The organism is Lysobacter antibioticus, from assembly GCF_001442535.1.
Taxonomy (GTDB): Bacteria; Pseudomonadota; Gammaproteobacteria; order Xanthomonadales; family Xanthomonadaceae; genus Lysobacter; species Lysobacter antibioticus.
This window is the reverse complement of sequence record NZ_CP013141.1, coordinates 4,969,267-5,015,019: the sequence shown is the minus strand read 5'-3', so window position 1 is coordinate 5,015,019 and position 45,753 is coordinate 4,969,267. Positions and strand designations below refer to the sequence as shown.

The following is a 45,753-nucleotide window of genomic DNA, read 5'->3' as shown; positions in this document are numbered from 1 at the left end:
CACGGATCGCTCAGACAAAGATCAGCGGAACGCACCCACGGTGGCGGCGCGTTCGTTGAGCACGCGGGCGTTGTTGCTCTTCGCCGCGGTGCCCATCGGCACGCCGTTGTAGGTGATGTTCGGGTTCGACCAGTAGTTCAGGCGCGGACAGTTGGAGCCGCAGTTGTAGGCCATGATGGTGCGCCAGGTCTTGTTCGGCGCCCAGTAACCGTGGCCATAGGGGTAGGTGCCGTTGGTGCCGCTGTTCGGATCGTGGTGTGCGCCGAAGTTGTGGCCGATCTCGTGGGCGAAGCTGTAGTAGCCGGTCATGCAGCTGTGGCCGACCACGCTGAAGGCGCTGGCCGCGTTCGAGTTCAGATAGCCCAGGCCGCAGTACGCAGGGTCGGTGATGATCAGCACGTTGACGTCGGCGGCGATGCTGTTGCGAGTGGCGTGGTAACCGTCCAGATAGCCGTCGCTGGTGCCGCGGAAGCGGCTCAGGTCGGTGTCGAAGCCGGCGCTGACATAGCTGTTGGTGTAGTTGCCGGCCAACTCGAAGCGCACGTTGACCGCGCTGTTGGCGAAGCTCTGGTTGCTCTCGGTGATCGCCAGGTTGGACTTGGTGGTGATGTTGCCGACCGCATTGGCGGCCGCCTGGGTGTAGACCACCATCACGCGCACGGTGACCGGCGCCTTCTCGCCGGCGGCGGCCTCGTTGAACTTGGGATCGTTGAGGAAGGGCACGATCGGCTTGGCGGTGTAACCCGAGGCCGGATGGTCCGGCGGCATCAGCGCCTCGTTGATCAGGCTGATGGTGTGGCCGCCGTTCTTGAGCGGATCGATGCGGTAGAGCTTGCCGCCGCTGCGCACCGTGCCGGACATCTGATCGCCCTGGCGCACGATGGTGGCCGATTCCTCCGGATCGCCGATGAGTTCGGCACCGGTGAACTGGTTGATGCGCTTGAGCTGGGTCTTCGGATCGCCGACCAGGCCCTGCCAGATCACCACGCCGTCGGCCTTGCGTTCGGCCTGCAGCTTGTGCGCCTTGAGGCTGACGCCGGGTGCGAGGTTGAGCAGCAGTTCCTGCTGGGTTTCGGTGATTTGTGCGGTGTTGGCGCGGACCAGGTCGACCTTGACCGCGGCGCGCTCGGCCTTGACGGCCTGATAGGCGGTATCGGTGTTGGCGCTGCGCACCTGACTGACGGCAGGCGAGGAGAACAGCGGGGCCGGTTCGGCGGCCGTGGCGGCGCCGGCGAGGCCGAGCGACAGAGCGATGGCGAGGTTCAACGGCAGCAACTTGCGTGCGGACATGATGCGCTCTCTCCAGTAAGGACCGCTGCGCGTCGGGGCGGGGAGCCCCGGCGGCGGTCGCGAGGGCATCGCCCGTCGTGGCGATGCGTCCTGCTGGCAGTGAGCTACCGCGCCGTCTCGCCGCTCAAGACCGAACTTGTCGGCGGACAAGTCGGAGATGAGACCTGTCTTAGCAATTCGCCATAAGCACTCGCCGCGCAACGCCGTCTTTTGACGCCTGCACTTGCGCTTTCAGGTCTCTGAATGCCTCAGGCGATGCGCGACAGCACCGTCAAGGTCGGCTTGGCCAGGTTGAGCGTGTAGAAGTGCAGGCCCGGCGCGCCGCCTTCGATCAGGCGGCTGCACAGCTGCGCCACGACGTCGGCGCCGAACTCGCGCACGCTGTCGGCGTCGTCGCCGTAGGCCTGCATGCGCTGGCCGATCCAGCGCGGGATCTCGGCGCCGCACAGGTCGGAAAAGCGCCGCAGCTGGCTGAAGTTCGAGATCGGCATGATGCCGGGCACGATCGGGATGTCGATGCCGGCCGCGCGCACGTCGTCGACGAAGCGGAAGTAGGCGTCGGGGTTGTAGAAATACTGGGTGATCGCGCCGTCGGCGCCGGCGCGGACCTTGCGCTTGAAATTCTCCAGGTCCGACAGCGCATCGCGCGCCTGCGGATGGGTTTCCGGATAGGCGGCGACTTCGATGTGGAAATGGTCGCCGGTCTCGGCGCGGATGAACTCGACCAACTCGTTGGCGTAGCGCAGGTCGCCGGCGCTGGCCATGCCCGAGGGCAGGTCGCCGCGCAGGGTCACCAGGCGGCGGCAACCGAGTTCGCGGTAGCGCGCCAACAGTTCGCGGATTTCCGCGCGCGTGCCGCCGACGCAGGACAGATGCGGCGCGGCGTCGAGGCGATGCTTCTCGCGCAGGCGCTGGATCGTGTCGGGGGTGTAGCTCAGGGTCGAGCCGCCGGCGCCGAAGGTGCAGGACACGTAGTTCGGCGAGTAGGGTTTGAGCTTGGCCGCGGAGCGGTCCAACTGAGTGCGCTGCTCGTCGGTCTTGGGCGGGTAGAACTCGAAGCTGATCGGCAGCATGGGCGAGTCGCACGATGGTGGGTGGTTGGATAATATCTCTCTATCGCGATGAATGGAACAAGACTGCCGCCCCGGCCAGGCGCTTGCCTAAACTGGGGCTATGACCGCTACGAGCGGGTCATGCCGATGAGTGCGTGCCGATGAGCCCGATCCGATGAGCCCGACCCGATGAGCCCCAGCCAGCCCCACGTCCTCGACAACCCGATCTGGTCGTCCCTGCGCAGCCGGCATGCATCGCTGGCGCTGAGCGCCGGGCAGGTGGTGCGCTACCCGGCGCAGATCGCGCCGTTCATGGGCGTGGCCGAGGAGGGCGCCGACGCCCAGGCCGCATTGGCCGAACTGGTGCCGGCGCAGGACACCGTGCTGCTGCTCGACCGGGTGCCGGCGATCCCAGCCGGTTGGGAGCTCAAGCACCTCGCCGACCTGGCGCAGATGATCTGCGAGGCGCCGATCGCCGAAGACGCGTCGACGGACGTGACGAGCGACATCGTCGAACTCGGCGAACGCCGACGCGAGGACGTGCTGGCGCTGACCGCCCTGGTGTATCCGCATTATTTCCGCCCCCACACGATGACTTTGGGCCGCTATTTCGGCGTCTACCGCGACGGCCGCCTCGCGGCGATGATCGGCGAGCGCATGGGCATGGACGCCTACACCGAGATCAGCGCCGTCTGCACCCATCCGGACTTCAACGGCCAGGGCCATGCGCGTCGACTATTGAGATTCCTGTCCAACGACAACCACGCCCGCGGGCGGATTCCTTTTTTGCACGTCAGCCACGAAAACCCGCGCGCGATCGAATTGTACGAACGCAACGGCTATCGCCTGCGGCGGGATATTCCGTTTTGGTCGTTGTCGCGGAAAGCAAGTTAGAGACAGCTCTCGGCATTGGGGGCGGTCCTGCATTGTCAGAGCGCAATCGGCGGCGGCGCAGGATCATTTGCCTTAAGGAAGTGTGATGGCCGGCTCAGGCTGGCATCGACCCATGGCTTGATGGATTGAATCCGCCACGGTTCGTTGGGAGCATGCCGCTTCGTCACTGGGGCGGTTCATCAGAGGCGAACTAGGGACGTAATCCCGTACTAGTGAACGCCACCGTGTTGACCGTGGCCATGTCGGCTCTCGGGCGATGCCGTGGGCGGGATGGCGGTCCCCGTTTATAGAGACATCAGTAACGCAGACGTTGGGTCGTTGCGTGCCGATAGTCATTCAATGGATGTGAGACTCGCTGCGTCGATGGCTAAAGAGCCGATCGACGAACGCGAGATGGATGTGTTTACGGAGAGGCGCAATGAAGCGTTTGTCGTCGTTATTGTTCTTGTTGCTTTGCATGCTCGCCAGCGCCGTTTCGGCACAGGAACACCGCGTCCCGTCAATGACCATGTACTTGGCGGGGGTGAGCGGAAAATCAAATCTCTATTCCGATCCCGATCTGGCCTGCCGATTGGTCGGCGATTCGCTGAATGCGACACCTTATCCCTACTATTCGACTACCCATACGAACGCCAGGTATGGAACACATCCGGATTGGGGCATCGGCTGTTACTACGACGAGATCCAACGCGTCTCCGGGGCCATCATCTATAACCAGTTCCGGCAGAACTATGTAGTGCCGAAGCAGGTATGTCCGAATGGATACAACTATCTCAAGGGGGAGTTTGCGTGTGTCCGCTACTGGTCGGTCATCGCGCCGAACAAGCCGGGTCAGCAGTGCGACGTCGGCAATCCGATCACTTGCAATAACGGGGCCAAGTCCGAGGCTGTGCAAGATGATCTGACTGCTCAGCTCAGTCTGACGAGGACGTATTACTCCGCACCTGTCATCCCCGGCGCGGCGTTCGTTTTCGGAAAGGAGTGGTATTCGGATCTGACGCGGGCGCTGATCGTAAGCGAAGAGCGTCCGCCGGCGATGCAGGCGGCGTTCGCGATCCGGGAGAATGGCAAACTCCTCATATTCAGCAAGTACGCGGATGGCGAATGGCGCCCAGAGGACGATCTTCGCGAATACAGACTCAAGAGGTTGGAGGTCAATGGCCAGGTGTCATGGCGGTTGGGCAAGCCCGACAACAGCCAGGAGATCTACGATAGTCATGGTCGCATCGCGCAGGAAATGCGCGATGGCCGGGTGTATGCGACATACCTGCGCGATGAGAGCGGGCGGGTCAAAACGGTGCTCGATGCGAGCGGCCGGTCCGCCACGCTGACCTATGCCAACACCGCCGGTAACCTGACCCGGATCGATCTGCCCGACGGTCAATCGATCGTCTATGCCTACGATGAGTCCGGGCGCTTGGCGAAGGTCACGAAATCAGTGGGAGAGACCGACTACAGCTATACCACGATCCTAGGTAGTTCTTATCTGACCCAGATCGCGCACGATGGCGTGCCTTACGCAGCGTTCGCTTACGACGATCGTGGTCGTGCGATTTCCACCGAGCATGCCGGCGGAGTGGAGCGTTACGCAGTGAACTACGGCGCGGACGGATCCAACGTAAGCGTCTCTACGCCCGAAGGCGGGGCTTTGCAGCTTCAGTTCCGGACTCAGCTGGGCGTCAATATTCCCACGCAGGTCCAGAACAACGGTGCGGATAGCCAATCGTTCTCGTCGGGTTTTGTGTACGACACCAAATCCAACGTTGTGACGAAGAGAAGCGGAAATCTCCTCACCTGCAATTATTACGACGCGAACTGGCTGTACGTTACAGCGAGTTATCAGTACCCCGGCTCGGTTGCGTCTTGCCCGCCGAGTGCGGCTGCGGCTGCCGCGACGGCTTCTCTTCGCGGAACGGCCACCGTCTGGGACGAGGGGCTTGCACTGCCGCTCGAGCGTTCGATCTATAGCGGCGGCGGATCGCTTTTGAGCAAGCAGGCCATCGCTTACAACGCGAGAGGGCAGGTCCTATCCAGTACGGCGATCGACCCGGCTTCTCCGGGCTCAACCCGCGCCGCCACGACAAAGTATTGTGAGCAGGCTGACATAGCGGCTGGCAGCTGCCCTTCGCTGGGTTTGGTGACTTCGGTCGATGGGCCGCGTACCGACGTGGCCGATATTACGCAGTACAGCTATTACGCCAGCGACGATCCGAGTTGTGCGGCCGCTCCGACAACTTGCCCCCATCGCAAGGGCGACCTGTGGAAGATCACGAACGCCCTTGGACAGGTGGTCGAGATCCTGCGCTACGACGGCGCCGGGCGTGTCCTGTCGAGTAAGGACCCCAACGGCGTCATCACTGACCTCGAATACCATCCGCGCGGTTGGCTGGCTGCGAATAAGCTGCGTGGTCCAGATGAAGGTACAGAGGCCGACGACGCCATCACCCGCTTCGAGTACAAACCCTCCGGACTCATCGGCAAAGTGATGCAGGCCGATGGTTCGTACACTCAGTACGACTATGACGCGGCCCAGCGTTTGATCGATGTTCGCGATAACGCAGGTAACAGCGTGCATTACACCCTGGATCCGGCGAGCAATCGGATCAAGGAAGAGACGAAGGATTCTTTAGGCGCATTAAAGCGCACTCTATCGCGTGTGTATAACCAACTCGGACAGCTAAAAACGGCGAAGGATGCTTACGAGAACGCCACCAGTTATACATACGATGCCGCCGGCAATGCCGATACGGTTACCGATGCGCTCGGCAGCGTCACCGATAGCGATTACGATCCACTAGGCCGTCTAGTGCGCACTTTGCAGGACATGTCTGGAATCAATGCTCAGATCTTGTTCCAACACGATGCGCTCAATCGGATCACCCAAGTCACCGATCCGAAGGGGTTGAATACCGTTTATGGCTATAACGGCTTCGGCGATATCGCCTCGATCAGCAGCCAGGACACCGGGGGCGCCGTTGATACCTTCGACGGTGCCGGGAACCAAAAAACAAGAACGGATGCGCGTGGTGTCCAAAGCACCCGTAGCTATGACGCACTGAATCGTGTGACGGGTATCGGTTACCCGGATTCGAGTCTCAATATCGGTTACACCTACGATGTCAGCCAAGGGGTTTGCGCTGCAGGCGAGACCTTCTCGCAGGGGCGCTTGACCCAGGTGACCGCGCAGGCCGGCAGCACGCAGTACTGCTATGACCGCTTCGGGCAACTGGTGCGCAAGGTGCAGACCAGCAACGGGCGGGCGCTTACTTTGCGCTATGCCTATACGCTGGCCGGACGGTTGAGCAGCATTACCTATCCGGACGGGGCGGTGGTCAGCTACCAGCGCGACGCCCACGGGCGGGTAACGCGGGTCGATGCGAAGCATGCCGGCGGAGTCACCGAGACGCTGCTGTCGCAAGCGACCCACCACGCATTCGGCGCAATTGCAGGTTGGACCTACGGTAATGGCCGGGTCCTGTCGCGCGAAGTCGATTTGAACTACCAGCCGAAGGCCGTGCGTGACCCGGCTGCGGGCGGCTTGTCGGTGGCGTTCGGCTTCGACGAGGCGAGCAATCTGACCAGCTTGACCCCGTCGACCGGCCCGGCCGTAAAGCTCGACTACGACGCCCTAGGCCGCTTGACCTATTTGCGCGATAGTCCGACGGGCGCTGCGATCGATAGTTACACCTACGACGCGACCGGTAATCGCTTGAGCTTCGCCAATAGCGCGGGTTCGCAGGTCTACACCTATCCTGTGGACAACCACCGTCTCAGCCAAGCCGGTAGCGGCGGCGCGCGCGGCTACGATGCGAGCGGCAACACCACGGCTGTCGGCAGCGACGGCTTCGTCTACAACGATGCAGGTCAGTTGGGGCAGTTCAAACAGAGCGGCGTGGTGAAGGCCAGTTACCAGTACAACGGCGCCGGCGAACAAGTGCGCAAGTCGGTTGCCGGTGCCGAGCGCTACGCGATCTACGACGAAGCGGGCCATTGGCTCGGCGAGTACGACGGCAATGGCGCGACGATCCAGCAGGCGATCTGGCTCGACGATCTGCCGGCAGGCGTCTGGTCCGGTCATGGCGCGCAGCAGAAGCTGTTCTATGTCGAAGCGGACCATCTGGGCACGCCGCGTGTGGTGATCGATCCGGTACGCGATGTTGCGGTGTGGAACTGGGATTTGAAGGGCGAGGCCTTCGGCAACAGCCCGCCGAATCAGGATCCGGATCTGGATGGAACGGCTTTCGCATTCAATCTGCGGTTTCCTGGGCAGGTGTTCGATTCGATCAGTGGACTGAGCTATAACTATTTCCGGTATTACGAGGCGGCTAGCGGACGCTACACGCAAAGTGACCCTATTGGGCTTGGCGGCGGCCTCGCTACGTATTCTTACGTTGGCAATGCCCCACTCACGCGGATTGATCCATTCGGCCTGGAGGCAGTTCTGCCGGCTTCCTCGCCTGTTCCCCCAGTTAATTGGTCTTGGTTAAGGGCCGCGGGTGGACGAGCAGGTGGTGTTGGCTTGGCCGGCTGGGCTGGATGGGAGGTTGGTAGCTATATTCATAGGAACAATAGCGAGCTGATATCGGATTTGATTGCCAATGCCGCGAACGCGTGCAGGTTCGATTTTTATTGCAGAATACTAGAGGCCGAGATAGCGGCGCGGGTGGCTGAATTGCGGCAGAGGTACTTCGAGGCGCTCAATGACAGGCAAGATCTTTTTGGACGAGCTTTCCTGGATCGGAATCTGGGGCGTAGAAAAGGCACATGGGTTGGGCATCAGATACAGTTTTATGGCTTGCAGCGCGGGTTGCGAAAGCTGATCAAGGACGCTATTTCGAAGGGTTGCCGGGTTTCGTCTGAAGACATTTCGCTTGCGACCGCTGCTTATCCGAATCAACCCTTGCCGAGATGAGGTCGTGCGTTATGAATGCCAATGCTATGGCGGATGCTTGGCTACGCAGGCTCGATAAGATTGTTGAGGGGAAGCTGGTGCTGACCGAGGACGTTCCTGATGAGACTGATTGGGTTGATGATCGAATATATTCGATCATCATTCGGGACCGGTCGTTTGATTTGATCGTTGAATTCGTCAATAAGGTTCTTGAGAGGCGCTCTACTGAAGAGGTTATGGATAATCTGGCGGCCGGGCCGGTCGAAACCATGTTGTTTCATGGTAGGGAAGTAGCGCTCGACTTGATTGTTGAGGAAGCGCGGCGAAACCGGTTATTCAAGCAAATGCTTGGCGGCGTCTGGCAAAATAATCTTTCCGATGAGCTGTGGGAGAAATTCTTGCAAGCAAGGGGTGAGATGTAACTTTCCTGACAAATTGCCTCAGCAAAAGAAACGGGCGCCGTGGCGCCCGTTTCTTTTGCTGCATTGATCCGTGTCGCACCCGAGTTCGGTCAGTGGCATTAATGACTTGGTCTACGCGTATTTTCGTTCGGCACTGGCGTGTCATGATGAGCAGCTGCTCCAGTAGCTGCCTGTCAAATCCCCGGAATACCCGGCACATCGTCCGGCAAGTCGATATCGGGCAGATCGATGTCCGGCAGGCTCACGTCCGGTAACAGATCGAGATTCAGGTCGGGCACCGCTACCGGCGGCAGGTCGGTGATGTCCGGGAACCAGGATTGTTCGGTGAGGCGATCGAACAGGCGTTCGCCCTGTTTGCCGACGGCGAGCGACGGCCCCAGCGGGGTGAAGGCGAAGGGACCGGCATCGCGCAGGTATTGCACGCCGGTGTCGCCGAGGATCTCCGGCACGTCCTCGGCCTCGAGTTTGCCGATGGTGATCTTGGTCTGATCGATGCCTTCCTGGTTGAGCACGTCGCCGATGTCCGGGGTCAGCGCGATCACCGTCAGGTCCTGCACGGACAGGCCGTACAGGCCGGAATCGACATAGGCGTCGGGATGGCTGGCGAAAGCGAAGCGGCGGAACGCGGCCGAATCGCGTTCCAGGTCGGCGAAGCCTTGCGGGTCGCGGATGCGGTAATCCTCGATCGCCGTCTGCAAGGCGAGGGTGGTCTTGTCGCGCCACTCCAGCCCTTCGGGCGACAGGTCGGTGCCGTCGAGTGCGGCGAACCGTTCCATGTACTTGTCGCCGTAGCCCATGTAGTAATCCGGCGGTTCGACGCCCGGGTTGCGCGCCTGGAAGTCGGCCAGGCGCTGTTCGTAGTAATCCGGGGTGCCGACCTCGACCGGCGCCGGATCGTTGGCGGGCGGGGTGTAGCTCGGAAACGACGGGCCGTCGATGGGGCGGATCATGGCGTGCTCCTGCAGGATCTCGCTGCCAGCCTAACGGCCGCGATGGCGCCTGCCAGCCTCGGTCGGACCCTAGGTCGGGCGGCGATTTGCCGGTTCAGCCGAGATGGATTCCAGTGTGCCTTCTGGTCCATTCCATGCAGTCGTCGGGGCGATGCATCGCTCGTGCCGATGCCTGTCGCGGCTCGCGCCGCTCCTACCCCAAAGCCCCGCATCCAAAGGGTAGGAGCGGCGCGAGCCGCGACCGCGATGCTGCGGCCAGCGGCGCCACTGCGATGCCCTAGCTGGCCGCGACGCGGCGTACCCCGCTCGATCGCACGGCCCTAAAGCAGCGCCGCACAAAAAAAACGGGCGCCGAAGCGCCCGTTTTTCTTGTCGCATCGATCCGCCTCGCGGCGGGACCGATCAGTAGCGGTAGTGATCCGGCTTGTACGGGCCGTCGACCGAGACGCCCAGGTACTTGGCCTGATCGTCGGTCAAGGTGGTCAGCTTCACGCCGATCTTTTCCAGGTGCAGACGCGCGACTTCTTCGTCGAGCTTCTTCGGCAGGATGTAGACCTTGGCTTCGTAGGTTTCCTTGTTCGCCCACAGCTCGATCTGCGCCAGGGTCTGGTTGGCGAACGAGTTGGACATGACGAAGCTCGGGTGGCCGGTGGCGCAGCCGAGGTTGACCAGGCGGCCTTCGGCCAGCAGGAAGATCGAGTTGCCACCGGCGAAGGTGTACTTGTCGACCTGCGGCTTGATGTTCAGGCGCTTGGCGCCCGACGCGGCCAGCGCATCGACCTGGATCTCGTTGTCGAAGTGGCCGATGTTGCAGACGATGGCCTGGTCCTTCATCTGCTGCATGTGGGCCAGGGTCAGCACGTCCTTGTTGCCGGTGGTGGTGACGTAGATGTCGCCGCGGCCGAGGGTGCTCTCGACGGTGTTGACCTCGAAGCCTTCCATCGCCGCCTGCAGGGCGTTGATCGGGTCGATCTCGGTGACCACGACGCGGGCGCCGTAAGCGCGCAGCGAATGGGCCGAGCCCTTGCCGACGTCGCCGTAACCGCAGACCACGGCGACCTTGCCGGCCAGCATCACGTCCATCGCGCGCTTGAGGCCGTCGGCCAGCGACTCGCGGCAGCCGTAGAGGTTGTCGAACTTCGACTTGGTGACCGAGTCGTTGACGTTGATCGCCGGGACCAGCAGCGAGCCGGCTTCGGCGAGCTGGTACAGGCGGTGCACGCCGGTGGTGGTCTCTTCGGAGACGCCCTTCCAATGCTTGACGACTTCGTGCCAGAAGCCCGGACGCTCGGCATGCACGCGCTTGAGCAGGTTCTTGATGACCTGTTCTTCGTGGTTGCCCGACGGGGTGTTGACCCAGCCGTCGCCGTTTTCGAGCTCGTAGCCCTTGTGGATCAGCAGGGTGACGTCGCCGCCGTCGTCGACGACCAACTCCGGGCCGCGGAACTTGACCGCGCCGTCGCCCGGGAAGGTCAGCGCTTCGAGGGTGCAATCCCAATACTCTTCCAGCGACTCGCCCTTCCAGGCGAACACCGGGGTGCCGCTGGCGGCGATCGCGGCGGCGGCATGGTCCTGGGTCGAGAAGATGTTGCACGAAGCCCAGCGCACGTCGGCGCCGAGGTCGCGCAGGGTCTCGATCAGCACCGCGGTCTGGATGGTCATGTGCAGCGAGCCGGTCACGCGCACGCCCTTGAGCGATTGCGCGGCGGCGTACTTCTTGCGGATCGACATCAGGCCCGGCATTTCGTGCTCGGCGATGTCGATTTCCTTGCGGCCCCAATCGGCCAGGGTGATGTCGGCGACCTTGTAGTCGCCTTCGGTCGAGAAGGTCTTGGGTACTGCGTTCATGGTGTGTCGCTCCAGTTCTTTGGGGAGCCGGCGGATGCCGGGTCCGGCGAGTCATCGCTCGAAAGCGATCGCTCAAACCGGGCGCCGTTGGGACTACGCCTCGCCGAGCCTGGCCGTCATTCTGGAAGTCCGTAGCGGGTACGGGCTTTGCGGAAAGTTCCGCGGATGACGGTCGCAGCGCCCCTCGGCGGGCTGAGCGCGCAGTATATCGCGGCGCCCATGACCATCGCACGGCGCAGAGCCGGATGCGCCTGAATATGACGTTCATCGCGAAACCGGGGCGGCCGCTCTGCGGCGTCCCGCAGCAGCCCCAATGGCATAGGCCGACGATCGCGGCAGCGGGCTAAGCTCGGTCCGGGGTCTGTGGCCGCATCGTCTGTGGCCGCATCGGCCGGCACGAGCCCCGCCAGGCCGCATGGCCCCGGATTTTCTTCACTACGGATCGGATCGAGCATGAACTCAGTCGCGCGACGCACCGGCCACGACGGCCAGCCCTCCCGTAAGCCGGCCCCCAAGGCCCAGCGCTGGCCGGCTTTGTTGCTGCTCCTGCTGCCGTTGGCGGCGACGGCGCAGACCGCGCCGGGCGGCGGCTACCAGCTGCCGCCGAAGGCCTTGCAGGCCATCGTCGACGCGCCGCGGCCGCCGCAGATGTTCACCAGCCCGAAGCGCGATCTGGTCGCGCTGGTGCAGACGCCGTCGCTGCCGGGCATCGAGGTGGTCGCGCAACCCGAACTCAAGCTCGCCGGCCTGCGCATTCATCCGCGCACCCGGGCGCAGAGCCGCTTCGCGTTCGGCACCGGTCTGAGCCTGCTCGATATCGCCAGCGGCAAGGGCCTGAAGGTGGAAGGCCTGCCGGCGCCGTTGTCGCTGGCGACCTTGGAGTGGTCGCCCGACCAGCGCTGGATCGCTTTCAACCGCGTCGACAGCGCCAGCGGCGCCAACGAGCTGTGGCTGCTCGAAGTCGGCCAGCGCCGCGCGCATAAGCTGGTGTCCGGCCTCAACACCGTATCCGGCCGCGGTTACGCCTGGATGCCGGACAGCCGCCGACTGCTGGTGCAGTTGCAGCCCGAGGGGCAGGGCGAAGCGCCGCCGGCGAACGCCACCCCGACCGGGCCGGCGGTGCAGGAAACCGAAATCAGCGCGACGGTCCGGCAGATCCGCACCTATCAGGACTTGTTGCGCAACGAGAGCGACGCGCGCGTATTCGAGTACTACCTGCGCTCGCAGCTCGCCACCGTCGATTTGACCGGTGCGGTGGTGCGCGCCGGCGCGCCGCAGTTGTATCTGGCGGCGACGCCGTCGCCCGACGGCCGCCATGTCCTGGCGACAAGAGTCGAGCGGCCGTTCTCGTATCAGGTGCCGGTGTCGATGTTCGCCCACCGCATCGAAGTGCTGGCGCCGGACGGCAAGTTCGAGCACGAGATCGCGCGCCTGCCCCTGGTCGACGGCTTGCCGACCGGCAACGACGCGGTGCCCACCGGCGTGCGCGAGATCGCCTGGCGCGGCGATGCGCCGGCGACCCTGGTCTGGGCCGAGGCCCAGGACGGCGGCGACCCGGCGCGCAAGACCGAGATCCGCGATGCGGTGATGATGCAGGCCGCGCCGTTCGAGCGGCCGCCGCAGACGCTGATGCGCCTGGGGGCGCGTTACGCCGGCGCGCATTGGGGTCGCGGCGATCTCGCCCTGGTCGATGAGTTCTGGTGGAAGACGCGGCAGACCCGCCAATGGCGGATCGCGCCGGACCATGGCGATCGTGCGCCCGAGCTGGTGTTCGAAGGGCTCAGCGAAGACCGCTACAACGACCCCGGCGAACCGGTCAGCACGCGCGATGCGAACGGCCAGCGCCGGCTGCTGACCAGCGCCGACGGCGCCAGCCTGTTCTACATCGGCCAGGGCGCTTCGCCCGAAGGCGACCGGCCGTTTCTCGACCGCTACGACCTGGCCGACAAGCAGCGGACCCGGCTGTTCCATTCGCAGGCGCCGCACTACGAAGCGCCGCAGGTCGTGCTCGACGACCAGGGTAAGCGCTTGCTGACCCTGCGCGAATCGCCGACCGAGCCGGGCAATCTGTACCTGCGCGATCTGGGCGCGAGCGACGCCGCTCCGGTCGCCTTGACCCGTTTCGCGCATCCGACGCCGCAGCTCAAGGACATCAAGAAAGAACAAATCCGCTACCAGCGTGCCGACGGCGTCGAGCTGACCGCCGACCTGTACTTGCCGCCGGGTTTCGACGCCAAGCGCGACGGCCCGCTGCCGCTGTTGATGTACGCCTATCCGGCCGAGTTCAAGTCGGCCGCCGCTGCCAGCCAGGTCACCGGTTCGCCCTACCGCTTCAACGCAGTCAGCTTCTGGGGCCCGCTGCCATACCTCGCGATGGGCTATGCCGTGCTCGACAACCCGTCGATGCCGATCGTCGGCGAAGGCGAGCGCGAACCCAACGACACCTACATCGAGCAGCTTACCTCGAGTGCGCAGGCCGCGGTCGATGAAGTGGTGCGCCGCGGCGTCGCCGACCGCGAGCGCATCGCGGTCAGCGGCCATTCCTACGGTGCCTTCATGACCGCGAACCTGCTCGCCCACACGCGCTTGTTCAAGGCCGGCATCGCCCGCAGCGGTGCCTACAACCGCACCCTGACTCCGTTCGGCTTCCAGGCCGAGGAGCGCAACTACTGGCAGGCCGAATCGACGTACCAGGCCATGTCGCCGTTCAACTACGCCGACAAAATCAAGGACCCGTTGCCGTTGATCCACGGCGAGCAGGACAACAACTCCGGCACCTTCCCGATCCAGAGCGAGCGCCTGTTCGCCGCGATCAAGGGCCTCGGCGGCAAGGCGCGGTTGGTGATGCTGCCGAACGAAAGCCATGGTTACCGCGCGCGCGAATCGATCCTGCACATGCTGGCCGAGACCAACCGCTGGCTCGATCAGTACGTCAAGAACGCCAAGCCCGCAGCGGCGAGGCCCAAGGCCGCTGGCGCGAAGTCCGCGGCGGACAAGGCGGCGGTTTCGAAGTAGACCTCGCCGTATCGGCGAAGCCGCGACGGCAACGAGCGGAACGGGACGGAGCGCGCTGCGCTCCGTTTCTGTTTGCAAGGCTCGGCCGGGTTTTGCGCTGCAGGGGGCTGGTCCGCTTGGTGCGGCCGCACGCAGGCAAGAGCCAATTCCTTTTGAACGATCGAGGCCGATTACGCCGGGGAAGCGCCGAGGAACGAGCGCACTAGCCAGGAATGAACACGATGCTGTTCCGATATCGGCATCAGTGCCGATGCGTGATTGGAGGACAAGGATCGCGAACGCCGCCGTTGCACTCTGGCGCCACGCCGGAGCCGCGCATCGCGCGCTTCGCCGTTCCCCCACCCGGTTATCGAGGCGCCCATGCACCTGTCCGCATCCCAGCTCGGCTACGTCCCTTCGGTTACGCCGCAGACCGAGCCGACCACGCATCAGGTCGCGCACGGCGAGACCCTTCCTGCGATAGCGGACCAGTACGGGGTTACCCCGCAAGCGCTGCGAGCGGCCAATCCCGAGTTGTTCCAGGACAAATGGCGCCTCGATGAAGCGCAGCAGAGCGGCCGCGCCGACCCCATCTTCTACGGCGACACCTTGCGGATCCCGGCTGCGCCGATGAGCGTGACGGCCGAGCCGATGGAGAGCCCTTACGAAGCCAGCCATGGCACGAGCAACAGCGAATTCAGCGCCGGCATGGGTTCGGTGAAGATCGCTTACAACCCGGGCGACAACGCCACCAAGGTCACGGTAACGAACGAGGCCGCCGTGGAGGGCTCCAGCCGGGTCGGATTCAAGATCAGCACCGAATCGTCGCTGGAAATCGGTTGGGTCGTGAAGGAGGGCAAGACCGAGTTCACCGTGACCGGCGCCAACGTCAACAAAACCCATGCCGAGGCCCGCAGCGGGCAACTGGAAGCCGAGGTGTCGGTCGGCGCGGGATTCCGCGCGCGCTACAAGGTGATCCTGCCTGGCGGAGACCACGACCCGAAGGAAGTGGCCAAGATCAATCCCTTCGACCCGAGCACGATTCCGCTCGGGGCGACCGTGATCATGGACGGTCAGTACTACACCCAGACCGAAATCGCCGGTTCGTTTCGCCATGTCGGCGGCGAGTCGGAGATCAAGGACGCCAGCGGTGTGAGCTATTCGATCACCCGCACCGGCTCGAACCAGGTGCAGATCATGAAGGGCCCGAGCGCTTCGATCGAGGCCTACAACGGCGGCGGCGTCCGCTTCAAGGGCGCGGGAGGCGTCGAGGGTTCGCTGACCGTGGGGCAGCAGATCAACGTAGGCGACTCGATGATGCGTACCGCGACGTTCGATCTGGACAGTGCCGCAGGCCGATCCGCCTATGCGAACTTCGTCGCCACCGGCGAAGCCGAGCATGGGGCGCCCGGGGTGTCCGATGTGGCGACGGTGCATCGCCTGGACGTGTCCTCGCAGGGCCGGCTCAAGCTCAAACTGAGCGCCGGCGAAGCAGAGGTGGAGGGCGACATCGCATTGCGCGCGTCCACGACCGGTACCTACACCCAGACGACGTATCCCGACGGCTCCATCGCCCTGACCAGTGAATTCAAGTACGGCAACAACGTGCCGCTGAAGGTGACCCAACGTTTCGACGCCGAAGGCAACGAAGTGCGATCCGAGCGCACCTACGAATACACCGTCGACACCAGCGGCCTGGGCAACCATTCGGCGCAGCAGATCAATTGGGTGCTCAGCGGCGGAGCCAGCGAGAGCGGCCCGGCGATCCCGGGCGAGAAGGTCAAACTGACCTTCAGCGAGGGCGAGATGCGCGCCTTGAACGCGCAAGCCGAAAAGGCCGGCGACACCTACGCGCCGGGTAACTCGATCGCCTCCCTGACCGACGACGGCGACGGTCATTCGCGCAGCACCTTCGCTTTCGCCGTCGGCCTGTCGCGCACGTCCAACCAGGACAAGTACGGTTTCGCCAACAGTCTGCTGGAAATCTCCTATGCGGCGGACGGCCACATGTCCAGGGGCGACTTCGATCGCATCAGCATGGATGTGGAGAAGCACAACGCCAAATGATGCGAGCGGCAGGGGGCGCCAAGCTGCGTCGCGCCCGGGCGAGGGGGATACGAAAGGGCCGCTGTTGCGGCCCTTTTGCGTTCTTGGAAGCGAGACTGCGCGCATCTGGCCGTGAGCTGCCTTGCAAGGCAATGCCGTCGGCCCCGCGTGCGAGCTGCGGGACGATGGCGGCGAGCGTGATCGGCGCTCGGAATTCGGGAGCTACAGGAATCATTCGATCGGGAGAGCGACATGCGAGTCAAAGTAGGCCTGGACGAATGGCTTGCGGCCGACCCGAAGCAGACCGACTTGATCACCGACGGTTTGCTGGGCTGCGTCGCGGTGGGACTGACCCGCAAGGACCGCATCGCTTTGACGCACGTCTACGACGAGGCCAAGGACGAGGCCCTTTGGCCGAGCTACCAAGAGAAGCTCGACGAGGCCTTGCAGGCCTCTCGGTTGGGCGAGCCGAAGGATATCCGCGCGGTGCTGGTGTATTCGGACCCCACCAGCGGATTGCTTTGCGATCGCATCGAGGCTTGGCTATCGCAACGCGGGATCCAGTCGGAACGGCGCATGGACGACGGCTGCCGGGTTTGCGCGGTAAAGCAGGATGCCGTCGTGCGCGACAAGAGCGCCGATCAGCAGAGCAGCGACTACAGCTATGGCTATCGGACCACGATCGAGGATGCGCTGCCGGTGGAGCGCTTCGCCCTGTCGGCGAAGGCCGGAGCGGCGACGAAGGCGCTGCAGGACCCGGATACGCCAGTGCCCGTCGCCAAGCCGATCCTGCTGACCGATGCCTCGCATCCGGCGCACCGGCTTTTCGCTTCGGTTCTGGGCCAGATCGACGGGCTGGCGCCGAGCATGTTCACGAAGTCGCCGTACTGGAAGAACGAAGTCGCGGCGGCGCTGACGGTGAAGTGTCTGGACGCGGGCATCCGCGACGGAGTCGAGAAACTCGCCTACGGCAAGGACGACACCGATACGGTATTCGCGTTGGTGGGCGGTCAGGAGGGCGCTCGCCACGACTTGTGCGCGAATGTCTTCGAGCTCGGCGAGGACTATCTGCCGGTTGCGAGCGAGCTGGCTCGGGTGAAGTCTTCCGAGCTGGGCATGCAGCCGGGCCTGCCGGTGGAGCACGCGCAAACCCAGCAAGGCGGCCAGACCAAGGGCATGTGAGGCGGCGCTGCGGCCACGTGTCCCGGCCGTGTTTGCCGCTGTTTTTCGTTCGGTCATTCAGTTCGATGCGGCGAATCCTCGCCGTGATCGCCCGAACCCGAACCGGAGAAGGTAATGAACGATCGCGTCAAAGTCGGTTTGAACGAATGGATGGTCGCCGATGCCGGCACCACGGACTTGGTCACCGACGGCTTGTCCGGTTGCGTGGCGGTGGGCTTGGCGGGCAACGGCAAGGTCGCGCTGTCGCATGTCTACTCGGGTTGCGACAGCGAGAAGGCCTGGGGCGATTACCATCCCAAGCTTGAAGCCGCCCTGGAAAGTTCGGGTTTGGGCGACCTGACCGGGAAGAAAGCCGTGCTGGTATGCGCCCAGGGCGAGAACGCCGCAGGCCAGGACGGATGGTTGCCCGGCAAGCTCAAGACCTGGCTCGAAAGCAAGGGCGCGGTGGTCGAAACCTGCCAGGACAACGGTTGCCGGATTTCCGCCGCCGCCGATGTCGTGGCCTCGACCTTGAAGAAGCACGACACCGCCGAGAATTACAGCCACGGTTACCAGACCTCGCGGGACTACGGGCTGTCGGCCGACCCGAGTGCCGAAGCGGTCACCCTGTCGAAGCTCGGCAAGCCTTGTTATCCGGCGGCCCTGGCGCAGGCGAAGGAAACGCCAAGCGAGTCGGCGCCGGCTCTGGTTGTCGGGGCCGGCAAACCGGCAGAGGCGGTGATGGTGAACGATAAAAAGCACCCGATGCACGGCCTGTACTCGGAGATCCTGGGCAAGATGCCCGGCGACGCGTTCTATCTGAAAGAGGGCGAGAAAGTCGCCGACCTGTTCAGCGCTCAACAAGCGGCAGCGGCCTTGACCGTGGCCTGCATGAAGCGGGGCATCTACGGCGATATCGACGAGGTCAAGACCTTCGTGCCGCGGGGCAAGGAGGACACGATGTTGAGCGCGACCGAACGCGGCACGAGCGAATCGCGCACCTTCGCGGCGGTAAATCTCGAAGACGTCTGCGATATGTCGATGTCGAAGCTGAGCACCGAGGCGGCGAGCCTGCATGCCGCGCGGATGCTGTCGGCGACGCCGTCGAACAGCAACCCGTCGCAGACGGTCGGAGGCGCTTCGACTCAACACCTGTGAGCTGCGCAAGCCGCACCGACCACGAAAAAGGGCCGCTTTCGCGGCCCTTTCTCTTGATGCGATGTCGCTGCCGGCTTACTTCTTCAGCCCGGCATCCTTGCGCAGGTCGTCGGCCTTGTCGGTCTTTTCCCACGAGAACGCGGTCGCGGTCTGCTTCTTGCCGGCGCCGTCGACGTAGCTGACTTCCTTCGGCTTGCGGCCGAAGTGGCCGTAGGCGGCGGTGAGCTGGTAGACCGGGTGGATCAGGTCGAGCATCTTGACGATGCCGTACGGGCGCAGGTCGAAGTGCTTGCGGATCAGCTTCTCGATCTTGTCGTCGCTGATCTTGCCGGTGCCGAAGGTGGTGACCGAGATCGAGGTCGGCTCGGCCACGCCGATGGCGTAGGAGACCTGCACTTCGCACTTGTCGGCCAGGCCGGCGGCAACGATGTTCTTGGCCACGTAACGCGCGGCGTAGGCGGCCGAACGGTCGACCTTCGACGGGTCCTTGCCCGAGAACGCGCCGCCGCCGTGACGGGCCATGCCGCCGTAGCTGTCGACGATGATCTTGCGGCCGGTCAGGCCGCAGTCGCCGACCGGGCCGCCGATCACGAAGATGCCGGTCGGGTTGATGTGGACCTTGCTCTTGGGCAGCTTTTCGAGCCACGCCTTCGGCAGCACCGGCTTGAGGACGTGCTCATACACGCCTTCGACCAGGTCCTTCTGCTTGATGCCCGGATCGTGCTGGGTCGACAGGACCACGGCGTCGAGGCCGACCACCTTGTGCTCGGCGTCGTAGCGCAGGGTGACCTGCGACTTCGCGTCCGGGCGCAGCCAGGGCAGCTTGGAGTTCTTGGCCTTGCGGATCTTGGCCTGCTGCTCGACCAGGCGGTGCGAGTAGTAGATCGGCGCCGGCATGAATTCCGGGGCTTCGTTGCAGGCGTAGCCGAACATCAGGCCCTGGTCGCCCGCGCCCTGTTCTTCCGGCTTCTTGCGGTCGACGCCGGCGGCGATGTCGGGCGACTGCTTGCCGAGCATGTTGATGATCGCGCAGGTGTGGCCATCGAAGCCGACATTGGAATTGTCGTAGCCGATGTCGTTGATGACCTTACGCGCGATGGCTTCGATGTCGACCCACGCATTGGTGGTGACTTCGCCGGCGACGATCGCCGCGCCCGTCTTCACCATCGTCTCGCAGGCCACGCGCGCGCGCTTGTCCTGGGCCAGGATGGCGTCGAGGACGGCGTCGGAGATCTGGTCGGCGATCTTGTCCGGGTGGCCTTCGGAGACGGATTCGGAGGTGAACAGGTAGCTGGACATCGAGGCTATATCCTCGTATTCGGATAGAAAGATGGCCGCACATAATACAGGCTCGGCCGCGAGCGCGCATTGTGCCGTGTCTTGGGGTTGCCGGGGGTTAAGCGGTCTTTAACTGCGGCCTATGTCCGGAATCTTCGGGGAAAAAGCCCGTCGGGGACCGCCGCTGGCCGTGTCACCGGACTGACCCGAAACCGCCATGATCCTGTCGCCGCCCCGGCTCAGGCTGCCCGGCATACCGCCGCCGATGCGACGCCGATGCTGCAATTCGAACGCCGACTGCAAGAGCGCTTCCCGCAATGGTTCCGGGGTCGCCGGGCCGGGATCGCCCGTCCTTTGCTCCGCACCATCGGGCGTTGGTCGAAATTCGACCGGGTCGATGGCTTCCTGGCCGAGAACGGCCACCTGCGCGGCTTCGCCTTCGTCACCGCCGCGCTGGATTTCCTGCAGGCGCGCTACCTGGTCGAGGCCGCCGAGCTGCAGCGGATTCCCGCGACCGGCCGCCTGCTGATCGTCGCCAACCATCCGTCCGGGGCGGTCGACGCCCTGGCCCTGCTCGATGCGGTGGCCCGCGTGCGCCGCGACGTCCGCATCGTCGCCAACGATTTGCTGTCGGCGCTCGACGGCCTCGAAGGTCTGATCCTGCCGGTGCGCATTCTGGGCGGCCGGCCGAGTCCCGACAGCCTGCACGCGATCGAGGCCGCGCTGCAGGCGGAACAATGCGTGATCGTGTTTCCGGCCGGGGAAGTCGCCCGGCTCGGACTGCGCGGGGTCACCGACGGCCGCTGGCGGCGCGGTTTCCTGCGTTTCGCCCGCAAGACCGCCGCGCCGGTGCTGCCGGTGCGGATCGAGGCGCGCAACTCGGCGCTGTTCTACGGCGCCTCGGCTTTGTTCAAGCCGGCCGGCACCGCCCTGCTGGCGCGCGAGATGTTCGCCCGCCGCGCGCGCCGGGTCGCGCTGCGGATCGGCCGGCCCTTGCGACTGCCGGTCGACGGCGACGCCGAGCGCTTGTTGCGCGAGGTGCGGCGCGAGCTGCATGCGATCGGCACGCCGCGCGAGCGCTCGGCGCCGATCGGGCCGGAAGCGCTGATCGACGCGGTCGATCCGGCGCTGGTGCGGGCCGGGGTCGAGGCGATGGAATCGCTGGGCCAGACCATCGACGGCAAGCAGATCCGGGTCGGCGTGCTGCCGGCCGGTGCGCCCCTGCTGCGCGAAATCGGCCGCCTGCGCGAGCTGACCTTCCGCGCGGTCGGCGAGGGCACCGGCCAACGCCTGGACGTCGACGTCTTCGACAGCTGGTACGAACACATCGTGCTGTGGGATGCCGCCGAGGCCAAGATCGCCGGTGCCTACCGCATCGCGCGCGGCAGCCGCGTGTTGGCCGAGCGCGGCCTGGCCGGGCTCTACACCGCGTCCTTGTTCCGCTATGCCGACGACGCGGTGCCGCGCCTGGTCCAGGGCATGGAGCTCGGCCGCAGCTTCGTCGTGCCCGAGTACTGGGGCAGCCGCAGCATCGATTACCTGTGGCAGGGCATCGGCGCCTATCTGTGCCGGCATCCGGGCGTGCGCTATCTGTTCGGGCCGGTCTCGATCAGTGCCGCCCTGCCGGCCGACGCGCGCGAACAGATCGTCGCCTACTACGCCCGTTATTACGGCAGCGACGAGTCCGCCGCGGTGTCGAAGCAGCCGTTCGTGTACCGGGCGGCGCCGCCGCAGTTCGACGCGCTCGACGCGGCGACCGCTTTCCGCGTGCTCAAGGGCAATCTCGACGCGCTCGGCGCCAGCCTGCCGATGCTCTACAAGCAGTACACCGACCTGTGCGAACCCGGCGGTGCGCGTTTCCTGGCTTTCGGCGTCGACCCGGCCTTCAGCGACGCGGTCGACGGCCTGATCGAAGTGGACCTGCAGCGCTTGCGCCCGAAGAAGCGCGAGCGTTACCTCGGCGCCGCGCCGCGCGCGCTCGAGTCCGGCATCGAACCCGCCGCCAGCGAGGCCGTGTCATGACGCCTGCATCGATCACGCAATTGCCGATCCGCCGCAGGGCGGTGTTCGTCTCCGACGTGCATCTGGGGGCCAAACACTGCCATGCCGAGGAGTTCGCCGACTTTCTGCAGAACCTGCGTTGCGATCGTCTGTATTTGGTCGGCGACATCGTCGACCTCTGGTGGATGGCGCAACGCCGCGCCGCCTGGGGCTCGGCCCAATACCGCGTGGTCGAGGCGCTGCATGCGCTGGTGCGCGCCGGCACCGAGCTGATCTACGTGCCGGGCAATCACGACCGCTCGATCCGTCGCTTCTGCGGCCTGGTGTTGCCGCGCATGCAGGTGCGGCGACGCGCGATCCACCTGACCGCCGACGGCCGCCGCCTGCTGGTGACCCACGGCGACGATTACGACACGGTGACCCAGTTCGGCGGCATGCAGGAGAAATTCGGCGACTGGTTGTACGAGCGCATCCTCACCAGCAATCGCCTGACCAACCGCGTGCGCCGCCGCTTCGGCCTGCGCTACTGGTCGCTCGCCGATTTCCTCAAGCGCCAGAGCGGCGCGGCCGAACGCTACATCTCGCGCTTCGTCCAGGCCGGCCTGGGCGACGCCAGCCGGCGCGGTCTCGACGGCATCGTCTGCGGTCATATCCACCGCGCCGCCTTGTTCGAGCGCGACGGCTGCGTCTATGCCAACGACGGCGATTGGGTCGAAAGCCTGACCGCCTTGGCCGAAGACCCCGACGGCACCCTGCGCCTGCTGGCCCACACCGGCGAGACCCTGGCGCTGTTGCCGGCGCGCGCGCCGCGCCTGCTGCCAGGCGCGCTGCCGCACGCGGCCTGAGCTAGCCTGGAAGCTCGATCTCGCTCTGCTCCCTCTCCCACTTGCCGGGGAGGGCCGGGGTGAGGACCGTCGCGATCAATCGCCCGACACCGCCCGCTTCAACGCCGCCCGCGCCAATAAACGAGTCGAATCCAGAGTCGGCAGCGGCGAGTTCTCGTCGCTGATGATCAAGGGGATCTCGGTGCAGCCGAGCACGACCGCATCGCAGCCGGCGTGCTTGAAGCGTTCGATCACCTGTTGGAAGTACGCGACCGATTCGGGCTTGAAGCTGCCATAGACCAGCTCGTCCATGATGATGCGGCCGATCTGCGCGCGTTCTTCCGCGCTGGGGCGCACATAGTCCAGGCCCAGCGCGCCGAGTTTGTCCGGATAGACCTCGCTCTCGACCAGCCAGCGCGTGCCGGTGATGCCGATGCGGCGAAAGCCGCGTTCGGCCGCGCGCTGCGCCACGACCTGCGCGATGTGCAACCACGGCAGCGGCGAACGCGCCTCGACGTAGGCCATGGCCTGGTGAATGGTGTTGTCGGGGCAGATCAGGAACTGCGCACCGGCCGCGGCCAGCTTGCGCGCCGACGACAGCATCAGCTCGCCGACGCCGTCGAGGTCGCCGCGATCCAGGCAGCTCACGTAGTCGGCCAGGGAATGGCTGTGCAGGGAAATTTCCGGATGCGCATGCGGACCGAGCAGGCGCGCGCCCTCGGCGCAGATCGTCCGATAGCACAGCGCCGCGCCCTCGGCCGAGCAGGCGACGATACCGATGGGCTTGGGCAGGGGGCGGTTCGGCATGGCGGACGATTCCTGGCGGACGATGCTTGGGGGGAGCGGGGCGTCGATCGGATCTGTGTCGACCGATTATCGAGGAGCGCCGCGTCCGCTTCCAGGCAGGGCCGCGAGCGGCGTGAATTACGGCCCGGACGCCCTCCCAACGAAAAACAAACTCGCCGCCGCCGGGCCTGCGGTTAGCATTCGCGCATGGATTCCTTGACTCAAATCGTGCTCGGCGCGGCGCTGAGCGCCGCCATCGCGCCCGCCGGGCATCGCCGCGCGGCCTTGCTTGCCGGCGCCGCACTGGGCACCTTGCCCGACCTCGACGTTATCCCGGTCAACCTGTTCACTGCCGACCCGGTCGAACGCATGACCTGGCACCGCAGCCTCAGCCACTCGCTGCTGGTGCTGCCCTTCATCGCCTGGGCGATCTGGGCCTGGTGCCGCGAACGCGGCGGCCGCGTCGCGCAGTCGCCCAAGCGCTGGTTCTGGGCGATGCAGGCGGCCTTGCTGACCCATCCGGTGCTCGATGCCTTCACCGTCTACGGCACCCAGTTGCTGTGGCCGCTGCCGGTCAAACCGGTGATGTGGTCGAGCGTCTTCATCATCGACCCGCTGTACACGGTGTGGTTGTTGCTCGCCTGCGTGGTGGCCTGGTTCGCGCGCGAACGCAGGCTCGCGCAACCGGCGCTGGTGGTCGGCCTGGCCTTGAGCTCGCTGTACCTGGGCGGCTCGTTATGGGCCAAGTCGCGGGTCGAACACGAGGCCGAAGCCGCATTGGCCAAGCTCGGGCTGGAGGACGCGCCGCGTTTCTCGGTGCCGATGCCGTTCAACACCCTCCTGTGGCGGGTGGTGGCGATGACGCCCGGCGGTTTCGTCGAAGGCGAGCGTTCGCTGGTCGCCGATCGCGGGCCGATGCGGTTCCGTGCCTACGACTCCGATATGGAGGCTTTCAGGCAGGTCAGCGGTTATCCGGCCGTGCATCGTTTGAACTGGTTCAACCACGGCTTCATGAAAGCCGAGCAGCGCGACGGCCGCCTGATCGTGACCGACCTGCGCATGGGCGCCGAGCCCGACTACAGCTTCCGCTTCGCGGTGGCCGAGCGCGCCGCCGAGTCCTGGCGCGAGATTCCGCCGCAGCAGTTGCAATGGCCCTGGGATGCGGCGCGCAAGCTGCCGGCGATGTGGACGCGGATCTGGCAGGAGCCGGAGATCGTCGCCGAGGCCCAGGCGCCCGTACCGACCTCGATGCGCGCCGCGGCGATCCCGGCGCAGAGCCACAACGGCGGCATGCGCTGAGCCGCCGCTCGATGGCGGAGCCGCACTCGAGAAGACACCGCGTTGCGGCTCATGCTGCAGCGCACAGGGTAGGTAGCGCGGCGAATCGGAGCCGGACGAACGCCGCTCAGGCCGCGACCGGCAGGTCCGGCGCGACGCCCGCGACCAGGGCGTCGAAGTAATCGCGGGTCAGCCGCAACTGCAGTTCGGCGGTGTCGGCGCGATTGACCACGGCACGGAAGGCGGCGTTCTCGGGACGGTCCTTGGCGTACCAGCCCAGATGCTTGCGGGCGATGCGCACGCCCGAGACTTCGCCGTAGAACGCGTGCAGGTGTTCGAGATGGCCGAGCAGGATGTCGCGCACCTCGGCCAGGGTCGGCGGCGCCAGTTCTTCGCCGTGCGCCAGGTAATGGGCGATCTCGCGGAAGATCCACGGCCGCCCTTGCGCGGCGCGCCCGACCATGACCGCGTCGCAGCCGGTGTGGGCGAGGACGAAGGCAGCCTTGTGCGGCGAATCGATGTCGCCGTTGGCGATCACCGGGATCGACAGCGCCGCCTTGATCGCGGCGATGGTGTCGTACTCGGCGCTGCCGGTGTACTGCTGGTCGCGGGTGCGGCCGTGCACGGCGAGCGCGGCGATGCCGGCGTCCTGCGCGATGCGGGCGATGTTCGGGGCATTGCGCTGGTCGTGGTCCCAGCCGGTGCGGATCTTCAGCGTGACCGGCACGTCGACCGCCTTGACCACGGCCTCGACGATGCGCCCGACCAGGGCCTCGTCGCGCATCAGCGCCGAGCCGGCCCAGGCGTTGCAGACCTTCTTGGCCGGGCAGCCCATGTTGATGTCGACGATCTGGGCGCCGTGGTCGACGTTGTAGCGGGCCGCGTCGGCCATGATCTGCGGCACCGTGCCGGCGATCTGCACGCTGATCGGGTCGGGCTCGCCGTCGTGGTCCATGCGGTGGCGCGACTTGGCCGTGCTCCAGAAGCGCGGGTCGCTGGTGGTCATCTCGGACACGCACAGGCCCGCACCCAGGCGCTTGCTCAGCACCCGGAAGGGCTTGTCGGTGACCCCGGCCATGGGCGCGAGGATCACGCGCGGCATGAGGGAGTAGGGGCCGATGCGCATGGGCGGCATTGTAAGCCACCCTGCGCGCGGGCCAGGTCAGGCCGTCCGTGGCCGGCCGTTCGCAGCCGGCCGCGAGGGGCCGGTCTGCCGCCGAGGCGGACCTCGCTCAGGCGGTGGGGTCGTCCACGGCCGCGGTCGGGGCGTTCAGCCTGACCGAGGCGACGCCTTTTTCGAGCGCGCCGTTGCTGGAGTACAGCTCGCTGGTGCCGACGATCTCGCCGTTGGCGGCCTTGAGCACGAAATAGGGACGCTCGCTGGACGAGGTTTTGCGCTCGTAACGGGCGTCGTTCTGGCTGTTCGTGCGCACCGCCTCGATGCCGTTGATGCACGAGGGCTTGGCCTTGTAGCCCTCGCTGCTGAGGATGGGCTCGCCGTTGCCGGCCTTGAGCACGAACTGGAATTCGCCGTTGCTGCGCTTGCTGATCAAGAACCTGCCTGCCATTTTCGTTCCCTCGGTTAGGCCGCCTGCGGCGGACGTGTGACATCCGGTTACACGTCGATAGAACGCGGTTGTGAACCCGATCCGGCCGCAGGCCGCGACCGCCGGTCGGCGGAGCCGGGCGCGGGCCGCCTCAGAAGTCGTAACGCACGGTCGCCGTCACGTTTCGCTCCTCGCCGTAGTAGCAGTACAGCAGGCTGGCGCACGAGGCCACGTAGCGCTTGTCGAGCAGGTTGTTGGCGTTGACCCGCAGGCTCAGCCCGCGCAGGGCGGCCGAGGCGCGTCCGAGTTCATAGCGCAGCGACAGGTCCATCAGGGTGTAGGCCGGCACTTTGCGGGTGTTGATACGGTCGGCCCAACTGCTGCCGACATGGCGCAGGCCGGCGCCGACGCCCAGGCCGCCGGCGAAGGCGTAGTCGGCCCACAGGCTGGCCATGTGCCGCGGCGCCTGGTACGGCGTCTTGCCGCGGTAGGCCGCTTCGCCGCGTTCGTATTCCATGTCGGTGTAGGTGTAGCTGGCCATTGCGCTGAAGCGCTCGCCGAGCTGCGACTTGGCCTCCAGTTCCAGGCCGCGCGAACGCACCTGGCCGGCGGGCTCGTGGTAGTTGGTCGCGAGCACGCGCGAGGCGACGTGGTTCTGCACCAGGTCGTAGGCGGCTATCGAGAGCAGGCTTTCGCTGCCGGGCGGCTGGTGCTTCAGGCCGATTTCGTTCTGCCGGCTTTCGGTCGGTTCGAGCAGGCGGTGGTCGCGGCCGACGTAGAGGTTGGGATTGAACGACTCGCTATAGCTGAGGTACGGCGACAGGCCGTTGCCGAACAGATACACCGCACCGAGGCGCGAAGTGAAGCGCGAGCCGCTCCAGCTCGAACGCGTGGCGTGATCGCGATCGATGTTGGCCATATGCACGCGGTCGCCGCGGCCGCTCAGCGAGAACCGCCATTGCCGCAGGGCGATCTGGTCGTGGAGGTAGAGCCCCGTCTGCTCGAAATCGTGGCGCCAATGGTTGCGCGCCTCGCTGATCCGGCCCTGGCCGTAGCGCGGCGAGAAGGCATCGAGAGGGGCGGCGACGCCGGACAGCCAATAACCCTGATTCTCGCGGTTCTGATAGTCCAGGCCGAGCGACACAGTGTGGGCGAAGGCGCCGGTCTCGAAGCGGCCCTGGACCTGGTTGTCGACGGCCTGTGCCCGCAGCGCTTCGTCGCCGCCGGTGTAGTAGCGATTGAGTTCGGTCGCGCTGGCCCAGCCGTAGCCGTAGACCTGACGTAGGGCGACGTCGGAGTCGACGTGCCGGTAGTGCTGGCGGAAGCTCCAGTTCGGGCCGAAACGATGCTCGAACCGATAACCGAGCAAGCGTTCGCGGCGCGAGTAAGCGTCGCGGCCGGGCTCGCCGTCGAACAGGCGCGGCGAGATGCGGCGGCCGTTATGCGTGGTGTCGAGGGTGGCGTCGGCGGGCACGCCGCTGTGATAGCCGCCGTCGGGGTCGTGTTGCAGATAGGCCTGCAGCAACAGATCGGTGCCTTCGCCGAACTGCAGCAGCAGCGACGGCGCCAGGGCGTAGCGTTCGCGCCGTGTGTGTTCGACCTGGGTTTCGGAAGAGCGGCCCAGGCCGACCAGGCGGTAGGCGGCGCGGACTTCGCCGTCTTCGCGCAGCGGGCCGGTGAAATCGAACGCGGCGCCGGACTGACGGCGAGTGCCGAAGGTCGCCTCGATCGAACGGGCGTAGTCGAATTGCGGCTGCTTGCTGGTCAACGCGGCGAAACCGCCGGGCGAGGCGCGGCCGTACAGCACCGAGGAGGGGCCGCGGAACACGTCGATGCGTTCGAGAAAATACGGGTCGATCTGCAGCGAGTTGTAGCCGGCCGAATCGCCGAGCAGCTTGAGGCCGTCGAGAACGCTGTTGTCGGTGCTGTTGTCGATGAAGCCGCGCAGGGCGATGTAGTCGTAGCGGTCGGCCGAACCGACCAGACCGACGAAGGCGCCCGGCGTGTAGCGCAAGGCTTCCGAGACGCTGCGCGGTTTCTGGTCGTCGATCTGCTGGCGGCTCACCACTGAGACCGACAGCGGCGTTTCCAGCAGCGGGGTATCGGCCTTGGTGACGCCGGTGCTCCAGCGGGCGAGATAGCGCGCCTGGCGCTGCGCCTGCACGGTGACCTCGTCGAGCGTTTCGATCGCATCGCGCGCCTCGCTCGTCGAATCGGGAGCGTCCTGCCTGGCCGGCGGCGACTGAGCCGGCGCCGGCGAGGCGAATGCGGCGCACAGCAGGGCCAGCGCGCTGCCGCGCCGGCTTTGAAGCAGGAAGTACGACGACATCGAGCATCCGCAAAATCGAGACGGTCGCCATTTTCACATCGTGGCGGGAAGCTTGTCGGCGCGGCGACGTTCGCAGGCGGGGCGTGCGTTCAGCGATTGCGGCGCCGGCGCCAGAACAGGAAGCCGGTGACGAGCAGGAACGGCGGCGCCAGGCCGGTCAGTGCGATCAGCCATTGCCACAGGCGTCCACCGACGAAACCGCCATGCAGCGGATAGATCGATTCGTAGCTGCGCGTGCCGAGTCCTTGCCGGGTCGCATCGAGGGTGCCGATCAATCGGCCCTGATAGGGATCGAACCAGACCATGCTGCGCCCGACCGGATGCCATTCGTCGACGGCGCGGCTGCGGATCGCGATCAGGCCGCTGCCGGCCTTGGGCAGGCTGATCCGGCTCAGGCGCGCGCCGGCGAGCGGGCCGTCCGCCGCGACCGCGGCCTCGGCCGCACGCAGGGTCGCGGTCCAGTCGATCGGCGCGTCGCGCGCTTCGAGCTTGGGCGGCTTGCGCGGCTTGGCGTCGCCGAAGGCAGCACGCAGGCCGTCGCGCACCACATCGTCGTAGACCATCGACACGCCGGTCAGTGTCGCCAGCAGGGTCAGCGGCAGCAGCCACAGGCCGATGCCGCGATGCCAGCTGAGCCAGCGCCGGGTCGGCGGCCCGCGGTACCACTTCAGGCTCGCCGCCAGCGCTTTCCAGCGCGGCCACCACAGGTACAGGCCGCTGGCGAGCAGGAACACCGCGACCAGGCCGACCACGCCGAGCACCTGCTCGCCGGTCTTTCCCGCGAGCAGATGGATGTGCAGGTCGCGCAGCCACAGCAGCAGGTCGTTGTCGGTATTGCGCAGCAACAGCAGTTCGCCGCTGGCCGGATCGAAGTAACGGCGTTCGTTGTCGGGGAAATAGGCTTGCCACACCGGCAGGGTCGCGGTGGGCAGGTCGATCGAGCTCATGCCCTGGGTCTGCCAGTGGCCGACGATGCGTTCGAGCGCGCGCCCGCGTTGCTCCTGCGTCGGCAAGGCATGCTCGCCGAGTTGCGGATAGGCCAATACCAGCAACTCGCGTTGGAACGCCAGCACCGTGCCCGACAGGGCGACCACGGCGAACAGCAGCCCGGCGCTGAGGCCGAGCCACAGGTGTAGCCACTTCAGCGCCGTGCGCAGGCGCGAACGCAGCGAAGTATGGGCCTGGCGATGCGACATGCTGGGCGGGCCGGAAGCGGACTCAGAAGCGATATTGCCAGCTCGCGCTCAACACGCGGCCGCGGCCGGCGACGTAGGTGTCGTTGCGCGGCGTGCTCTGCGAGTAGTAGGTCACGTACTGTTCGTCGAGCAGGTTCTCCACGCCGAGGTTGAGCTGGCCGGCCGGCAGCTTGAAGCGGGCCTGCAGGTCGAGCGTGGTGTAGCCGTCGGTGCTGGCCACGCGCACGCCCTTGAGGTCGAAGTCGCGGTCCAGCGAGCGGCTGCCCTGCAGCCGAGTCGAGACGTTCTCGCTCCAGCTGTGGTCCCAGAACGCGATGATGCGGTCGGGGCTGATGTTGATGCCCGGCAGGTCGCTGTCGACGCGATCGTCGCCGTCGCTGTCGTAGCGGCCTTCGGCGCCGGCATAACCCAGGCCGACGCGGCCGGCGTCGGAGAAGCGGAAGGCGAGATTGGCTTCGACGCCGCGGATCTCGGTGCGCTCGCGCACGACGTTATAGCTCTGGGTATTGCGGTCGAAGGCCAGGCGCGAACCGAGGTCGGAGTCGGACCAGTACGCCGCCACGTGCGCGACCCAACGGCCGTCGTCGAAGTCCAGGCCGACCTCGCGGTTGTCCGACACGACCGGCGACAGGTCGATCAGGTTGTCGACGCGCTGGTTCGGCGCGGTGATGCCGCGCAGCACGCGGCCGATGTCGGCGACGGTGTAGCCCTCCGAGTACGAGGCGTAGAACTTCAGCGCGTCGCTGGCTTCCCAGACCGCGCCGAAGTTCGGCAGGGTCTTGCTGGTCTTGGGCGAGCCGCCTTCGACGAAACGGCTGCCGCCGGCGTTGGCCGGGATCGTGGTGAAGTCGTCGACCTTAAGCTGGCCGCGCTCGTGGCGTACGCCGCCGGTCAGCATCACCTTGTCGGCGACCCACCATTCGGCCTGGACGAACGGCGACCAGGATTCGTACTGCGTCTCCGGCACCCACTTCAGGCCGCTGACCACCAGTTCCTGATAGGTCGTGTCGCGCCCCCAGTCGAGGCCGAGGGTGACGCGCAGGCGCTGGTCGAACAGGTTGTCGCGCGACCAACTGAACTTGCCGCCGAGTTTTTCCGAGACGTTCTGCGACTGGTCCCACCAATGCGGGTCGCGGCCGTCGCGCCAGAAATCTTCCCAGTCGGTGGCGCCGTACAGGCCCTTGAAGTCGACCCAGTACAGCTGCGCCTGCAGATAACCGCCGGCCACCGACTTGTCGGTGTAGTCCAGCACCAGCGAAGTCGAGCGGTTGCGCGCGCCCTGGCCTTCGCGGCTGCCGCGCGCCGAGGTGGCGAGGCGGCCGCTGCGGATGTCGCCGTTGACGGTGATGTAGTCGTTGTTGCCTTCCAACTCGTAGCGATTGGCGGTGAGCTGCAGGCGGCGCTGTTCGTCGAGGTCCCAGCCGGCCTTGGCGAACAGGTTGTTGCTGCGCGCGTCCATCAGGTCGCCCTGGATGTCGTTGACCGCGATCGCGTTGCCGTTGCCGTCGTAGTACAGGCCTTCGCTGGCGAAGGAGACGCCGCCGACGAAGTCGAACGCGCCTTGGCGGGTGCCGAACAGATACGAGGCGCGATAGCCACTGCCGTCGCTCTGGCTCGGCAGCGCGGTGCTGGCGCCGAGGCTGAGCTCGTGGAAGCGTTCGCCGTCCTGGCGCGGCGCGCGCTTGGTGATGATGTTGATGATGCCGCCCGAGGCGCCGAGGCCCTGCAGCGCATTGGCGCCGTGGATGACTTCGATGCGTTCGATCATCGCCGGGTCGATGGTGTGGCCGTCGCGACCGCCCTCGCGCAGCGGCGTCGATTGCGGCACGCCGTCGATCAGGTACAGCGGCTTGCGCCCGCGCAGGGTTTCGCCGCCGTTGGTGAGCTTCTGCCGCGACGGCGCGAACGAGGGAATCAGGTTGGCCAGGACCTGCGAGATGTCCTGGGTCACGGCCAACTGCTGGCGCAGCTGTTCCTGATCGATCACGGTGATGGTATTCGCCAGCGCGGCCTCGGAGTTCGGCATGCGGCTGGTGCTGGCCGAGACGGTGACGCGGTCGATGTCCTTGGCCTCGTCGGCGTGGGCGACGGGCGCGGCGAGGGCGGCCAGCAGGGCGCTGGCGAGGAACGAGAAACGGGGCATGCGGGAGAGGCCTGGGAACTGCGACAGGATTCGCATGTTAATGCGAACCATTCTCAAACAAAAGGGTGGGTCGGCCATGTCCCTGGCGGGAGGCCGGTGGGGCTGGGCTTCTAGCCCCGTCGGGGGGCTACAGCCCCTTTAGGAGCGGCGTGAGCCGCGACCGAGGGACGTGCAGAGGCAACAAGGCCGATGTGGCCGGGCGAAGGGTGGCTGCTTTCGCCGGGTAGGAGCGGCGCGAGCCGCGACCAGGGGACGTGCTGATGCAACAAGGCCGACGCTGCCAGTCGAAGGGCGGCTGCTTTCGCCGGGTAGGAGCGGCGCGAGCCGCGACCAGGGGACGTGCTGAGGCAACAAGGCCGACGCTGCCGGTCGAAGGGCGGCTGCTTTCACCGGGTAGGAGCGGCGCGAGCCGCGACCGCGATGTAATGGCGTTGCGGCGTATCGGTCCGCAAGAGGTAACGGCAAAGGCAAAGGGCAAAGGGCAAAGCTTCCGTCCGCTAAAGCGGCCGGGTTACTTTCTTTTGCTGGCCCAAAAGAAAAGTAACCAAAGAAAAGGGCTTTCCTTGACGAAGCTCCCCTGCGAGCACGCAGCCCGCGCCGGGATTTTCCGATAAGACGTCCCTGTCTTATCGGAAAACGGCGCACGTCCTGTGCGCCGCCCTCCGGGTCTCCAGGTGTTCTCGCAAGAGCGGTGCTGCGCCAAGCTCATACGGCAACGGCAACGGCAACGGCAACGGCAACGGCAACGGCAACGGCACGATTGCGGTTGTTGTATGGATTTTGCCGTTGCTGTGCGTCGCCTCGCATTAGCGAAGGCAATCGAAGACCCGGAGGGCGGCGCGCAGGGATGCGCGCCGTTTTTCATCGGGACAGGGATGTCCCGTATGAAAAATCCCTGCGGAAGCACCGCTCGTGCGGGCTTGTGATTCAAAGAAAAGCATTTTTCTTTGGTTACCTTTCTTTTGTTGCTTTAGACAAAAGAAAGTTACCCGCCGCTTTGGTGGCGGAAGCTCTTAGCGTTAGATCTAGATCTAGATCTAGATCTAGGTTTTGCTTGAGCGATGCGCCGCGAACCCATCGCAGCGCGGTCGCGACTCGCGTCGCTCCTACCCACGTGGACGTGCGCGGCTTCGATCGATCACGGCAACGGTGTATTCGCTCCGCGTCCCTTGGTCGCGACTCGCGTCGCTCCTACCCTTAAAGCAAATCCGTCGGGAGCGGCGAACCGCTCAGCCGAAGCGCGCGCGCACCTCGGCGTCGCGCGGCATCGCCGCGGCCGCGCCGACGCGTTCGGTCGACAGGCCGGCATAGCGGTTGGCGTAGGCGACATGCGCCGCGAACGGGGCCTCGCCGGTAGCGGCCAGCGAGGCGGCGAGGGCGCCGTTGAAGGCGTCGCCGGCGCCGGTGGTGTCGACGGCTTTGACCGCGGCTGCGGGGCAGCGGTAGTACGCGCAGTCGTCGCCGTGCAGGGCGCCGTCGGCATGGGAAACGAAGCAGCCGGCCTTGCCCAGAGTCACGACTACGCTGCCATGCCCAAGCAGGCGACGGCAGTGCGCGTGCAGCTCGGCATCGGGCAGGACGCTCAGGGTGTCGGGATCGAGCGTGGCGCCGGTGCGCAGACGCAACTGCGCGCAGAACTCGGTTTCGTTCGGGGTGATCACATCGGCCAGCGCCCACAGCGCGTCGCTGGCGACGGCGTCGGCCGGGGCCGGGTTGAGCAGGGTCAGGGCGCCGATGCGGCGTGCCGCGGAGAATGCGGCCGCGGCCGATTCGACCGGCGTCTCCAACTGGCTCAGCAAGACCTGCGCGGTGCCGAGCAGGGCGTCGTGGCTGCCGACGAACTCCGCCGACAGCTCGGCGTTGGCGCCCGGTCCGATGACGATGGTGTTGCGGCCGTCGGCATCGACGTAGATGCCGGCGGTGCCGGTCGGCGCGTCGCTGCGCAGATCGCGCAGGTCGATACCGTCGCCGGCGGCGAGCGCGTGTGCGAGCTGGCCGCCGACATCCTCGCCCAGGGCGCAGATGAAGCTGGTTTGCGCGCCGGCGCGGGCGGCCGCGGTGGCCTGGTTGAAGCCCTTGCCGCCGGGACCGGTGCGGTAGGTGCCGGCGAGGGTTTCGCCGGGCTGCGGCAGCGCGGCGAGGGACCAGACGTGGTCGACGTTGAAGGAACCGACGACGACGACGCGACCTGCGGAGGCTTGGCTCATGGGCTTAGGCGGAGAAATGAGTCAGTACGCCGGCGATGGTCGCGGTCATGAAGGTCGCGATGGAACCGCCGAGCACGGCGCGCAGGCCGAAACGCGCGAGGTCCTGGCGACGTTCCGGGGCCAGGCCGCCGATGCCGCCGATCTGGATCGCGATCGAGCTGAAGTTGGCGAAACCGCACAGGGCGTACGTGGCGATCAAGCGGCCTTCGTCGCTGAGGGCGACGCCGGCGACCTTGCCGTTGACGATGTCGGCCAGGTGGGTATAGGCCACGAACTCGTTGAGCACCACCTTCTCGCCGATCAGGCCGCCGACCACGTTGGCGTCGGCCCAAGGGGTGCCGATCACCCAGGCGATCGGCGCCAGCAGGAAGCCGAGCAGGGTCGACAGGTCGGTCGGCTTGCCGATCGCCGCGGCCAGGCCGGTCTGTTCGCCGATCCAGGTCAGCGGTGCGTTGACCAGCGCGATCAGGGCGATGAAGGCCAGCAGCATCGCGCCGATGTTGAGCGCCAGGCGCAGGCCGTCGCCGGCGCCGGCGGCGGCGGCGTCGATGATGTTGGCGGTGTTCTTCTCGACTTCCATCTTGACCGTGCCGCGGGTCAGCGGCTCACCGGTCTCGGGAACGAGGATCTTGGCGATCACCAGGGTCGCCGGCGCGGCCATGATCGAGGCGGCGAGCAGGTGTTTGGCGTAGAACGCCTGTGCGTCCTGGTCGCCGGCGCCGAGCATGCCGACGTAGGCGGCGAGCACGCCGCCGGCGATGTGGGCCATGCCGCCGATCATCATCGTGATCAGCTCGGACTCGGTCATCTTGGGGATGTACGGCCGTACGGTCAGCGGCGCTTCGGTCTGGCCGATGAAGACGCTGGCGCAGACGCTGGTGGTTTCGGCGCCGGACACGCGCATCACCTTGGTGATCGCCCAGGCCATCGCCCGCACCACCGCCTGCATCACGCCGAGGTGGTAGAGCACGCCCATCAGGGCGGAGAAGAAGATGATCGTCGGCAGCACCTGGAAGGCGAAGATGAAGCCGAATTTGCTGACGTCCATGAGGTCGCCGAAGATGAACTTCGAGCCGGCGCCGACGAACTCCAGCACGTGCACGAAACCCTTGCCGATCGCGTCGAACACGTCCTTGCCGCCGGGCACCAACAGCACCACCGAGGCGAAGGCGATCTGCAGGGAGATGCCGATCCCGACCAGCTTCCAGTCGACCGAACGGCGGTTGACCGAGAACACCCACGCAATGCCGACGAGCACCGCCAAACCGAACAGGCCGAAGGCCACGCGCGTAATCGAATCCACTCCACTCTCCCCGGGCGCCGGAGCCCCGGCGGCTTGTTAGCGACTTATTAATCGGGGCAGCCTAGTGCAGTGACGGCGCCAGCGGCAAGCTGCGCCGCCGGGCTTGCCAGGGCCGGCTCGTTCAGATATCGCGGGCGACCACGCGATTGCGGCCGGATTGCTTGGCCCGCTGCAGGCGCAGGTCGGCGCGGCGGAGCAGGCGCGAGAGGTCGCCGCCTTCCTGCGGAAACGTCACCAGACCGGCGCTGAAGCTCAGCCACAGCGGCTCGGCGCCGCGGCCGGGCTCGAACGGGCGCTCGGCGACGGTGCGGCGGATCGCGTCGACTTCCTCGAAGGCGGTGCCCAAGGGTTTGCGCATCACCAGCAGGAATTCGCCGCCGCTCAGGCGCACCAGCCATTCGCTGGGTTCGGCCTGTTCGCGCAGCACCGCGACCAGGTGGCGCAGGCTGCGGTCGCCGAGGCGGTGGCCGTAGTCGTCGTTGATGCGTTTGAAATGGTCCAGGTCGATCAGGGCCAGGGTCAGGCTGCCGCCGTCGCGGCGAACGGTGTCGAACAGGCGCGGGATGCGGTGGGTCAGCCAGGTCCGGTTCGGCAACCGGGTCAGGCCGTCGGTGCCGGACATCTCGATCAGGCGTTGCATCCGATACACGACCATCGAGGTGGCGATGGTCACCATCGCCAGCAGGACGATGCGCTGCGACTGGCTGCCGAGGGTGACCGCGCCGTAATCGCTCGACATCAGCTCTTCCGGCGAATCGGCGGCGGCGAACACGGCGGTGATCAGCACGCCGTACTGGACCAAGGCGAGCAGGCCGGCGAACAGGGTGACGCGGCCGTCGCTGCGCAGCGCGGTCATCAGGATCGCGAACAGGTAGCCGCACCAGACGATCAGGCTGTTGAGCCCGGCCGGCAGGTGCTGGGCGGCGAGCGCGGCCAGCACCAGGGTGGTGGCGGTGACGTCGAAGCCGGCGGTGGTGAAGGGCAGCCAGCGGTAGCGGCGCTGGCGCCGGGCCAGGGCCAGCCACAGCTGCGAGAACACGTTGACGAAGACCGCCCCGCCCAGGCCGATCATGGTTTCCTTGACGCTGCCGCCGCCGATCGCGTTGAACAGCGGCAACAGCAGCAGCATCGCGGCGAGCACCGCGCGCAGTCGCGCCACCAGCAATTCGCCGCCGGCGCCGATCTCGAGCATGATTTCGTCCGGCCGCAGCAACAGCGCCACCAGTACGCCGCGCAACCTTCCGCCGATGCCGTGCATCCCTACGCGATCCCCTTGCCGTCCGCGGCGAGCATAGCGCGAGAGCCGGTCGCCCGGCTCCCGCGTGAGCGTCGGTGAGGCCGCCGGTCAGCCGATTCCGCGCACCGCGACCCAGATCGCCAGTGCCGCGAACACGGCCGCTGCGACGTAGCGCGCGGTTTTCAAGGGCAGGCGGTCGGCAAAACGGCTGCCGAGCAGCGCCACCGGCACGTTGGCGAGCAGCATGCCGACGGTGGTGCCGGCGATCACCGCCCACAAGGGTTCGTAGCGGGTCGCGAGCAGCACGGTGGCGACCTGGGTCTTGTCGCCGATCTCGGCGAAGAAGAAGGCAATGGTGGTGGCGAGGAAGGCGCCGCGCGCCGAGAACTGGGGCTCTTCGTCGAGCCGGTCGGGCTTGAGCGTCCACAGCGCGACGGCGAGGAAGCTCGCCGCGACGATCCAGCGCAGCACTTCCGGCCGCAGCCAATGCGCGACCAGGGTGCCGAACCAGGCGGCGAGGGCATGGTTGAGCAGGGTGGCGACGAGGATGCCGGCGATGATCGGCCAGGGTTTGCGGAAGCGCGCGGCCAGCAGCAGGGCGAGCAACTGGGTCTTGTCGCCGATTTCGGCGAGCGCGACGGTGCCCGTCGAGACGAGGGTGGTGACGACCGAGGCCGGGAGGAAGGACAGATCCATGACAACTCCGGGGTCGGGCATTCGCGTGGACGCGAAGGCGGACGATGCGCGGCCCGACCCGGGTTGCGCGCAACGCCTGCCTTCGGTCTTGCCCGTGGTCGCTAGCGCTCGGCGATGGGGTCGTGGACCCGGATCGTTCGCGCTGGCTGCCGCTCATGCGCCATGGCCGGTGGGCCAAGTGTGTTGACGCATGTCCCCGCAGGCCTTGGCGGCTGCGGGTGGGCTACTCCCCGGAGGAGGAAAGTGGGGCGGATTGTAGCTGGATCGAGGCGGTAGTGGGCGAATGAGAATCTTTCGCCGTTGGGGCCTGCCGCGCTGTCGGGGTGGATCCACAGGGCGCGCGCTTGTGCCGTGGGCGCAGTACCCGATGGGGCGGGGCCTTGGCTTTTCAGGGTAGGAGCGGCGTCCTACTGGATTTCCTTCGGCCACAAGCCGCGATCAAGGGACGCGCAGAGGCAATCGCGCCGATGTCATCCATTCAAGCGATGCGCCATCGCGTGGGTAGAAGCGGCGTCCCATAGGAATTTCCTGGCGTCATACGCCGCGACCGCGCTACGTCGGTCTTGCCGCACTAGGCAGTCAGGCAACATCAACAGCAAAGCTTCCGTCCGCTGACGCGGCCGGGTTACTTTCTTTTGTTGGCCCAAAAGAAAAGTAACCAAAGAAAAGGGCTTTCCTTGACGAAGCTCCCCTGCGAGTTCGCAGCTCGCGCCGGGATTTTCCGATAAGACATCCTTGTCTTATCGGAAAACGGCGCACGTCCTGTGCGCCGCCCTCCGGGTCTACGGTTGCATTGCGAGTTCGGTGCTACGCCGAGCTTCAACGTCAACGTCAACGTCAACGTCAATGGCAGACGGTTCGCGACCGCTTTTGGGTAGGAGCGGCGCAAGCCGCGACCCTGCGGCCGCCGGCGCAGGGGGGCGCAGCTGCGTGGTCGCGGCTTGCGCCGCTCCTACCCTGCGACAGGGTGTCGCCTCGATGGAATGCATCGGCGCTGCTGTCTCTGCACGTCCCGTGGTCGCGGCTTACGCCGCTCCTACAGGGGGGCGTTGCGGCGCTTCGGGTTCCTATTGTCGGCTTTGGCTTTGGCTTTGGCTTTGGCTTTGATTTGGCCTTGGCCGTTGCTGTGCGTCGTCTCGATCTAGCGAAGGCAATAGAAGACCCGGAGGGCGGCGCGCAGGGATGCGCGCCGTTTTTCATCGGGACAGGGATGTCCCGTATGAAAAATCCCCGCGTCGGCACCGATCGTGCGGGCCCTTGATTCAAAGAAAAGCATTTTTCTTTGGTTACCTTTCTTTTGTTGCTTATGACAAAAGAAAGTAACCCGCCGCTTTAGTGGCGGAAGCTTTTGGCGTTTGATCCAGATCTTGCTTGGTACGCGCGCCGCAAGACTGCGGCGTTTGACTATGCAAGCAGCCGAATCGAAGGACCGAAAGAGCCTCGCTCACGCACTTCACTGCGAACACGGGCTCTCGACGTTCTCGTCCGCATACAACGAGGCGAAGCCGGCCGGCATGACCCGGGGCATGCGTTGCAACGGCGGCTTCAGGGTCGGGAAATAGTCGCGCTGCCATTGCGCGGCCAGGGCAACGGCGGCCGGTTCCAGGGCGGCATGGCGCGCTTCCGGGCGGTCGGCGGGTTTACCGGAGAGGCGGCCGATCAGCAAGCGCATGGCGCGGGCCTTGGTCGGGTCGTTCGGGATCAGGCCGGTGATCGGCGAGGAGTTGTCGCTGTAGCCGACCATCAGGTCGAACACCGAGGGCAGGTAACCGGCTTCGAACGAGAGCTGCATCATGTTGCCGGCTTCGGCGCGCCAGCGGTCGAACTCGGGCGTGCCCATGCGCGAGTAATCGATCAGGACCGAGTCGCCGCGGGCGTAGCGGTACATCGCTTCGGGTTCGCCGGCGAGGGCGGCCTGGCGCAGGTAATGGTTGCCTTGTTTCCAGGCGTCGTCGGGCGCGTTGCGGCATTCGGCGACCATGTGCCGCGCGCGGTTTTCGAGTTTGCTCATGTAGGCGCGTTGCTCGGCCGGCATGTCCGGACGGGCGTTGTCGTCGGCCGCGGCCAGCACCTGCTCGGCGGCCGACAGGTCGGTGCAGCGCAGCAGCTCCATGCCCAGTTGGCAGGAGGCGCGGCTGTCGCCGGCGTCGGCGCGGTTCTTCAGCTCGGCCAGGGCCGGGTTGCGGTAGTCGCCGGCGGCGGGCTGGATCTTGCGCGACGTGGCGGCGGCCGGTGCGGTGTCGGCCGTTTCGGGCGCTGCATCGGCGACCTCGGCCTGCACGGCGTCCGGTTCGGGCAGCGCGGGCGCCGGCGTGCGCAGGCGCCACAGTTGCCAGGCCAACAATGCGACGGCGATCGCGATGAAGATCACGATCAGGCCTCGGGTTTTCAGGTTCGTCATCGCCACATGCAGTCCTTTGTCGCATCGTCCAGGGGCGTAGCATGACCGCAGTCACCGCTCAGTTTGGAGTGCATCCATGCAGTACCGTCGCCTCGGTTCATCCGGCCTCCAGATTTCGGCGCTGTCGTTCGGCGCCTGGGTCACCTTCGGCGCGCAGATCGGCCGCGACACCGCCCGCGAGCTGATCGCCGCGGCCTGGGACCACGGCATCAATTTCTTCGACAACGCCGAAGGCTATGCCAACGGCGAGGCGGAGCGGGTGATGGGCGAGGCGATCGCCGATCTGCGCCTGCCGCGCGACGGCTACTGCGTGTCGAGCAAGGTCATGTTCGGCTCGGTCGAGGAACCCGGGCCGACCCAGAAGGGATTGTCGCGCAAGCATGTCACCGAAGCCTGCCACGACGCGCTGCGCCGGCTGCGTGTCGAGCATCTCGATCTGTACTACTGCCATCGTCCCGATCCGGACGTGCCGGTCGAGGAAACCGTGTGGGCGATGGACGCGCTGATCCGCCAGGGCAAGGTCTTGTATTGGGGCACTTCGGAATGGCCGGCGGCGCTGATCCGCGAGGCGCACAAGATCGCCCGCGCTCATCATCTGCATGCGCCGACCATGGAGCAGCCGCAGTACAACCTGCTGCATCGCGAGCGGGTCGAACTGGAATATGCGCCGCTGTATGCCGAACTCGGCCTCGGCACGACGATCTGGTCGCCGCTGGCCTCGGGCTTGCTGACCGGCAAATATCGCGACGGAATTTCCGCGCAGAGCCGGCTCGGCCAGGCCGACCAGCAGTGGCTGCAGCGGATCGTGCTCGGCAGCTCGGACCAGCGGAGGCCGCAACGCGCCGACGCCTTCGTCGCGGTCGCGCGCGAGCTCGGCGCGGAGCCGGCGCCGTTGGCGATCGCCTGGTGCCTGCGTAACCCGCACGTTTCCAGCGTGATTCTCGGCGCCAGCCGCACCGAACAACTGCTGCAGAACCTGCAGGCGCTGGACTGGGTCGAGCGCATCGACGAAGCCGGTTGGCAGCGGGTGGAGAGCGCGACGGCCTGAGTCGGCCTGAGACGGGGAGGAGCGGACCGCGCATGACCGGGGTCGCAGATCCGGCGGTTGGGGTGTTGACTGTCAAATGAGAATCATTATCATTTTTGTCGAGCCCACCCCCAACGAGCCACCGTCATGTCTCTGCGCAATCCGGTGCTGCAACTGAAACCCCGTAGCGATCGTCCCCTGGCTGCCGTCGCGGCGCCCGTCGCCGTGCCCTCCATCGCTTCGGCCTCGGCGACCTCGGTCGTCGTCGCCGCCGCCCAAGGCGTCCTGGTCGAAAGCACGGCCTTGCTTCGCGGCGCGCGTGAAGTGTTGATCCGCCATGGCGGCGAGGTCTATCGCTTGCGTCACACCCGCAACGACAAGCTGATCCTCACCAAGTAATCCTGCGATGCAGTTCCAAGTAACACCGCGATTGGCGTAATCCAAGTAACCCGGCGATCGGCGCGATCCAGCCAAGCCCGTCCAGCCGCACCCGCTTCTGAATTTGAAGCGGTACCTCCCAAGCCGATCGCAACGCCACGCCCGCGTCATCCGCCATACCGCGCTCCCGGCAGGAGGGCGGTATGGCGCGTCGGCTTCGGCCGATCCGCCAGCACCTTCTCTCTCAAGGCTGCCAGCCCCTCCGCTTTGCACAATGGTTGCAACGGACGCCCGCTCGCCTCGGCCAATCCACTACCGAGTCCGACCGAATGTCCTGCGTTCTTACTATTGCCGTGCCCGCTCGTTCCGCTTCCCCATCGCTGCGCGCGCCGGTGCGCTGCGCGCTCGCCCTGGCCTTGTCGCTGGCCCTGCCTGCAGTCGCCGCCGCGGCCGATGCCGCCGACAGTGCCGACGTCAACGAACTCCAGCGCGTCGTGGTCAGCGCCACGCGCACCGAGCGCGCCGTGGAGGATGTGGCGGCGACGGTCAGCGCGATCGACCGCGAACGCATGGACCGCGAACTGGTCCGCGACCTGAAGGATCTGTTCCGCTACGAGCCGGGCATCGAGGTCGGCGCCAACAGCGAGCGCTTCGGCCTCGGCGACATCCGCATCCGCGGCCTCGGCGGCAACCGCGTGCGGGTGTTGGTCGACGGCATCTCGGTGTCCGACAGTTTCTCGATCGGCAGCTTCTCCAACGCCGGGCGCAATTTCGTCGACCTCGATACGGTCAAGGAAGTCGAGGTCGTGCGCGGCCCGAGCAGCGCACTGCACGGCTCCGACGCGCTCGGTGGCGTGGTCTCGTTCGTCACCAAGGACCCGGCCGACTACCTTAAGGACGGTGCCGGCAGCTACTTCGGCCTCAAGGCCGGTTACGACGGCAAGAACGAAAGCCTGTTCGGCGGCGCCACCGCGGCCTTCGGCGGCGAGCGCTGGTCCGGCTTGGTCGTGCTCAATCATCACCAGGGCGAGGAGACCGGCAACCAGGGCGGGAACGCCGCGCTGGATGCTCGCCGCACCCGGCCCAACCCGCAGAGCAACGAAGGCCGCAGCCTGCTGGCCAAGCTGGTGTATGCGCCGAGCGACCGCCAGCGCTTCCGCCTGACCGTGGAAGGCAGCGAAGACCAGACCGACACCCAGGTCTTCAGCGCCCGCGGCACCGCCTTGTCGATGCCGGGCGCGCCGCAGGTGCGGGTGTTGTCGCAGACCGGCGACGATCACCAGACCCGCGCACGGGTCGCGTTCGCGCACGAAATCGACAGCCTCGACAGCGTGCTGGCCGATTCGCTGCGCTGGCAGGTCTATCGCCAGGACAGCGAGACCACCCAGCGCACTCGCGAGCAGCGCGTCAGCGTGATCGGAGGTCGCGAGATCAGCCCGACCCTGCGCCTGCGCGAGTTCAATTTCGACCAGCGCGTGTACGGCGCCGAGGCCACCGCGCACAAGGATTTCGCGACCGGTGCGGTCGAGCACACGCTGACCTACGGTTTCGAATACGAAGACACCGAGCTCCGGCAGAAGCGCGACGGCCGCGCGGTCAATCTGACCACCGGCGCGGTCAGTAGCGTGATTTCGCCCGATACCTTCCCGGTGCGCGATTTCCCGGTCAGCAAGACCCGCAACGCCGGAGTGTTCGTGCAGGACGAGATCCGCTTCGCCGACGGCAAGTTCCGCCTGGTGCCGGCGGTTCGCGTGGACCGTTACGAACTGCGTCCGCAACAGGACCCGATCTGGAACGCCGACAACCCGGGGGTGAAGATCAGCGACCTCAGCAAGACCAGCGTCTCCCCCAAGCTCGGCGCAGTCTGGCACTTCGCCCAGGACTGGTCGTTGTTCGGCGGCTACCAGCGCGGTTTCCGCGCGCCGCCCTACAGCGACGTCAACCTCGGCTTCACCAATCTGCAGTTCGGCTACACCGCCATCCCGAACCCGGACCTCAAGCCCGAGACCAGCGACGGTTACGAACTCGGCCTGCGCTTCAGCACCGCCGCCGCCTATGCGCAGTTGTCGGTGTACTCCAACGACTATAAGGACTTCATCGAGTCCAACCGCCAGGTCAGCGCGCCGCCGCAGACGCCGTTGATCGTGTTCCAGTCGCAGAACGTGGCCAAGGCGCGCATCCGCGGCGTCGAACTGCGCGGCGGCGTCGACTTCGGCCAGCTCTCCGACCGCCTCGCCGGTTGGTCGCTGCGCGGCGCGGCGGCCTGGAGCGAGGGCGAGGACAAGACCGCCGACCGGCCGTTGGAGTCGATCGCGCCGTTGACCGCCACGCTCGGCGTGGCCTACGACCGCGCCAGTTGGGGGGTCGAACTCGCCGGGCGTTTCGCCCACCGCAAGAGCGACCTGCCGGCACCGAACCGCTTCGCCACGCCCGGTTACGGCGTGCTCGATCTGCTCGCGCACTGGGATTTCGCCCCCGGCGCCAAGTTCAACGTCGGCGTGTTCAATCTCGCCGACAAGAAGTATTGGGACGGCGCCAATCTGCCCGGCCTCAGCGCCGGCAGCGCCATCGTCGACCGCTACACCGCGCCCGGCCGTAACCTCGGCATGAGCGTGGCGGTGAGCTGGTAAACCATGCGCGCGACGTTGCCGACCGCCACGCTCGACCGCGCCGGCTTGCCGATGCCGGAACGTTTGGCGGCGGTCGCGACGGTGTTGTGCGTGTATCCCTCGCGTCATCGCGATGCCCTCGACGGCTGGCTGCAGGCGCACAGCGCCGAGCGGCTGGTCCGTCACGACGGCGAGGCCTTGTGCGAGGCCTTGCTGTTCCGCAACGGCGCCGGCCGCGCCTGCTGGCGCCTGTACCTGCTACCGGACAGCGATTTCCTGGCCTGGGACGATGCCGCCGCCGAACTGCCCGCGCACCGTGGCTTCGATACGCGCAGCGGCGTGTGGCCGCGTCTGCGGCGGCGCTGGTGGCGTCGTCTGCGCGGCCGCTGGTGCGCCGAGGTCCTGCGCCTGCATGTGCTGCACGACGAAGCCGGGCACTGCGTCCTGCTCGCCGACGCGGCCGAGCTGTCGGACCTGGGGCATGCGCACGCGCGCCGCATCGCCGCCGGCGAGGGCGCGCGCCTGCGCCCGCAGGCGCACGTGTGCTGCTGCATGGCCTCGGGCCTGCGCGACGGCGCGCCGCCGCAGTACGCCTGAGCCGACCGCTTCGTCTGTTTATTCCGACCCCTTCCGCAGCCAACCGAGAACCATCGAGTTCAGCCATGACCCGACGTCTGTACACCGCCAGCCTGCTGGCCATCACTCTTGTCGCCAGCCGTGCCGTGCTGGCCCTGTCTCCCGTGCCGGCCGCCGAGGCCTCGATCGAGCGCGATCGCGCTTCGATCCTGGCGATGAAGGGCGAATACATCGTCGATTTCGCCTTCGACGAAACCGTCCTGCTCAAGCCCGGCTACGAGCGCGCGGCGGCGATGCGCAGCGGCGGCAACGAGACCGTCATCGTGGTCGAGGACAGCCCGCGCAAGCTCGTGCTGCAGCACATCCTGGTCGATGCGAAAAGCGGCCACGTGACCAAGCACTGGCGCCAGGACTGGGTCTATGAGGCGCCGCAGCGTTTCGAGTTCAGCGCCGACCAGACCTGGCACGTGCGCAAGATTCCGGCCGAACTCAATCGCGGCGCCTGGACCCAGTGCGTGTACGAGGTCAGCGATGCGCCGCGTTACTGCGGCACCGGGCACTGGGACTATCGCAACGGCATCGCGACCTGGACCAGCGATGCCAGCTGGCGCCCGCTGCCGCGACGCGAGTACACCAAGCGCAGCGACTACAACGCGGTCTCGGCGGTCAACCGCCACACCATCACGCCGAACGGCTGGACCCACGAGCAGTTCAACACCAAGGTGCTGCGCAAGCCCGATGGCAGCCAGGAAGAGCTGGCGCGCGAATTCGGCTTCAACGATTACCAGAAGACCGGCGAGGTCGACTTCAAGCCGGCCTATACCTATTGGAAGGCGACCGAGGGTTTCTGGAGCAAGGTCCGCACGCGTTGGGACCGTTATCTGGAGCGTGCGCCGGGCGTGCGGCTCAAGACCAAGATCGACGGCATGGCGATGATCGTTCCCTTGTTCGAGCAGGCCGGGAAACTCGAAGACGGCAAGAGCGTCGCCGACGGCGAGATCGATGCGGTGTTCGCCAAGTGGGTGACCGCCGCGCCTGCGGAGTAACGAGCGCGATACGTCGTGCTCTGCGTTGCGAAACGCGGAGGCAAGAAAGGCCGGGTCGATCCCGGCCTTTCCGCATGTACGTCCCGGAGGGCGCCTTCGCCTGGCTCAGTAGACCTGGTGCACGTGGCGATCGCTGGTCATCGCCCAGGCTGGCGGCGCGGGCGGCGGCGGTGCATGGGGCGGCG

At 66.3% G+C, this 45,753-nt stretch carries 31 protein-coding genes and 1 riboswitch; of the genes, 15 read left to right on the top strand and 16 right to left on the bottom strand.

Going from position 1 to position 45,753, the window contains the following annotated elements:
- Nucleotides 1-21: 21 nt before the first annotated feature.
- Nucleotides 22-1,290 carry a M12 family metallo-peptidase gene (locus tag GLA29479_RS20340; RefSeq protein ID WP_169795701.1) on the bottom strand — a complete coding sequence of 423 codons (1,269 nt, stop codon included), beginning with the start codon at nucleotides 1,288-1,290 and terminating at the stop codon, nucleotides 22-24.
- Between the two features lie 248 nt (nucleotides 1,291-1,538).
- A complete protein-coding gene (gene metF / locus GLA29479_RS20335; RefSeq protein WP_057917136.1) occupies nucleotides 1,539-2,363 on the bottom strand; it encodes a methylenetetrahydrofolate reductase [NAD(P)H] in 825 nt (274 codons plus the stop codon).
- Nucleotides 2,364-2,531: 168 nt separating this feature from the next.
- Here metF and GLA29479_RS20330 point away from each other — a divergent pair, with 168 nt between their 5' ends.
- The 3 genes from GLA29479_RS20330 (at nucleotide 2,532) to GLA29479_RS20320 (ending at nucleotide 8,549) form a co-directional block, all read left to right on the top strand.
- Complete coding sequence (locus GLA29479_RS20330; protein ID WP_057972664.1) at nucleotides 2,532-3,236, top strand: GNAT family N-acetyltransferase; 705 nt, start codon at nucleotides 2,532-2,534, stop codon at nucleotides 3,234-3,236.
- 418 nt (nucleotides 3,237-3,654) lie between these two features.
- Complete coding sequence (locus GLA29479_RS20325; protein ID WP_169795700.1) at nucleotides 3,655-8,148, top strand: RHS repeat domain-containing protein; 4,494 nt, start codon at nucleotides 3,655-3,657, stop codon at nucleotides 8,146-8,148.
- An 11-nt stretch (nucleotides 8,149-8,159) separates the two neighbouring features.
- The gene (locus GLA29479_RS20320) at nucleotides 8,160-8,549 is read left to right on the top strand and encodes a DUF6869 domain-containing protein (RefSeq protein ID WP_144436651.1); all 390 of its coding nucleotides are present in this window, start codon (nucleotides 8,160-8,162) and stop codon (nucleotides 8,547-8,549) included.
- Between the two features lie 173 nt (nucleotides 8,550-8,722).
- Here GLA29479_RS20320 and GLA29479_RS20315 read toward each other — a convergent pair whose 3' ends face one another.
- Both GLA29479_RS20315 and ahcY read right to left on the bottom strand, forming a co-directional pair.
- Nucleotides 8,723-9,499, bottom strand: coding sequence for a hypothetical protein (locus GLA29479_RS20315; protein ID WP_057972661.1), 777 nt, complete (start codon nucleotides 9,497-9,499; stop codon nucleotides 8,723-8,725).
- A 402-nt stretch (nucleotides 9,500-9,901) separates the two neighbouring features.
- Nucleotides 9,902-11,347: an adenosylhomocysteinase gene (ahcY, locus tag GLA29479_RS20310; protein ID WP_057972660.1), complete on the bottom strand. Its 1,446-nt coding sequence runs from the start codon at nucleotides 11,345-11,347 to the stop codon at nucleotides 9,902-9,904.
- 72 nt (nucleotides 11,348-11,419) lie between these two features.
- A riboswitch (S-adenosyl-L-homocysteine riboswitch) is annotated at nucleotides 11,420-11,539 on the bottom strand.
- A gap of 261 nt (nucleotides 11,540-11,800) precedes the next feature.
- On the opposite strand from ahcY, the gene GLA29479_RS20305 reads away from it, so the two are divergent.
- The 4 genes from GLA29479_RS20305 (at nucleotide 11,801) to GLA29479_RS20290 (ending at nucleotide 18,706) form a co-directional block, all read left to right on the top strand.
- A complete protein-coding gene (locus GLA29479_RS20305; protein WP_057972659.1) occupies nucleotides 11,801-14,362 on the top strand; it encodes an alpha/beta hydrolase family protein in 2,562 nt (853 codons plus the stop codon).
- 360 nt (nucleotides 14,363-14,722) lie between these two features.
- Nucleotides 14,723-16,408: a LysM peptidoglycan-binding domain-containing protein gene (locus tag GLA29479_RS20300; protein ID WP_057972658.1), complete on the top strand. Its 1,686-nt coding sequence runs from the start codon at nucleotides 14,723-14,725 to the stop codon at nucleotides 16,406-16,408.
- Nucleotides 16,409-16,696: 288 nt separating this feature from the next.
- Nucleotides 16,697-17,569: a hypothetical protein gene (locus tag GLA29479_RS20295; protein WP_144436650.1), complete on the top strand. Its 873-nt coding sequence runs from the start codon at nucleotides 16,697-16,699 to the stop codon at nucleotides 17,567-17,569.
- 114 nt (nucleotides 17,570-17,683) lie between these two features.
- Nucleotides 17,684-18,706: a hypothetical protein gene (locus GLA29479_RS20290; protein WP_057972656.1), complete on the top strand. Its 1,023-nt coding sequence runs from the start codon at nucleotides 17,684-17,686 to the stop codon at nucleotides 18,704-18,706.
- A gap of 75 nt (nucleotides 18,707-18,781) precedes the next feature.
- On the opposite strand, the gene metK is transcribed toward GLA29479_RS20290, so the two are convergent.
- A complete protein-coding gene (gene metK, locus GLA29479_RS20285) occupies nucleotides 18,782-20,005 on the bottom strand; it encodes a methionine adenosyltransferase (protein ID WP_057917145.1) in 1,224 nt (407 codons plus the stop codon).
- Between the two features lie 255 nt (nucleotides 20,006-20,260).
- Here metK and olsF point away from each other — a divergent pair, with 255 nt between their 5' ends.
- Entirely contained in the window at nucleotides 20,261-22,006 is a 1,746-nt protein-coding gene (olsF, locus tag GLA29479_RS20280) for a bifunctional ornithine lipid synthase OlsF (protein ID WP_169795699.1), read from the top strand.
- Complete coding sequence (locus GLA29479_RS20275; RefSeq protein ID WP_057917146.1) at nucleotides 22,003-22,830, top strand: UDP-2,3-diacylglucosamine diphosphatase; 828 nt, start codon at nucleotides 22,003-22,005, stop codon at nucleotides 22,828-22,830. Before olsF ends, GLA29479_RS20275 begins: the two co-directional genes overlap by 4 nt.
- A 75-nt stretch (nucleotides 22,831-22,905) precedes the next feature.
- On the opposite strand, the gene GLA29479_RS20270 is transcribed toward GLA29479_RS20275, so the two are convergent.
- Nucleotides 22,906-23,616, bottom strand: coding sequence for an aspartate/glutamate racemase family protein (locus tag GLA29479_RS20270; protein ID WP_057972655.1), 711 nt, complete (start codon nucleotides 23,614-23,616; stop codon nucleotides 22,906-22,908).
- 186 nt (nucleotides 23,617-23,802) lie between these two features.
- On the opposite strand from GLA29479_RS20270, the gene GLA29479_RS20265 reads away from it, so the two are divergent.
- Entirely contained in the window at nucleotides 23,803-24,894 is a 1,092-nt protein-coding gene (locus GLA29479_RS20265) for a metal-dependent hydrolase (protein WP_057972654.1), read from the top strand.
- A 106-nt stretch (nucleotides 24,895-25,000) separates the two neighbouring features.
- Here the strand turns inward: GLA29479_RS20265 and dusB are convergent, their stop codons facing one another.
- The 10 genes from dusB to GLA29479_RS20215 all read right to left on the bottom strand — a co-directional run bounded on the left by dusB (nucleotide 25,001) and on the right by GLA29479_RS20215 (nucleotide 39,932).
- Nucleotides 25,001-25,999 (bottom strand): tRNA dihydrouridine synthase DusB, encoded by a 999-nt coding sequence (gene dusB, locus GLA29479_RS20260; protein WP_057919949.1) that lies wholly within the window; start codon nucleotides 25,997-25,999, stop codon nucleotides 25,001-25,003.
- 106 nt (nucleotides 26,000-26,105) lie between these two features.
- The gene (locus tag GLA29479_RS20255; RefSeq protein ID WP_057972653.1) at nucleotides 26,106-26,441 is read right to left on the bottom strand and encodes a YegP family protein; all 336 of its coding nucleotides are present in this window, start codon (nucleotides 26,439-26,441) and stop codon (nucleotides 26,106-26,108) included.
- 130 nt (nucleotides 26,442-26,571) lie between these two features.
- A complete protein-coding gene (locus tag GLA29479_RS20250) occupies nucleotides 26,572-28,749 on the bottom strand; it encodes a TonB-dependent siderophore receptor (protein ID WP_057972652.1) in 2,178 nt (725 codons plus the stop codon).
- Between the two features lie 89 nt (nucleotides 28,750-28,838).
- Nucleotides 28,839-29,945: a PepSY-associated TM helix domain-containing protein gene (locus GLA29479_RS20245; RefSeq protein ID WP_057972651.1), complete on the bottom strand. Its 1,107-nt coding sequence runs from the start codon at nucleotides 29,943-29,945 to the stop codon at nucleotides 28,839-28,841.
- 22 nt (nucleotides 29,946-29,967) lie between these two features.
- Nucleotides 29,968-32,088 carry a TonB-dependent receptor gene (locus GLA29479_RS20240; protein ID WP_057972650.1) on the bottom strand — a complete coding sequence of 707 codons (2,121 nt, stop codon included), beginning with the start codon at nucleotides 32,086-32,088 and terminating at the stop codon, nucleotides 29,968-29,970.
- A 1,229-nt stretch (nucleotides 32,089-33,317) separates the two neighbouring features.
- Nucleotides 33,318-34,295, bottom strand: coding sequence for a ribokinase (locus GLA29479_RS20235; RefSeq protein WP_057917153.1), 978 nt, complete (start codon nucleotides 34,293-34,295; stop codon nucleotides 33,318-33,320).
- Nucleotides 34,296-34,299: 4 nt separating this feature from the next.
- On the bottom strand, nucleotides 34,300-35,598 hold the full coding sequence (locus GLA29479_RS20230; protein WP_057917154.1) for a NupC/NupG family nucleoside CNT transporter: 1,299 nt from the start codon (nucleotides 35,596-35,598) through the stop codon (nucleotides 34,300-34,302).
- Between the two features lie 121 nt (nucleotides 35,599-35,719).
- Entirely contained in the window at nucleotides 35,720-36,856 is a 1,137-nt protein-coding gene (locus GLA29479_RS20225) for a GGDEF domain-containing protein (RefSeq protein ID WP_057972649.1), read from the bottom strand.
- Nucleotides 36,857-36,943: 87 nt separating this feature from the next.
- Nucleotides 36,944-37,531 carry a TMEM165/GDT1 family protein gene (locus GLA29479_RS20220; RefSeq protein WP_057917156.1) on the bottom strand — a complete coding sequence of 196 codons (588 nt, stop codon included), beginning with the start codon at nucleotides 37,529-37,531 and terminating at the stop codon, nucleotides 36,944-36,946.
- 1,453 nt (nucleotides 37,532-38,984) lie between these two features.
- On the bottom strand, nucleotides 38,985-39,932 hold the full coding sequence (locus GLA29479_RS20215) for a hypothetical protein (protein WP_057972648.1): 948 nt from the start codon (nucleotides 39,930-39,932) through the stop codon (nucleotides 38,985-38,987).
- Nucleotides 39,933-40,008: 76 nt separating this feature from the next.
- On the opposite strand from GLA29479_RS20215, the gene GLA29479_RS20210 reads away from it, so the two are divergent.
- The 5 genes from GLA29479_RS20210 (at nucleotide 40,009) to GLA29479_RS20190 (ending at nucleotide 45,568) form a co-directional block, all read left to right on the top strand.
- Nucleotides 40,009-40,980: an aldo/keto reductase gene (locus tag GLA29479_RS20210; protein WP_057972647.1), complete on the top strand. Its 972-nt coding sequence runs from the start codon at nucleotides 40,009-40,011 to the stop codon at nucleotides 40,978-40,980.
- 126 nt (nucleotides 40,981-41,106) lie between these two features.
- Nucleotides 41,107-41,358 carry a hemin uptake protein HemP gene (hemP, locus tag GLA29479_RS26075; RefSeq protein ID WP_057972646.1) on the top strand — a complete coding sequence of 84 codons (252 nt, stop codon included), beginning with the start codon at nucleotides 41,107-41,109 and terminating at the stop codon, nucleotides 41,356-41,358.
- A 332-nt stretch (nucleotides 41,359-41,690) separates the two neighbouring features.
- A complete protein-coding gene (locus GLA29479_RS20200; RefSeq protein ID WP_425599954.1) occupies nucleotides 41,691-43,967 on the top strand; it encodes a TonB-dependent hemoglobin/transferrin/lactoferrin family receptor in 2,277 nt (758 codons plus the stop codon).
- 3 nt (nucleotides 43,968-43,970) lie between these two features.
- A complete protein-coding gene (locus GLA29479_RS20195) occupies nucleotides 43,971-44,543 on the top strand; it encodes a hypothetical protein (protein WP_057972645.1) in 573 nt (190 codons plus the stop codon).
- A 65-nt stretch (nucleotides 44,544-44,608) separates the two neighbouring features.
- Complete coding sequence (locus tag GLA29479_RS20190) at nucleotides 44,609-45,568, top strand: DUF6607 family protein (protein ID WP_057972644.1); 960 nt, start codon at nucleotides 44,609-44,611, stop codon at nucleotides 45,566-45,568.
- The last annotated feature ends 185 nt before the right edge of the window (nucleotides 45,569-45,753 follow it).

Coding starts and splice junctions, on each gene's coding strand:
- GLA29479_RS20225 (WP_057972649.1), bottom strand. CDS start 36,856: ATGCACGGCATCGGCGGAAGGTTGCGCGGCGTACTGGTGGCGCTGTTG.
- GLA29479_RS20300 (WP_057972658.1), top strand. CDS start 14,723: ATGCACCTGTCCGCATCCCAGCTCGGCTACGTCCCTTCGGTTACGCCG.
- GLA29479_RS20330 (WP_057972664.1), top strand. CDS start 2,532: ATGAGCCCCAGCCAGCCCCACGTCCTCGACAACCCGATCTGGTCGTCC.
- GLA29479_RS20245 (WP_057972651.1), bottom strand. CDS start 29,945: ATGTCGCATCGCCAGGCCCATACTTCGCTGCGTTCGCGCCTGCGCACG.
- GLA29479_RS20240 (WP_057972650.1), bottom strand. CDS start 32,088: ATGCCCCGTTTCTCGTTCCTCGCCAGCGCCCTGCTGGCCGCCCTCGCC.
- GLA29479_RS20215 (WP_057972648.1), bottom strand. CDS start 39,932: ATGACGAACCTGAAAACCCGAGGCCTGATCGTGATCTTCATCGCGATC.
- metF (WP_057917136.1), bottom strand. CDS start 2,363: ATGCTGCCGATCAGCTTCGAGTTCTACCCGCCCAAGACCGACGAGCAG.
- GLA29479_RS20265 (WP_057972654.1), top strand. CDS start 23,803: ATGGATTCCTTGACTCAAATCGTGCTCGGCGCGGCGCTGAGCGCCGCC.
- GLA29479_RS20315 (WP_057972661.1), bottom strand. CDS start 9,499: ATGATCCGCCCCATCGACGGCCCGTCGTTTCCGAGCTACACCCCGCCC.
- ahcY (WP_057972660.1), bottom strand. CDS start 11,347: ATGAACGCAGTACCCAAGACCTTCTCGACCGAAGGCGACTACAAGGTC.
- GLA29479_RS20340 (WP_169795701.1), bottom strand. CDS start 1,290: ATGTCCGCACGCAAGTTGCTGCCGTTGAACCTCGCCATCGCTCTGTCG.
- GLA29479_RS20290 (WP_057972656.1), top strand. CDS start 17,684: ATGAACGATCGCGTCAAAGTCGGTTTGAACGAATGGATGGTCGCCGAT.
- GLA29479_RS20270 (WP_057972655.1), bottom strand. CDS start 23,616: ATGCCGAACCGCCCCCTGCCCAAGCCCATCGGTATCGTCGCCTGCTCG.
- dusB (WP_057919949.1), bottom strand. CDS start 25,999: ATGCGCATCGGCCCCTACTCCCTCATGCCGCGCGTGATCCTCGCGCCC.
- GLA29479_RS20220 (WP_057917156.1), bottom strand. CDS start 37,531: ATGGATCTGTCCTTCCTCCCGGCCTCGGTCGTCACCACCCTCGTCTCG.
- GLA29479_RS20210 (WP_057972647.1), top strand. CDS start 40,009: ATGCAGTACCGTCGCCTCGGTTCATCCGGCCTCCAGATTTCGGCGCTG.
- GLA29479_RS20305 (WP_057972659.1), top strand. CDS start 11,801: ATGAACTCAGTCGCGCGACGCACCGGCCACGACGGCCAGCCCTCCCGT.
- GLA29479_RS20275 (WP_057917146.1), top strand. CDS start 22,003: ATGACGCCTGCATCGATCACGCAATTGCCGATCCGCCGCAGGGCGGTG.
- GLA29479_RS20190 (WP_057972644.1), top strand. CDS start 44,609: ATGACCCGACGTCTGTACACCGCCAGCCTGCTGGCCATCACTCTTGTC.
- GLA29479_RS20320 (WP_144436651.1), top strand. CDS start 8,160: ATGAATGCCAATGCTATGGCGGATGCTTGGCTACGCAGGCTCGATAAG.
- GLA29479_RS20235 (WP_057917153.1), bottom strand. CDS start 34,295: ATGAGCCAAGCCTCCGCAGGTCGCGTCGTCGTCGTCGGTTCCTTCAAC.
- hemP (WP_057972646.1), top strand. CDS start 41,107: ATGTCTCTGCGCAATCCGGTGCTGCAACTGAAACCCCGTAGCGATCGT.
- GLA29479_RS20250 (WP_057972652.1), bottom strand. CDS start 28,749: ATGTCGTCGTACTTCCTGCTTCAAAGCCGGCGCGGCAGCGCGCTGGCC.
- GLA29479_RS20255 (WP_057972653.1), bottom strand. CDS start 26,441: ATGGCAGGCAGGTTCTTGATCAGCAAGCGCAGCAACGGCGAATTCCAG.
- GLA29479_RS20325 (WP_169795700.1), top strand. CDS start 3,655: ATGAAGCGTTTGTCGTCGTTATTGTTCTTGTTGCTTTGCATGCTCGCC.
- olsF (WP_169795699.1), top strand. CDS start 20,261: ATGCTGCAATTCGAACGCCGACTGCAAGAGCGCTTCCCGCAATGGTTC.
- metK (WP_057917145.1), bottom strand. CDS start 20,005: ATGTCCAGCTACCTGTTCACCTCCGAATCCGTCTCCGAAGGCCACCCG.
- GLA29479_RS20195 (WP_057972645.1), top strand. CDS start 43,971: ATGCGCGCGACGTTGCCGACCGCCACGCTCGACCGCGCCGGCTTGCCG.